This window comes from Streptomyces sp. SYP-A7185 (genome assembly GCF_046103685.1).
Classification (GTDB): Bacteria; Actinomycetota; Actinomycetes; order Streptomycetales; family Streptomycetaceae; genus Streptomyces.
Genome location: NZ_CP122310.1, coordinates 6,951,789 through 7,009,459, shown reverse-complemented (window position 1 = coordinate 7,009,459; position 57,671 = coordinate 6,951,789). Strand labels below are relative to the sequence as shown.

Sequence of the window (57,671 nt, the reverse complement as noted above, 5' to 3'; positions counted from 1 at the left end):
TACGGCGGGAGTGCGGGAGCGACGGCGGTACGGCGGGAATGCGGGAGCGACGACGACGCGGCGGGAGCGACGGCGGTACGGCGGGAGCGCGGGAGTGCGGGAGCGACGGCGGTACGGCGGGAGTGCGGCGGGCAGGGCCATGATGCGTGACGCGCAAGAATCCGGTCATGGATTTTGACCAGACGGATGCCTACCTGCGCCGCATCGGGGCCGAGCGCCCCGCGGCCCCCACCACGCGGGCCCTGCGCGACCTGCACCTCGCCCACCTGCGTGCCGTCCCCTTCGAGAACCTCTCCATCCACCTCGGCGAGAACATCGAGCTGATCGAGGACTCCCTGGTCGCGAAGGTCGTCGGCGCCCGCCGCGGCGGCTTCTGCTACGAGCTCAACGGGGCCTTCGCCGCGCTGCTCACCGCGCTCGGCTTCGAGGTCACGCTCTTGCAGGCCCGGGTGTACGACGACGCGGGCAAGCCCGGGATCCCGTACGACCACATGGCGCTGCGCGTGCGCACCTCCGACGGCGGCGACCTGCTCGCGGACGTCGGCTTCGGCACCCACAGCCACTTTCCGCTGGTCCACGGCGAGCGCGGCGACCAGCAGGACCCCGGCGGCACCTTCCGCGTCACCGAGACCGAGGAGGGCGACCTGGACGTCAGCAGGGACGGCAAGAAGCAGTACGTGGCCGACCCGCGCCCGCGCGCCCTCGGCGACTTCACGGCCGGCGCGTGGTGGCACCGCACCTCACCCGCGTCCCACTTCACGCGGTCCCTGGTCTGCTCGATGCTCACCGGGAGCGGACGGATCACCCTCAGCGGACGCACCCTGACCACGACGACGGCCGGCGAGCGCCACACCGCCGAGCTGGCCACGGACGCGGAGGTGCTCGACGCGTACGCCACGCACTTCGGCATCACCCTGGAGCAGGTGCCGCACGTGCGGGCAGCCGCGTTTCCCGAGGGCGGCACCGGCTCTTGACCTTTCCTCCAAACGGGGTGGCATCTGCCATGGAGAAAGCCCCAGAAGTGTTGTAGATGCCAGGCGGAGCGGCCTATCGTGTCGCGCATGCAGTCCTACACCATCGGACAGGCGGCACGCCTGCTCGGCGTCAGCCCGGACACCGCCCGTCGCTGGGCCGACGCCGGACGGGTCGCCACCCACCGGGACGAGGGCGGCCGTCGGCTCATCGACGGCCGCGACCTCGCCGCGTTCTCCGTCGAGGTCGCGCAGGGGCAGGCACAGGGGGGCAACGGCGAGGACGACGTCCCCTACACCTCGGCCCGCAACGCCTTTCCCGGGATCGTCACCGCCGTGAAGCTCGGCGACGTGGCGGCCCAGGTCGAGATCCAGGCAGGTCCCCACCGGCTCGTCTCCCTCCTGACCCGGGAGGCCGTGGAAGAGCTCGGCCTGGAGGTCGGCATGCAGGCGACCGCCCGCGTGAAGTCCACCAGCGTGCACATCGACCGCACCTGACCCTCGCCCTAGGAGTTCCCCGCTCATGTCGCTCACCCGCACCACCGGCGCACGCCGCACCCCCGCCGCACGCCGCACCGCCGCCGCCGTACTGACCGCCGCGCTGCTCGTCCCGCTCGCCGCCTGCGGCAACGACGACGGCAAGGACGACGCCGGCGAGAAGCCCGCCGGCACCGCCGCCCCGAAGGCCGACCTCACGGTCCTGGCCGCCTCCTCGCTCACCGACGTCTTCAAGACCGCGGGCGCCGCGTACGAGAAGGAGAACCCGGGGACGAAGGTCACCTTCTCCTTCGCCGGGTCCCAGGAGCTGGCCGCCCAGGTCAAGCAGGGCGCCCCGGCCGACGCCCTGGTCACCGCCGACACCAAGACCATGGACGGTCTGAAGGCGGACACCGGCACCCCGGCCGTCATCGCCAAGAACCGCCTGGTGATCGCGGTCGGCGAGGGCAACCCGAAGAAGGTCGACGCGCTCAAGGACCTCTCGGACGACGGGCTGAAGGTCGTGCTCGCCGCACCCGAGGTACCGGTCGGCCGCTACAGCCGGCAGATCCTGGACGACCAGAAGATCGACGTGCGGGCGGTCTCGCAGGAGCCCAACGTCCGCGCGGTCCTGAGCAAGGTCGAACTGGGCGAGGCGGACGCCGGTCTCGTCTACAGGACCGACGCCGCGACCGCGACCGGGAAGGTCGACGCGATCAAGATCCCCGACGGCGAGAACGCGATCGCCGACTACCCCGCGGCCACCCTGAAGACCTCCGAGCACGCCGCGGCCGCGACCGCGTTCGTGAAGTGGCTCTCCACGCCCGCCGCACAGAAGATCCTGCGGGACGCCGGCTTCGAGAAGCCGTGACCCGCAGCCGCGTCCGCGCGGCGGAGGCCACCGCCTCCCCCGTGCGGGCGTGGCCACACCCGGCGGGGTGAGGGGGCCGGCCGCCTCCCCGGTCGGGGCGCACCGGCCGTCTCCCGGAGCGCCCCTGACGCCCCCTCACCCCGCGAACCATCCCGAGCACCCCCAGGGACCACGATGAAAAGCCCGCGCGGCCGCACCGCCGGCCCCCGCACCCCGGTCGCTCTCGCGATCCCGGCGCTGCTCGCCGTCGCCTTCCTGCTGCTGCCGCTGCTGGGGATTCTCTGGCGGACCGAATGGAGCGCGCTCGGCACCCATCTGACGGGCGAAGGAACCACGCAGGCGCTGAAGTTGTCCCTCGTCGTCTCCTTCTGGGCGCTGGGTCTCTCCCTGCTGCTCGGGGTGCCGCTCGCGTGGCTGCTCGCCCGCGTCGACTTCCCCGGCAAGGCCGTGGTCCGCTCCCTCGTGCTGCTCCCGATGGTGCTTCCGCCCACCGTGGGCGGCGTCGCCCTGCTGCTCGCCTTCGGGCGGCGCGGGCTGCTCGGCCCGTGGCTGGAGGACACGTTCGGGATCACCCTGCCGTTCCACACGTCCGGCGCGGTGCTCGCGGCGACGTTCGTCGCGATGCCGTTCCTCGTCATCAGCCTGGAGGGCGCGCTGGGCGGCCTCCGCCCCCGTTACGAGGAGACCGCGGCGTCCCTGGGGGCCTCACCGCTCCGGGTCTTCCGTACCGTCACGCTGCCCATGGTCGCGCCGGGGCTGGTCGCCGGAGCCGCCCTGACGTGGGCGCGGGCCCTGGGCGAGTTCGGCGCGACCATCACCTTCGCGGGCAACCTGCCCGGCACCACGCAGACCCTGCCCCTCCAGGTGTACCTGCTGCTCCAGGACTCCCCCGAGGCCGCGACGTCCGTGTCGCTGCTGCTGCTCGCCATCGCCATGGCGGTGCTCGTCGCGCTGCGGGGCCGCTGGATGGGCGCGGGCGGCCGCCGCCGGGGTCGCTCCGGACCGCCGCCGGACGACACGGCCCCGCCCGCGCTCCCCGACCCCGCGGCGGCGGCGCCCGCGTCGCCCTCGCCGGAGCGCTGGTCCCTGCACGCCGAGGTGACCGGCTTCAACCGGCTCACGCTGGATGCCGCACCGGGCACCACCATCGCCGTCGTCGGGCCGAACGGCGCGGGCAAGACCACGCTGCTGCGCGCGCTGCTCGGGCTGACCCCGCGCGCCCACGCCGCGCTGCGGCTCGGCGGCACCGACGTCACCGGGCTGCCGCCGCACCGCCGCCACGTCGCGTGGGTCCCGCAGGACGGCGCCCTGTTCCCGCACCTGAGCGCCCTCGCCAACACGGCGTACGGGCCGCGCGCCCTTGGGGTGCCGCGGGCCGAGGCGCGGCGGCGCGCGCAGGAGTGGCTCGACCGGCTGGGCGTCGGCCACCTCGCGCACCGCAGGCCCGCCCAGCTCTCCGGGGGTCAGGCCCAACGCGTGGCGCTGGCACGGGCGCTGGCGGCACGGCCCCGGCTGCTCCTGCTCGACGAACCGCTCGCCGCGCTCGACCAGACGACCCGGGCCCATGTACGCCACACCCTGCGCACGCACCTCGACACCTTCGGCGGCGTCTGCCTGATCGTCACGCACGACCCCGTCGAGGCGGTGTCCCTCGCCGACCGCGTCCTCGTACTGGACCAAGGGCTCGCCCTCCAGGACGACGCGCCCGCCGAGGTGACCCGGCACCCCCGCTCCCCGTGGGTGGCCCGGATGCTGGGCCGCAACGCCTGGCCCGGCACCGCGGGTCCCGAGGGGCTCGCCCTGTCCGGCGGCGGGACCCTCGTGACCGCCGACCCGCTCGCGCCGGGCACCGAGGCGCTGGCGATCATCGCCCCGGAGGCGGTCTCCGTGCACCGCGAACGGCCCACCGGCAGCCCCCGCAACGTCTGGCCCGGCACCGTCCGCGAGATCACCACCAGCGGCAGCAGGCTCCGCCTCCTGATCACCTCGACCCGGGCGCCCGATCTCGTGGCCGAGATCACCCCGCAGGCCGCGGCCGAGCTCGGCCTCGCCGAGGGGACGCCGGTGTGGACCAGCGTGAAGGCGACGGAGACGACGGTCGTGCCCACCTGACGCGCGGGCCGGCTCCCGGCCCCGGCTCCCCGGCCCGGCTCCCCTGCCGCGCGGGCCGTGTCAGCCGAAGCGCTCGTGGTCCGTCAGGATCTCGGCGATCAGCCGTCGTTCGACGGCCGCCCGCCCGGGATCGGTGTCGATGTGCTCGGTCAGGGTCAGCAGGCACTTCCACAGCAGCCAGCCCCGGGCCCGCGCCCAGGTGCCCTCGTCGTGGCCGACGGCCCGCTTGAACGCCGTACGGCTCTCGCCGGAGAACATCCCCCACGCGATGACCAGATCACAGGCCGGGTCCCCGACGCCGGACGTGCCGAAGTCGATGACGGCGGTGAGCTTCCCGTCGGCGACCAGGAGGTTGCCGGGGGCGATGTCGCCGTGGAACCACACCGGCGTCCCGTGCCACCGGGCGTCGAGGGCCGCCTCCCAGACGGCCGCCGCCCGGTCCGTGTCGACGCGCCCTGCCAGCGCGGCGAGGCACCGCCGGGTCTCCTCGTCGTAGTACGCCGGTGACGCTCCTCGGTACCAGCTGTGCTCGCCGGCGAGCGGGCCTCCGGCGGTGTCGCAGCGCTGGAGGGCGAGGATGAACGCGGCCACGGCTTCCGCGAACCCCGTCAGGTCGTCGATGCGCCCGGGAGCGGCCGTCTCACCGTCCAGCCAGCCGCGGACCGACCACGGGTAGGGATAGCCCTCGCCCGGGACGCCTTCGCCCATGACGGACGGGACGGCGACCGGCAGGGACGGCGCGAGCCGGGGCAGCCAGGCGTTCTCCTTGGCCACCGCGGGGACATAGCCGGCCGCGGTGGGCAGCCGGACCGTCAGGGCATCACCGAGGCGGTACGTGCGGTTGTCCCAGCCGTCCACCTCCACCGGCCGCACCGGCAGGTGGCTCCACCGCGGGAACTGCGCGGCGACCAGACGCCTCACCAGCGCCGCGTCGATCCCCGCGCGGCCGTCGTGAGGAGTCGTAACCATGCGGGGATCATCACCTCCTGCCATCGCGTCGCGCAACGAATTATCGAGTTGTCGAGGGATTGGAACGACTTCAGTCAACAGTGATCACGAAGGCCGTGCCGCCTCGCGCGGACCCTAGGCTCTGCCCCATGGATGCCAGTTCTGTGACCAGGACGGTCTCCGTCACCCGTCTGAATTCCGGGGACCACGCTTGCCTCGGATTCGACGACGACGAAACCCGCTGGGAACTCCGTGCCGCGTACGCCGACATCGGTCTGTCGCGCGGCGAGCAGGTGGTCTTCTTCACCGACCGCGCCACCACCCCCGCCCTCGCGGCCGAGCGGCTGAGTTCCGGCGGCTTCCCGCTGGGCCCGGCACTCATGGACGGCCGCCTCGCCGTCGTCAACGAAGTCCCCGGGTACGACCGGGCCACCGGATTCGACCCGGCCGAACGGGCCTACACCTGGGTGGAGATGACGGACAAGGCGCGGCACGACGGCTTCTCCGGCATCCGGGTGGTCGGCGACATGGGCTGGGCCGCCGAACCGGGCGTCGACCCGGACGTCCTTGCCGCGTACGAGAGGGAGCTCTCGCCGCTCTTCGCCGAGATCGGCTTCACCGCCATCTGCGAGTACGACCGGCGCAAGTTCGGCGACGACGCTTTCGACCGGATCCGCCACGCGCACCCGAAGCAGGTCCTGCGGCGCCTGGGCGCCCTGGACATCAGCCGGTGCGACACGCGGCTGCGGATCGCCGGAGACGCCGACCTCGCCACGCGCGAGGAGTTCGACGCCGCGCTGACGCGTGCCTTCACCGGCCCGGGCCGGCCCCGGGTGCTGGATCTGTCCGAGCTGTGCTTCATGGACGCACACGCCGCGTCGACGCTGGTGCGGCTCGCGGGTCTGCTGCCCCGCGACCACCTCCTCGCGGTCCGCTCCCGGCCTGAGCAGGACACCTTGATACGGCTCTGCGGAGCCGTCGACGTTCCTCAACTGGTCCTGGGCGAAGGGTGATCCGCGACGTGATCCTCAACCGCGGTATCGGCAACGACGACAACGGCGGCGACCCCGCCCTGCGGCGGGAGCACATCGACGACACCCCGGTCGCCGCACCGGGGCCGACGACCCTTCTCGAACTGCCCTTCACCATGGCCGACTTGGCGCGTCTTCGCTTCCAGGTCACCCGCCGGGCCGAGGACGCGGGCCTGTGCGAACCCCGGCTCAGCGACTTCGTCCTCGCGGTGCACGAGGTCGCGAGCAACGCCGTCGTGCACGGCGGCGGCAAGGGGCGCATCCAGCTGGCGCACACGGCGGAGGGGCTGCGGTGCGTCATCGCGGACAGCGGTCCGGGGCTCTCCCGGGCGGAGCCGTGCGCGTCGGCCACCCTGCCCGAGGCCGACGAGGCCGAGAGCGGCCGCGGCCTGTGGCTGGCCCAGGCCCTCACGGACCGCTTCGAGGTCGCGGTCTGCGCCACCGGGACCCGGGTCACCCTGGTCGCGCTGCTGTCCTGAGCCGGTCCGCACGGCCACCGCGCCTCAGGCCGAGGCCCGCTCCACCAGCTCCGGACGGAACACCATCGACAGCGGCACCTCTCCCGGCCGCTTGATCCGGCCGAGCAGCAGCCGGGCCATCTCGGCGGCCATCTCCTCCACCGGCTGGCGGACCGTGGTCAGCGCGGGCTCGCAGGCCCTGGCGGCCTCGCTGTCGTCGAAGCCGACCACCGCCACGTCGCGCGGCAGCCGCCTGCCCGCCCGCAGCAGGGTCTGGAGTGCGCCCTGCGCCATCAGGTCGGAGGCGACGAACACGCCGTCCAGATCCGGGTGTCCGGCGAGCAGCCGTGCCGTCGCCTCGGCGCCGCCCACCCGGGTGAAGTCCGCCTCCACCCAGGGCGCGTCGGTGATGCCGTGCGCGGCCAGCGCCGCACGGAACCCTTCGAGACGCTCCTGGGCGGCCGGCATGTCCTGCGGTCCGGCGACACCGCCGATCCTGCGACGGCCCCCGGAGACCAGCCGGTCGACCGCCATCCGCGCCCCCACCCGCTGGTCCACCTCCACGTACGGCAGCGGGACCGCCTGTGCCGGACGCCCGGCGAGCACGGCGGGCAGGCCGGTCTCCGCGAGCAGCCGGGGCAGCGGATCGGAGGCGTGCGAGGAGACGAGCACCGTGCCGTCCACGTGACCTTGGCGCAGGTACGACAGGAACTGGCCGCGCGAGGCGTCGTCGTCGACCAGCATCAGGACCATCTGGACCCCGGCCGGGCGCAGCACGTCGAGGAGTCCGCCGACCACGCGCCCGAAGTGGGGGTCGGTGAACATCCGGCCGACGAAGGGGGCCTCGACCTGGCGGCGCTCCCGCTCGGACACCACCAGGGCGATGGAGTCGGTCCGCTGGGTCACCAGGGAGCGGGCGGCCTGGTTGGGGACGTAGCCGGTGGCTTCGACCGCCTCCTCCACCTTGCGGCGCAGCTCCGGGTCGACGGTGGGCGCGCCGTTCACGACCCGGGAGACGGTGGCGCGCGACACCCCGGCCGTCCTGGCCACGTCCTCCAGGGTCACGGGGCGGGCGGGGCGCAGAGAATCGGCAGTCACGGGGTCTTTATAGCAACCGGGGTGGGCGCGCGTTCGGCCCTCCGCGCCTGATGGGACATCAACTCGCGACCAGGGAAGGGGCATTGCTCGGTGGCCGACCGGGCGGGACATATCACTCACGTACGAGCGATTGGCGTCAACTTGCGCACAGAGGAACCTAGTTGACTTCTCCCCACCGAGTCAGCGCGACATCGTGCGCACCCCCTTGACGTGTCTGGCCCCAGACACAACTATCCAACGCGAGAGAGCGCTCTCTCAGCGATCACCGTTCAGGTCCTGAACGGAGACCGGACGCCTACGGCACCGCTCTGCCCCATCCGTTCCGGAGCGGCGCCGCCCCCACCACCCGCACTCCGCCGCACCCATCACGCAGCCACAGGGAGACTTGTCATGTCCGAGCACCAGCCTTCGCCCGCCGCGAGGTCCACCCTCTCCCGCCGCTCCGCGCTCGCCGCCGCCCTGGCGGTCCCGGCCACCGGCCTGCTCGCCTCCCAGGCGGTCGCCGCCCCCGACTCGGCCCCGGCGCAGGTCCCCGCCGCCCGCCGCCCGCAGCCGGCGAACGCCCTGGCCCCCGACTTCGGCCCGAACGTCATCATCTTCGACCCGTCCACCGGCGGCATCCAGGGCAAACTGGACGAGATCTTCAAGAAGCAGGAGTCGGCGCAGTTCGGCACGGGCCGCTACGCCCTGCTGTTCAAGCCCGGCACCTACAACGGCCTCAACGCCCAGATCGGCTTCTACACCTCGATCATGGGCCTGGGCCTCTCCCCCGACGACACCCACTTCAACGGAGACGTCACCGTCGACGCGGGCTGGTTCAACGGCAACGCCACCCAGAACTTCTGGCGTTCGGCGGAGAACCTCTCCCTCTCGCCGGTCAGCGGCGGCAACCGCTGGGCGGTCTCCCAGGCGGCCCCCTTCCGCCGCATGCACGTGCGCGGCGACCTGAACCTCGCGCCCAACGGCTACGGCTGGGCCAGCGGCGGCTACATCGCCGACAGCCGGATCGACGGCACCGTCCAGCCGTACTCCCAGCAGCAGTGGTACACCCGCGACAGCTCGGTCGGCGGCTGGCTCAACGCGGTGTGGAACATGGTCTTCTCCGGGGTGGAGGGCGCTCCCGCCGACTCCTTCCCCAACCCGCCCTACACCACCCTGAACAACACCCCGTACTCCCGCGAGAAGCCCTTCCTCTACCTGGACGGCGCCGAGTACAAGGTCTTCCTGCCCGCCCTGCGCACCAACGCCCGGGGCACCAGCTGGGGCCGCGGCACCCCGCAGGGCCAGGCGCTCTCCCTGTCCGCCTTCTACGTCGCCAAGCCGGGCGACAGCGCGGCCACCCTCAACGCCGCGCTCGCCCAGGGGCTGAACCTCCTGCTCACCCCCGGCATCTACCACCTCGACCGGCCCATCGAGGTCAAGCGGGCGAACGCCGTCGTCCTCGGCATCGGCTACGCCACCCTCATCCCCGACGGCGGGGTCACCGCGGTGAAGACCGCCGACGTCGACGGAGTGCGGCTCGCCGGGTTCCTCGTCGACGCCGGGCCGCAGAACTCCCGGACGCTCGTCGAGGTCGGCCCCTCGGGCGCGAGCGCCTCGCACGTCGGCAACCCGACCACCGTGCAGGACGTCTTCATCCGCATCGGCGGCGCGGGCGCGGGCAAGGCCACCACGAGCATGGTGGTCAACAGCCGGCACACCATCGTCGACCACACCTGGATCTGGCGCGCCGACCACGGGGACGGCGTCGGCTGGGAGACCAACCGGGCCGACTACGGCGTCGTCGTCAACGGCGCGGACGTGCTGGCCACGGGCCTGTTCGTGGAGCACTTCAACAAGTACGACGTGCAGTGGAACGGCGAGCGCGGACGCACGATCTTCTACCAGAACGAGAAGGCGTACGACGCCCCCAACCAGGCCGCCATCCAGAACGGCGGCATCAGGGGCTTCGCCTCGTACAAGGTCGCCGACTCGGTCAACACCCACGAGGGCTGGGGGCTGGGCAGCTACTGCTACTACAACGTCGCCCCGTCCATCGTGCAGGAGCACGGCTTCGCCGCGCCCAACAAGCCAGGGGTGAAGTTCCACCACCTGCTCGTCGTCTCGCTCGGCGGCAAGGGCCAGTACGCGCACGTCATCAACTCGACCGGAGCGCCCACCTCGGGCTCCGACACGGTGCCGTCCACGGTGGTCTCCTACCCGTGAGCCCTGCCCCCTCGCACTCCCCTCTCCTCCCTTCTCCTCCCTTCTCCTCCCTTCTCGCCCCCTCGTCACCCCCGTCACCCCCGTCCACCCGCAAGGAGAGCACCATGCGCTCCGGCACCTCAGGCACCTCCCGCACGTCACGAAGACAGAGACTCACCCCCGTCGTCGCGCTCGCGACGGCCTGCGTCCTGACCCTCATGGCCGGACTCGCGTCCGCCGCCCCGGCCGACCCGCCCGGCGCGGTGGCCGCCGCGGCCTGGGACACCGACCGCGCCGCCGAGGCGTACACCGCCGACCCGGCCTCCGCGACGGCGTCCGGCAACGAGCCCGGCAGCGCGGGCCCGGGCGCCGCCTTCGACGGCGACGCGTCGACCCGCTGGTCGAGCCAGTTCGCCGACGACGCGTGGATCCGCGTCGACCTCGGCACCACCCTGCGCGTCGAGCGCGTCGTCCTGGACTGGGAAGCCGCCTACGGCAAGAAGTACGTCCTGGAAGTCTCGAAGAACGGCACCGACTGGACCCCCTTCTACACCGAGACGGCGGGCACGGGAGGCTCCGTCACCGCCCACACCTACCCCCAGGAAGTGACGGGCCGCTACGTCAGGATGCGCGGCGTCGAACGCGCCACGCCCTACGGCTACTCGCTGCACGCCTTCAAGATCTACGGCGGGGCGCCCGCCCCGGCCTCGACGACCCGCTCGAACCTGGCCCTGCACCATCCCGCGTACACCAACCGCTATCAGCACGCGGGCAACGCGCCGTCCTTCGTGACCGACGGCGGCTGGCCCGCCGGCCTCAAGGCCGATCAGACCCGCTGGTCGAGCGACTGGAACGCCAACCGCTGGATCTCGGTCGACCTGGGGGCGCGCTCCACGATCGACACGGTGGACCTGTACTGGGAGGCGGCCTACGCCGTCGACTACGAGCTCCAGGTCTCCGACGACAACCAGACCTGGCGCACGGTCCACAGGCCCTCCGCGTCGGAGGTCGCCGCACGGCGGGCGAACGTCACGTCGCCCGGCGACGCGGTGGGTCTGCACGACAGCGTGCGGCTCGCGCAGCCCGCGACCGGACGCTATGTGCGGATACTCGGCAAGGAGCGCAGGTCCTTCCACAACCCGGCACCCGCCACCGCCCAATTCGGTTACTCGCTCTACGAGTTCCAGGTGTGGGGCACGGGCGGCAGCGCGTCCGCCGCGTATCCGGCCCTGCCGGGCGACCAGTCGGGGTCGTACCGTACGACGTTCTTCGACGACTTCACCGGCGCGAGCCTGGACCGCTCCAAGTGGCGGGTCGTCAGGACCGGTCTGGAGATGGGGTCGGTCAACGGCGAGTCGCAGGCGTACGTCGACTCGACGAACAACATCCGTACACAGAACGGAAGTCTGTCCCTGGAGGCGAAGTACTGCGACAACTGCACCTCCGCTGGCGGCGGCACCTATGACTTCACTTCGGGCCGCATCGACACCAACACCAAGTTCGACTTCACGTACGGCAAGGTCAGCGCGCGGATGAAGCTGCCGGTCGGCGACGGGTTCTGGCCCGCCTTCTGGATGCTGGGCAGCGACGTGGACGACCCGGACGTCTCGTGGCCCGCGTCCGGCGAGACCGACATCATGGAGAACATCGGCTACGCGGACTGGACGAGCTCCGCCCTGCACGGCCCCGGCTACTCGGCGGACGGCAACATCGGCGCCCGCCAGACCTACCCGGGCGGCGGCACCGCCGACCAGTGGCACACGTACGCGGTGGAGTGGACCCCCACCGGCATGCGCTTCTTCGTCGACGACCGCCTCGTCCAGGAGACGACGCGCAGCAAGCTGGAGTCGACCCGCGGCGAGTGGGTCTTCGACCACGACCAGTACGTCATCCTCAACCTCGCCCTCGGCGGCGCCTACCCGGCCGGCTGGAACAAGGTCACCCAGCCGTACTGGGGCCTCCCGCAGTCCAGCGTCGACAAGATCGCGGCGGGTGGGGTCAAGGCGGAGATCGACTGGGTGCGGGTGGAACAGAAGGGCTGACGGCCCAGGGGCACCCGCGCCCCGGGGTGGGTGCCCCCCTCTTTCGCTTCTCCTCTCTCACACACCGCAGATCGGATCGCACACCCCACAGCGGCCCCACCACATCACCGATCGGAGTTCACGTGACCCCACATCCCGCTCCTCCGAAGCCGGAACCGCCAAGCCGCCGAAGCCGCCGGAGGCGCCGACTCCCGCTCCCCGTCGCCCTGTCGGCCCTCGTCCTGCCGCTGCTGGGCGTCACGCTCCCCGAGAGCGGCGCGCAGGCGGCGACCGTGCCGCAGCGGGACGTCGTCCGGGTGGCCGAGTTCCTGGCCGAGTGTCCCGCGAGCCACCGCGCGCCCGACGACCCGATCATCTTCCCCGGGCTGCCCGGCGCTTCCCACATGCACAGCTTCTTCGGCAACACCTCGACCGACGCCCACTCCGACCTGGACAGCCTGGACGGCTCCGCGAGCACCTGCGCGCCCGACACCGACCTGTCCGCCTACTGGGTGCCGACCCTCTACAAGGGCAACACCCCGGTCGAGCCCACCGGCACCACCTTCTACTACCTCGGCGAGGGGGTCAGGGACGACATCATCGCCAGGACCAAGCCCATCCCCCGCGGCCTGCGCATCGTGGCGGGCAACGCCAAGGCCACCGGCCCGAACGACAACACGATCTCCCGGTGGTCCTGCCTGCACCACGGCGAGGTCGGCTCGTCGCCCGACTTCGTCAACTGCCCGGCCGGTTCGATGCTGGAGTCCTACCTCGACTTCCCGCAGTGCTGGAACGGCAAGGACCTCGACTCCGCGGACCACAAGAGCCACATGTCCTACCCGGTGAACGGCGCCTGCCCCGCCACCCACCCGGTCCCGGTGCCCAAGCTCCGCCAGGTCCTGCGCTACCCGGTCAACGGCAACCCGGCGGACCTCCGGCTCGCCTCGGGAGCGGGGTACACGATGCACGGCGACTTCATCAACGTATGGCCGGAGGAGGAGATGGCCAGGCGGGTGCGGGACTGCATCAACCCCATCGTCAAGTGCGGTGCCGACGGTCACCCCTCCTGACCGGCGCGTCCGGCGCCGCCTCTTCCCCTCGCTCGGCCCGGTCCGCCCCCTCCCTCTCTCCGCACGCCCCGTGCCCGGCCGGACTCCCCTCCGGCCGGGCACGGGCCCGCCCACCGGGAGCCCCCCATGAAGCAGGCACCCGCCTTCCTCGCCCCCGCCGTGCTGGCCCTGTGCCTGCTCGGCGGCTGCTCGACCCCGCCCGATGACCCGGCCGCCCCCACGACCGCCGCTGCCGCTCCCTCCCTCGCCGGGGCCACCGCCACCGACACCGGCTGGATCCAGTTGCTGATCCCCATGGACGACCAGGCGGCACGGCTCCTCGATCTCGCCGCCGGCCGCGCGTCGGCGCCGGAGGTCGCGGCCTGGGCGACGGGGCACGCCGATGAGATCCACGCGGAACTCGCTGGTCTGCGGCCCCTGTTGCGCCGCATGGGTCTGCCCGGCACCAATGTGCACCGGGGACACGACATGCCCGGCATGGTCACCGAGAAGGACATCGCCCGGAGCCGGCGGCTGACCGGAGCGGCCTTCGACCGCTTCGTCCTCCGGGAACTCCGCGACCACTTCGGCCACTCACGTCGCGTCTCGCGCTCGGCCGCCCGCACGGCGGGGAACGACGAGGTCAGGCGCTTGGCCGCCCGCATCGCCGACCGGCGCTCCGGGCAACTGATGTCGATGCCCTGACAGTTCGTGCCAACTCCGCTCCTGTGTGCGGACGGTGAAGGAAAGGGGGAGTAATGTCATGGCTGTGCGAGTGGAGCGGCTTGCTGACGGCGGCCGCCGCGCACGGGGTGGCGACGGCCGCCCTGGCGCGAGGAACGAGGCTCCCCCTCGTCGCTGCCTCGCGCGATGCCCTCCATGGGTGAGATGCGGGATTTCCCACCACGAAGGGCTCTGGCGGGAGCCGCGTCGTCGGTGATGCGGCTCCCGCTGGTTCGCGGGTGACATCCGCTCGGCGCCGAACGGAAGGCGCAGGACGGCTGCCGGTACGGCCACGGACCTGCGTCCTTACTCCTCAGCCGAGGATAGGACGCCCCCTCGCGTGATCGGAACAGGCATTCAACGACCCTGTGGTCCTTGTGACATATGGCCCCAGAAGGCGTGCCTCAGCCTCAGAAGGCATACCTGACGGTCAGCCAGGGGGCGTGGGCCGCCAGCAACTCCCGCATGCGTGCCAGGGAGTTCCGCTTGATGTCCTGGGCGTAGCGGACGTTGAGGGCGCCGTTCTGGGAGCGCTTGGTCTCCTGGGCCTCCGGTTGCCACAGCACGTCCTCGGCGCGCGGGTGCCAGCCGAGGTTGACCTCGTGGAGCGCCTGGTTGTGGGTCAGCATGATGACCTCGGCCGCCGCCTGTGCCTTCACGCGGGCGGGCAGGACGTCGTCGAGGTGGCCGAGCAGTTCGGCCCAGTCCCGCTGCCAGCCAGGGCGGAGCACGACCGGCGAGAGGTTGAAGTGGACCTCGTACCCGGCGTCGAGGAAGTCGGCGGCGGCCGCGATGCGTTCGTCGATCGGGCTGGTGCGGATGTCGAGGAGCCGCGCGTCGACGGCGGGCATGAGGGAGAAGCGCACGCGGGTGCGGCCCTGCGGGTCCAGCGCCAGCAGGTCGGGGTTGACGAACTTGGTCGCGAAGGAGGCCTTGGCCGTCGGCAGCCCTCGGAACGCGGCGATGAGGTCGGCCGTGTTGTCGCAGACCAGGGCGTCGACGGAGCAGTCGCCGTTCTCGCCGATGTCGTACACCCAGGCCGCGGGGTCGCACTGGTTGGGCTCCGGCTTGGGGCCCTGGGTCCGCACGTGGCGCCGGACGTGGGCGACGATCGCCTCGATGTTGGTGAACAGCGTGATGGGGTTGGCGAAGCCCTTGCGGCGGGGGACGTAGCAGTAGGCGCAGGCCATCGCGCAGCCGTTGGAGGGGCCCGGCGCGATCCAGTCGGCCGATCTGCCGTTGGGGCGGGTCGCCAGGGTGTGCTTGACCCCGAGGACGAGCGTCTCGGTCTTGATGCGGACCCAGCGGCCGATGTTGCCGTCGTTGCCGTGCAGGGCGGGGATGTTCCAGTGGCTCGCGACCTCGGTCACGCGGGCGTCCGGCAGCCGGGCCATGATCTGCTGGCCGCGCGGGGAGTCGAGGGCGGCGGGCTCGGCGTAGACCTCCCGCACGTCGAGCATCCGGCGCGCCCGCGGGCTGTCCCGGAACGCTCCGTGCGCGGCGGCGGACGGTGGCGGCGCGGTGTCCGACCAGCCGAAGAGCGCCTGCTGCTCGGGCTCCGCCGAGTGGTCCACGTGCTGTTCCCTTTCGCGCCCGGTCGGGTCCGACCACCTTACGCGGGTGCGCGCGCCCGGCGGCCGCTACGAACCGCCGCCAGAGCCGCCTTTGCCGCCCTTCTTGCGCAGGGACTCGGGCTTGTGGACGGCCCGGCGGCCGGTCTTGTCGCTCTCGACCTCGTACTGCGGTTCGTCCTTGGAGGCGTCGACGGTCCGGCCCGCCACGTCGGCGCGTCCCGTGATCTTCTTCTTCACCTTGCCCGGGACGGTCTGCCCGTGGCTGCTCCAGGAGACCTGGTCGCCCTTGCCGAGCTTCTTGTCTTTCGCCACGATCCGCACGCTCCTTTTTGTCCCGGCATCCGCCGGCCGTCCTTCTGGACGGCGCTTCTCACTGTCCCGTGTCCCGGGGGTCGGCGCATTCCGGCGGCGGGAGCAGGGGGCGGGCGGCATGCCTGCGCCCTGCCGGTGCCCCGAGGGGGACACGGGCAGGGCGCGGGCAGGGCGCAGGCAGGGCGCGGGCAGGGCACAGGCCCGGCACGGGTTTCAGCCGGTGAAGGGGTCCGCCTCCCCCGCCATCCCGGCGGTGAGCGTGGTGCCGTCCGCCGGGTCGATCAGGAGGAACGAGCCCGTGCGGCGCGAGTCCGCGTACGCGTCGAGCGCCACCGGGTCGGCGGTGCGCAGGACCACCCGGCCGATGTCGTTCGCCGCCAGGGACTCCGGCCGGGGGCTGCGGCTGAGGTCGGCCAGGGTCAGCCGGGACGGGATGTCCTTGATGATCGCCTTCACCGTGCGGGTGGTGTGTTTCAGGAGCACCCGCTGCCCCACCGTGAGCGGCCGGTCCGCGAGGTGGCAGACGGTCGCCTCGACGTCCTGGGTGATCGCGGGGGCGCGGGCGGCCGGTGCGATCAGGTCGCCGCGCGAGATGTCGATGTCGTCGGCGAGCAGCAGGGTCACCGACTGCGGGGCGCGGGCGCTCGCGGCCGGTTCGCCGAGGATGTCGATACCGGTGATGGTGCTGGTCCGGCCGTTCGGCAGCACCGTGACCCGTTCGCCCACGCGCAGGGCGCCGGACGCGATCTGCCCGGCGTAACCGCGGTAGTCGCGGTGTTCGGCGCTCTGCGGGCGCACCACGTACTGGACGGGGAAGCGGGCGGGGGCCTCGGTGGCGCGGCTGCCCACGGCGACCGTCTCCAGGTGCTCGAGGACGGTGGTGCCCGCGTACCAGTCCATGTGCGCGGAGGCGTCCACCACGTTGTCGCCGAGGAGCGCGGAGACCGGGATGGCGGTCACCTCGTGGATGCCGAGCGACGCCGCGTACGCGGTGAACCGGTCGGCGATGGCCGCGAAGACCTTCTCGTCGAAGCCGACCAGGTCCATCTTGTTGACGGCGAGCACCACCTGCGGGACGCGCAGGAGCGCGGCGACGGCGGCGTGCCTGCGGGTCTGCTCCACGATGCCGTTGCGCGCGTCCACCAGGATGACCGCCAGCTCGGCGGTGGACGCTCCGGTGACCATGTTCCGGGTGTACTGCACGTGGCCCGGGGTGTCGGCGAGGATGAACCGGCGCCGCGCGGTGGCGAAGTAGCGGTACGCGACGTCGATGGTGATGCCCTGCTCGCGCTCGGCCCGCAGGCCGTCGGTGAGCAGCGCCAGGTCCGGTGCGTCCTGGCCGCGCCGGAGGGAGGCCGCCTCCACGGCCTCCAGCTGGTCGGTGAAGACCGACTTGGAGTCGTGCAGGAGCCGGCCCACGAGGGTGGACTTGCCGTCGTCGACGGAACCGGCGGTGGCGAGGCGCAGGGTGTCCACGGAGGACGCGGCGTGCACTGCCTGTGCCGCGGCCTCGGCTGACGCGGCCTCGGCTGCCGGGGCCTCGGCTGACGCGGCCTCGCGCGGTGCGGGCGCGGCGTCGGTGGCGGTCCTCAGGTCGATCGTGGTCATCAGAAGTACCCCTCGCGCTTGCGGTCTTCCATGGCGGCCTCGGACATCTTGTCGTCGGCGCGGGTGGCGCCGCGCTCGGTCAGCCGGGACGCGGCGATCTCGGCGATGACGGCGTCCAGCGTGGTGGCGTCGGAGTCGACGGCGCCGGTGCAGGACATGTCGCCCACCGTGCGGTAGCGGACCAGACGGCGCTCGACCGGCTCGTCCTGCGTCGGGCCGCCCCAGTCGCCCGCCGTCAGCCACATGCCCGAGCGCCGGAAGACGTCTCGCTCGTGCGCGAAGTAGATCTGCGGGAGTTCGATGCCTTCGCGGGCGATGTACTGCCACACGTCCAGCTCGGTCCAGTTGGACAGCGGGAAGACGCGTACGTGCTCGCCCGGAGCGTGGCGGCCGTTGTACAGCTGCCACAGTTCGGGGCGCTGGCGGCGCGGGTCCCACTGCGAGAACGCGTCGCGCAGCGAGAACACCCGCTCCTTGGCCCGGGCCTTCTCCTCGTCGCGGCGCCCGCCGCCGAACACCGCGTCGAACTTCTCGCTCTGGATCTTCTCGGTGAGCGGCACGGTCTGGAGCGGGTTGCGCGTGCCGTCGGGGCGCTCGCGCAGCTTGCCCGCGTCGATGTACTCCTGCACCGAGGCGACGTGCAGCCGCATCCCGGAGCGCAGGACCGCGCGGTCGCGGTAGTCGAGGACCTCGGGGAAGTTGTGCCCGGTGTCCACGTGGAGCAGGCAGAACGGCACCGCGGCCGGGGCGAACGCCTTGCGTGCGAGGTGCAGCATGACGATGGAGTCCTTGCCGCCGGAGAAGAGGATCACCGGCCGCTCGAACTCCCCCGCCACCTCGCGGAAGATGTGCACCGCCTCCGACTCCAGGTCGTCGAGGTGGGTCAGCGGTGCGGGCGCGGGCGTCGGCGTGGCCGCCGGGGCGGTTGACAGCCCGGTCGTCACGGTCGTCACGGTCATCACACCAGCCCCCTGTCCGCCAGCAGCGCCCAGACCGCGTCCACGGACTCCCGTTCCTCGCGCAGGTGGGTGTCCAAACGCAGCTCGGGGTGCTCGGGTGTCTCGTACGGGTCGTCGACGCCGGTCAGGCCGGTGAGTTCGCCGGCGGCCTGCCGGGCGTACAGGCCCTTGACGTCACGGGCGCCGCACACCTCGACGGACGTGGCCACGTGCACCTCCAGATAGGCGGCGCCGCGCGCGGTGTGGCGGGCCCGGACGGCGGCGCGGCTGTCGGCGTACGGGGCGATCGCGGGCACGAGGGTGATCACGCCGTTGGCGGCGAGCACCTCCGCCACCAGGCCGATCCTCCGTACGTTGGTGTCCCGGTCGGCACGCGAGAAGCCGAGGTCCGCCGAGAGGAAGCGGCGGATCTCGTCGCCGTCGAGGATCTCGACGCGGCGGCCCGCGGCGCGGAGCCGCTCGGCGAGGAGTCCCGCGATGGTGCTCTTGCCCGCGCTGGGCAGGCCGGTCAGCCAGACGGTGGCGCCACACGTGCAGTGGCAGGGGGCCGCCGTCGCAGGATCGGCCGGCCGGGGTGGAGGCAGGGGGGCGGGAGCGGTGTCGGCCCGTGCCGTGGTCGTCATGGTCACAGTGGTGCTCACTCTCCTGGTGGGGTCGGCCCGGTTCTCAGGCCGTCGCCTCGGTGGGGACGGGGGTGGCGGCGGGAGCCGGCCGGGTGCCGCGGTAGCGGCTGCGGTCGGCGCGGCGGACGGGGGCGCGGACGGTGACCTGGCGGGTCGCCTCCTCGTCGATGTGGGCGGCGAGCGCCGCGACCGTCGGGTGCTGGAAGAAGGCGCCGAGGCGTACCTCGGTGCCGCACGCGTCGGCGAGCCGGGCGGTGACCCGGGTGGCGAGCAGCGAATGGCCGCCCAGCTCGAAGAAGTTGTCCAGGGCTCCGACCCGGGTCACTCCCAGGACGTCCGACCAGACCGTGACGACGGCCCGTTCGGTGGGGGTGCGCGGGGCGACGTACACGGCGGTGGCGGCGTCGCGTCCGGCGCTCGGCACGGGCAGTGCCTTGCGGTCGAGCTTGCCGTTGGCGCTCAGCGGCCAGGCGTCGAGGACCAGGAAGTGCCGCGGGACCATCGACTCGGGGAGCCGGTCCTGGAGGTGGGCGCGCAGTTCCGGTACGAGCGAGCTGCGCCAGGCCGCCTCCATCGGGTTGTTGGAGAACGCGGCCCAGCCCCGGTCGGGCGCCCGCAGCGGCAGGTCGCGCACGGGCCGCAGGGCGCGTCCCGCCGAGCGCGTGAGCAGGACGTCGAGGAAGCCGGGGCGCTCGGGGTGCAGCGCGGGCACCACCTCGTACCCCAGGGCGGTCACCGCGGCGGCCAGCTCCGACGGGTCGAGCGCGGTGTCGGCCCGGGCGGCCTCCAGGTCGGCGGCGAGCCGCTGGTCGGCGACGGCCGGGACGAGCACGCTCTCGGGCCGCTCGGCGGCCAGGCGTGCGGCCAGCTCTGCGACGGGTGCGCCGGTCCAGATGACCGGTGCGTCGGCTGCGCGGTCCGCGGTGTGGTCGTCGGCATCGGTTGCGCCGCCGACGGCGGGCGGCTGCTCCGCAGCGAGGTGCAGGATGGCGTCGTAGCGGTACTTGACCAGCTCGTTGCGGTGGTGGCCGCGCTTGGCGAGCAGGGACACGCCCTCGATCTCGGGGCGGTCGCCGGCCAGCGCGGTGAAGAAGTGCGGGTCGATGACGAGTTCGGCGTCCTGCGCGACGCGCTCGGCGACGGCCCGGTCGAACTCCTCGCCCTCCTCGGCGCCTTCGGACTCGGTCCGCTGGAGCGAGGCGTGGAAGGTGTCGAGCAGCGCGTGGTTGCGGACGTCGCCCACGATCACGGCTCCGCCCGGGCGTACGACGCGCAGGGCGCGCGTGAGGACGTCGGCGAGGTAGTCGGCGTCGGGGAAGTACTGGGCGACCGAGTTGATGAGCACGACGTCGAAGCTGTCGTCGGCCACCCCGTCGAACTGCTCGGCCGAGCCGTGCACGAGCTCCACCTCGCCCGAGCCCGGCGGCAGCAGGTGCAGCTTGTCCGCCAGGTCCCGCACGGCGACCTCGGAGACGTCGACGGCGCGGTAGTGCTCGGTGTGCGGGGCGATGGGGAAGAGCAGCAGGCCGGTGCCGCAGCCGATCTCCAGGACTCGGCGGTGCGGCAGCGCGAGCACGCGGTCCACGATCGAGTCGACCCAGCCGTGCATCTCGTCGGCGCCGAGCGGCTGCCCGGTGTACGAGCTGATCCAGCCGGAGATGTCGAAGGTCGGGTCGGCGGTCTGCTGCTCGCCCGCCCGGTAGATCTGGTCGAAGACCTCGCTCCACCGGTCGACCTGCGCGTCGTGCCCGGCGGCGACGGGCTTCGCGGGCTTGGTGAGGTAGGCGACCAGCTGCGGGGCGCCGTCCGCGTCGGGGGCGGTGGTGACGAGCGCTTGGTCGACCGCGGGGTGGCCGAGCAGCGCGGCCTCGACCTCGGCGGGTTCGATGCGCTGCCCGCGGATCTTGATCTGGTGGTCGAGGCGGCCCAGGTACTCCACCGCGCCGTCCGCCCTGCGGCGCACCAGGTCCCCGGTGCGGTAGAGCCGCTGCCCCGCCTCGAAGGGGTCGGGGACGAAGCGGTCGGCGGTGAGGCCGGGGCGGCCGTGGTAGCCGCGCGCCAACGGCACGCCGCCGATGCACAGTTCGCCCGCGACGCCGATCGGCTGCCTGCGCAGGGCCGCGTCCAGGACATGGATGCGGGCTCCGGTGATGGGCGTGCCGATCGGGATCCGGCCGGTGACCGGGGCGGTGACGTGGTGGGCCGTGACGTCGATGGAGGCCTCGGTCGGCCCATACAGGTTGTGCAGTTCGGCGTGCGGGAACAGCGCGTGGAAGCGGGCGGCGACCTCCGGCGTCAGCTCCTCGCCGCTGCACACCACGCGCCGCAGCCGCGGCAGTGCGGTGCCCAGAGTCTCGGCGGTGTCGAGGAACACCTTCAGCATGGAGGGCACGAAGTGGGCGGTGGTGATGCCTGCGGCCGCGGTGGTCCGCGCCAGGTACTCGGGGTCGCGCTGGCCGCCCGGGTCGGCGAGCACGATCCGGGCGCCGGTCAGGAGCGCCCAGGTCAGCTCCCACACCGACACGTCGAAGCCGATCGGCGTCTTGTGCAGCACCCGGTCGGTGCCGTCCAGCCGGTAGCGGTCCTGCATCCACAGCAGCCGGTTGACGAGGGCGTGGTGGGAGTTGGCGGCGCCCTTGGGACGGCCGGTGGATCCGGAGGTGAACAGGACGTAGGCGGGGTTGCGGGGGTCGACGGCGACGGCGGGGCGGGTCGTGGGGCGCTGCGCGAGGTCGTCGGCGAGGTCCTCGACCCGGACGACGGTTACGCCCGTCTCCGCCGTCGAGCCCGCGAGGACCGCGTCCGCACCCGCCGACGTCAGCACCAGCACCGGACGCCCGTCCTCGACCAGATGCCCGATCCGCTCGGCCGGATACGACGGGTCGAGCGGCAGATACGCCGCCCCCGCCTTCAGCACACCCAACAACACCGGAATGAGGTCTCGGCCCCGCTCCAGGCACACGCCCACGAGCGACTCGGCGCCCACACCCCGATCCCGCAACCACCACGCGACCCGGTTCGCCCGCTCGTCCAACTCCGCATACGAATAAGACCAGTTACCCGACTCCCCCACACCGTCACCACACACCGCCACCGCCCCCGGGTCCGCGTCCACTTGGCGCTCCACCAACTCGTGCACCAGCGCGGGGCCGAACGGGTCGACTTCGAGACCGCTGAACTGCCGTATACGGTCGGTCTGTTCAGGGCCCATGACGTCCAGGAGGGCCACGGGTGCGTCGGGGTTCTCGACGGCCGCGGTCAGCAGGGTGATCGCGCCCTCGACGAGGCGTTCGGCGGTGGTCCGGTCGTACAGCTCCGAGGAGAACTCCAGGGCGCCGGCGAGCGTGCCCTCGGCGGTCAGCGTGAGTTCGAGTTCCAGGTCGAACTTGGCGGTGCCCGTGTGCTGGGGCACCACCTCGAACGTGACCTCGGGCAGCCGCACCTCGGGGTAGGGCGTGTTGTGCAGCACCAGCATGTGGTTGACGAAGGGGATGCGGCCCGAGCTGTGGCGTTCGGGGCTCAGCTCCTGCACGATCCGCTCGAACGGCAGGTCCTGGTGCGCGAAGCCGTCGAGTGCGGTCTGCCGGGCCCTGCGCACCGCCTCACGGAAGGACACCCCGCCCCCGACGTCGACGCGCAAGGCCAGGGTGTTCACGAAGAAGCCGACCAGCGGCTCCAGTTCCGTACGGGTGCGGCCCGCGACGGCGGTGCCGATCACCACGTCACCGCGGCCCGACCAGCGTCCGACGACCGCCGAGAACCCGGCGAGCAGACCCATGAACAGGGTCGCCGACTCGTCCTCGACCAGCCGGGTGAGGCCAGCGACCACGGGCGCCGGCACCTCCACGCGCACGGAGTCGCCCGCGAAGGAGTCCACCGCGGGGCGCGGCCGGTCGCCGGGGACCTCCGGGGCGGTCGCGCCGTCGAGCTGTCCGCGCCAGTAGGCGAGCTGGCGCTCCAGGCGGTCACCGGAGAGCCACTCGCGCTGCCAGAGCGCGAAGTCGGCGTACTGGACGGCCAGTTCGGGCAAGTCGTGCGGGCGGTCCGTGACCCGGGCCGCGTAGGTCTCGGCGAGTTCGTCGACCAGGACGCCGAGCGACCAGCCGTCCACCACGATGTGATGCACGCACAGCACGAGCACCCACTCGGCGTCGCCGAGCCGGATCAGGGAGCCGCGCAGCAGGGGTCCTTCGGCGAGGTCGAAGCCGCGCTCGTTCTCCTGCCGCACCCGCTCGCGCACGGCGTCGTCGCCGCCGTCCCGCGCCTCGGTGACGGGCAGCGTCACGGGCGTCGCGGGCCGCACGAGCTGCTGGACCGAGCCGTCGTCGGCCTGGCGGAAGACGGTGCGCAGCACCTCGTGCCGGGCCACCACGTCGCCGAGCGCGCCCTCCAGGGCCGCGACGTCCACGGCGCCGCGCAGCCGGACGAGGCCGGTCATCGCGTAGAGCGGCGAGCCGGGCGTCATCCGGTCGAAGAAGTGCAGACGCTCCTGCGCGTACGAGAGCGGGGCCGGGGCCGCCGGGTCGGGGCGGCGCTCGATGGCGCTCGCGGTGCGGGCCACTCCCTGGCCGTCGAGGAGCTGGTCGAGGAGTTTCTGCTGGTCGGCGGAGAAGGGCGCGAGGGCCATCGGTGTCGTACCTCCAAAGTGGTGGAGCCGTGGGGTGGTCAGTCCTTGAGCTGCTGCGTGATCTCGTCCGCGGCGAGACGGCTGATCTGGACGACGAGACCGGCGATCCGGTCGGCGTCGAGCCCCTCGCCCCGGGCGGCCTCGCGGACCACGGCGGCGAGCCGGCGGACGGTGGACACCCCGACGAAGGCCCGCAGCGGGACCTCGACGCGCAGCATCGTGGTGATGCGGGAGACCACCTGGGTGGCGAGCAGGGAGTGTCCGCCGAGGTCGTAGAAGTCGTCCTGGGCGCCGACCCGTTCGGCCTTCAGGACGTCGGCCCAGATCCCGGCGAGCACCTCTTCCAGGGCGTCGCGGGGCGGCTCGTAGGCGCGCACGGTGACGAGGCGTTCGCCCGGCGCGGTGGCCAGGGCCTTGAGGTCGACCTTGCCGTTGGCGAGGAGCGGGAAGGCCTCCAGGCGCACCAGAGAACCGGGCACCATGGCGGCGGGCAGCCGTTCGGCGAGGAAGCCGCGCAGCTCGGCCGCGTCCAGCGGGCCGGTGCCGGTGAGGTGGGCGACCAGCTGGGGCGCGCCGTGCGCGTCGGGTTCCGTGGTGACGAGGGCCTGGTCGACCGCGGGGTGGCCCAGCAGCGCGGCCTCGACCTCGGCGGGTTCGATGCGCTGCCCGCGGATCTTGATCTGGTGGTCGAGGCGGCCGAGGTACTCCACGGTGCCGTCGTGCCGCCAGCGTGCCAGGTCGCCCGAGCGGTACAGGCGGCCCCCGGCCTCGTAGGGGTCGGGCACGAAGCGGTCGGCGGTGAGGCCGGGGCGGCCGTGGTAGCCGCGCGCCAACGGCACGCCGCCGACGCACAGTTCACCGGGCACGCCGACCGGCTGTTCGCGCAGGTCCGCGTCCAGGACGTACACCCGGGAGCCCGGCACCGGGCGCCCGATGGACACGCGGCCCGCGGGGACCGGGGCGGTGAGGTGGTGGGTGGTCGCGTCGATGGTGGTCTCGCTCGGCCCGTACATGTTGTGCAGCTCGGCGCCGGGCAGCCGGCGCAGGAACTCCTCGGCCAGGTCCGGGGGCAGCTCCTCGCCGCCGCACAGCATGAGCCGCAGCCCCGCCGCGCGCTCGTCGAGTCCGCCGTGGCCGAGCAGGGCGCGCAGCATGGACGGCACGACGTCGCAGCAGCTGATCCGGGCCCGCTCGCACAGGTCGAGGAGGTATCCCGGGTCGCGGTGGCCGCCGGGTGCCGCCATCACCACGCGGGCGCCCGTCATCAGCGGGACGAAGCACTCCCACAGGTGCGGGTCAAAGCCGAGCGGCGACTTGTGCAGGACGCGGTCGCCGGCGTGGAAGCGGTACTGGTCGACCATGCCCCGCAGCCGGTTGGTGAGGGCGTGGTGGTGCAGCAGTGCCCCCTTGGGCCGGCCGGTCGAGCCGGAGGTGTAGAGCATGCAGAGCGCACTGAGGGGGTGTAGCGGAACGGCGGGGCGGGTCGTGGGGCGCTGCGCGAGGTCGTCGGCGAGGTCCTCGACCCGGACGACGTCCGCGCCCGTCTCCGCCGTCGAGCCCGCGAGGACCGCGTCCGCACCCGCTGACGTCAGCACCAGCACCGGACGCCCGTCCTCGACCAGATGCCCGATCCGCTCGGCCGGATACGACGGATCAAGCGGCAGATACGCCGCCCCCGCTTTCAGCACACCCAACAACACCGGGATGAGGTCTCGGCCCCGCTCCAGGCACACGCCCACGAGCGACTCGGCGCCCACACCCCGATCCCGCAACCACCACGCGATCCGATTGGCCCGCGCATCCAACTCCGCATACGAGTAAGACCAGTTGCCCGACTCCCCCACACCGTCACCACACACCGCCACCGCCCCCGGGTCCGCGTCCACTTGGCGCTCCACCAACTCGTGCAGCAACGCGGGGCCGAAGGGGTCGATGTCCCGGCCGCCGAAGGTGTGCAGCAGGGCGCGCTCCGGTGCCCCGAGCACGTCCAGGTGGGCCACCGGGGTGTCCGGGTCGGTGACCGCGGCTTCCAGGAGCGCGACGACGCTCGCCGCGAGGCGCCGGGCGGTCGCGCGGTCGTAGAGCTCGGAGGAGAACTCCAGGGCGCCGGTCAGACCGCCGTCGGGCGTGGGCACCCATTCCACGCTCAGGTCCAGCTGGGCCACCGGGCGCGGGAGTTCGACGACCTCGACGGTCAGGTCACCCAAGGTGGGCGGCCGCATGGGGACGTTGCGCAGCGCGAGCATCACCTGGGCGACCGGGGGGTGGCTGCTGCCGCGTTCGACGCCGAGTTCCTGGACGACGCGCTCGAACGGCACCTCCTGGTGGGCGAAGCCGTCGAGCGCGGCCTGCCGGGCCCTGCGCACCGCCTCACGGAAGGACACTCCACCCCCGACGTCGACGCGCAACGCCAGGGTGTTCACGAAGAAGCCGACCAGCGGCTCCAGCTCCGTACGGGTGCGGCCCGCGACCGGGGTGCCCACGACGACGTCCGACTGCCCCGCCCAGCGCGCCAGGACCGCCGAGAACCCGGCGAGCAGGCCCATGAACAGGGTCGCCGACTCGCCTTCCGCAAGCCGGGCCAGCCGTCCGACCAGGGGCGCGGGCAGCTCAAGCGGCACCGAGTCACCGGCGAAGGACTGCTCGGCCGCGCGCGGCCGGTCGCCCGGTACGTCGAGCACCGGGGCGCCGCCGAGGTGGCCCCGCCAGTACGCCAGCTGTTCCGCCAGCTGCTCGCCCGAGAGGCGCTCGCGCTGCCAGGCGGCGAAGTCCGCGTACTGCACGGCGAGTTCGGGAAGTCGCGGGGCGCGCTGCTCGGCGCAGGCGGCGTAGGCCTCCGCGAGTTCGCCGACCAGGACGCCCAGGGACCAGCCGTCCACCACGATGTGGTGCACGCACAGGACGAGCACAGACTCGCTCTCCGTGCGGCGCAGCAGCGAGGCCCGCACCAGGGGCCCGGACCCGAGGTCGAAGGGGTGGGCGGTCTCCGCGCGCACCCGGTCCCAGAGCGCGTCGTCGCCCAGCCCCGGCGCGAGGTCGGTGACCGGCAGCGGCACCTGGCCCGCGGGCCGCACCACCTGCTGGATCAGGCCGTCCGCGTCCTCGCGGAACACCGTGCGCAGCACTTCGTGGCGTCGTACGAGGGTGCTGAGCGCGCCTTGCAGGGCCGCCGTGTCGACGGCGCCGCCGAGCCGCAGCACGATGGGCAGGACGTACGCCGTGGAGTCGGGCTCCAGCGCGTGCAGGTACCAGAGGCGTTCCTGGCCCGGCGCCGCGGGGAAGGTCTGTTCGGCGTCCGCCGTGCGGGGCCGGACGGGCACCGCCGGGTTCTTCGCGGCCTTGCGGCGGGCCAGTTCGAGCGTGAGGCGCGCCCGCTGCTGCGGGGTGAGCCCGGCCAGGGTGTGGGCGAGAGGGGCTTGGGGGTTCATCTGCTGCTCCTGGGCTCAGGCGCCGGGTGTGACGTGGGCGAGGTCGCGGGCGAGGCCGTCGAGGACGGGGCCGGGGTGCTCGTGCAGGAAGAAGTGACCGCCGGGGAAGATCCGCAGGCGGCGGTCGCCCGCGATGTCCTGCGGCGACCAGGGCCAGGCCTCGGCCTCGCCGACCAGCGGGTCGTCGGCGCCCACGTACACGCGCAGGGCGCACGCCAGGGGGTCCTCGCGGCGGGCCCGGTGGCCGGAGAGGATCTCCAGGTCGGCGCGGAGGACGGGCAGGTAGAGGTCGAGGAACTCGGTGTTCTCGCGCAGCTGCGCCGGCAGGCTGCGGGAGTGGTCGAGCAGCGCGAACAGTTCCTCGTCGGGGGTGGCCGCGCCGCGCGCCCAGCGGGCGGGCGGCGGTGCCGTCGGGGCGGGCGAGGCGGCGGTGATCATCGCGTGCACGGGGTGGCCGCGGCGGTGCCGCAGCGAGCGGGCGAGCTCCCAGCCGACGACCGCGCCCATGCTGTGCCCGAAGATCACCAGGGGCTGTTCGGGCAGGGCGTCGAGGGCCGTCTCGATGCCGGTGACGACGTCGGCCATCCGCGTCAGCGGGCGCTCCCCGATGCGGGTGCCGTGGCCGGGCAGTTCGACGGCCACCACCTCGGTCCCCGCGGGCAGGCGCGGCGCCCACCGGGCGTAGACGTGCGCCGCGCCGCCGGCGGGCGGCAGGCACAGCAGTCGCCGCCGGGTCCGGCCGCCGGAGTGCCAGGTCCGCAGCCAGGGCGACCCGGCCGCCGCGCGGCGCGGTCCGGCGTGCGCCGGCGGCGGGACGTCCCGCGCAGGCAGCGGAAGGTCCTGCGCGGACGGCGGGATGGGTGAACCGCTCATGCCCGTTGCGCTCCTTTATTCCTCGAAGTGGCCTGGCGCGAGGCTGCGCAGCACGCAGAACTCGTTGCCCTCGGGGTCGGCGAGCACCGTCCAGCTCGCCTCCTTGGCCGTGCCGATGTCGATGGGCCGGGCGCCGAGCGCGACGATGCGCTCGACCTCGGACGCCTGGTCGCGGTCGATGGGGCAGACGTCCAGGTGCAGCCGGTTCTTGCGGATCTTCGTGGTGTGGCCGCGGGCGAAGACGACCTGCGGGGCGACCGGGGCGCGGCGCAGGTCGTCGAGCGGGGCGAGCGCGGCGGGCCCGATCTCCACGAGGTCGCCGTCGCGGTCCTCGTGCACGGTGTAATCGAGGACGGCGCACCAGAAGGCGGCGAGGCGGCGCGGGTCGAGGCAGTCCACGACGAGCTGTTCGAAGCGGCTGGTCACGCGGCGGCTCCTCGGTGGGCGCCGATGCGGTGGGCGCGCAGCTCCTCGTGGAAGGGGAGCTGGGCGGCGTGCAGGGCGGCCAGGCGCGGGTTGTTGTGCACGGTGTCCGCGTAGGTGCCCGAGCGGGTGTGGATGCCGGTGCTGGCCGCCGCGTCGCGGTGCCAGTCCTCGAAGACCCGCCATTCGCTGCGCTCGCCGGCCTGCCAGCTGAGCGCGTCGGGCCGGTGCGGCAGTCCGGTGCGCAGGCTGTACGCGGCTGCCGTGCCGGCCGGGTCCGTCACCAGGTCGTCGGCGTCGACGACGGGCGGCACGGTGCCGGTGGCCGCCCGGACCGCCTCGAAGATCTCGTGGCAGAGGCCGAACCCGACCTGCTCCGCGGTGAGTTCGGGGTTTCGGGCGTAGTGCGAGGCGATGGCCTCGGCGGGGTCGCGGATGATGAAGGTGTGCTGGATCGCGGTGGTGAACCGCGGGTCGGCGAGCAGTTCGGTGTACCGGAAGTCGGTGGTGTCCTTGAAGTAGACCGGGCGTCCGCCGGTCTCCGCGAGGTCGATGATCGCGTCGAGCAGCGCGGTCTGGCCGCGCAGGACGCGGCCCCCGATCTCGTAACTTCCCTTGCTGACCAGGACGTTGAAGGGCTCGTGCAGGACGGTCAGGTCGCCGCGCTCGATCATCATGCGCTCGAAGGCGGTCGAGCGGCAGCGCGGGGGGCTCCACATGGCGATCACGGCAGGGCCGGTGCGCGCGGCCTTGGGGGCGGTCATGAGGTTCCTTTCGGGGTGCGGGAGAGCAGGGGGACGCTGAACGCCCAGGCCACGGCGAGGACGGCGGCGGCGAGGTAGAAGGGGGCCCGCAGACCGGCCAGGGAGGCGGTGGCACCGCCCGCGAGGGCGCCGAGCGGGGACATGCCGACCGCGACGAGCCGGTAGGAGCTGCCGACCCGGCCGAGCAGGTGGGCGGGGACGAGGGCCTGGCGCAGGGAGGTGGTGACGATGGTGATGACGGCGAGCGCCATGCCGACCGTGCTCAGGACTCCGGCCGCGAACAGCGGCTGCGAGGTGGCACCGGCGACGGCGAACGAGACCGGGGCGGCCCCGCAGGCGATGAGCACGGTCCGCTCGCGGCCCAGGCGGCGGGTGAGCGCCGGGGTGACGACGACGCCGATCACGCCGCCGACCGCGATGACGGCCATCAGCAGCCCGTAGCCGACGCTGTCGACGCCGAGCACCTCGTACGCGTACAGGACGGCGACCGCGACGACGGCGCTGAGCGCGAAGTTGAAGGCGCCGACCAGGGCGCACACCGTCCGCAGCGGCCGGTGACGCCACAGCCAGCGGATTCCCTCCCCGGTGTCGGCGAGCAGCGAGGTCGTCGCGGTGCGGGCGGGCAGCGGCGGCACACGTCCGGCGAGGCCCGCGATCAGGAGCGCGGACAGCACGAAGGTGGCCGTGTCGACGGCGTACGGGAAGGAGGTGCCGGCGACGAGGAGCAGTGCGGCGAGCGGTGGTCCGGCCAGCTCCACGCAGAGCATGGCGACGCCCTGGAGCAGGCTGTTGGCCTTGTCGAGCACGGGGGCGGCGACCAGGCGGGGCAGCAGGGCGAGGGCCGCGCTGTCGCGCAGGGTCTCCATCACCCCCATGACCAGGGCGAACGCCACGAGCAGCGCGATGTGGCCGTGGCCGGTGAACAGGGCGAGCGTGAACAGGGCGGCGACACCGCCCCGCGAGACGTCGGACCAGAACATGACGCGCTGCTGGTCGTGCCGGTCCACGAAGGCCCCGGCGAAGGGCCCGGCGAGCACCCAGGGCAGCTGGCCCGCGAACGTCACGAGGGACAGCAGCATCGGGTCGCGGGTGAACAGAGCGGCGGTCAGCGGCAGTGCGGCGAGCCGCAGTCCGTCGCCCCAGGAGGCGACGAAGGTGGTGGTCCACAGCCGCCAGAAGGGCCCACCGAGCCGCGCGGAACCACTTCCTTCCCCGGCCGCCGCCCCGGCCTCGGTCACGGAGGTCACAGCGCCGTCCTCTCGCGACGGGCCGCTCGGGCTCCACGGACGTCGTGCGGTCCGCGGGCGGCCGCTGCTTTGTGTGCCGGGGGCCGGGTCATGCCGCGGGCCTTGCCGTGGGGACCGGCTCCTGGGAGCCCAGGTGGGCGGCGCGGCCCACCATCGCGGCGACCTCGGCCCGTGAGCACACGCCGAGCTTCTTGAAGATGCGGGCGAGGTAGGTCTCCACGGTCTTCGGGCTCAGTTCGAGGGAGCGCGCGATGCGCTGATTGGTGTGCCCCTGGCTGACCAGGACGGATATCTCCCGCTCGCGTCCGCTCAGTTCGGGCAGCAGCGAGGCCGGCTCCTGGGGGACGGGTCCGGGCACTCCGTGCAGCAGGTCCAGCTCCTCGCGCAGCCCCGCGGCGAGCGCGAGCATGGGCGTGGCGCCGGTGTCCCGTGCGATGTGGTCGGCCTCGTCGGCGCAGGCCAGCGCCTCGGGGAAGTAGCCGAGCCGCATGCGCGCCTGGCCGAGGCCGACGAGCAGCCGGGGCGCCAGGTGCTGCTGGCCGAAGCGGCGGGCCAGGGCGACCGCCCGCTCCAGGTGGGTCTCGGCGGCGCGCGGCAGGCCGAGGAACAGTTCGGTACCGGCCAGCCACTGGACGGCTTCCAGATGGGCGGCGAGCGTCTCGTCGGGGAGCGCGTCGACCAGGGCCGCGGCCCGCTCGGCGTGCTCGGCGGCCAGGGACATGCGCCCGAACTGCGCCTCGGTGGCGGCGAGGGCGGCGAGCGGGGCCGGATCCTGGACCACACCGCCACCGGCACCGGCACCTGCGGCGAGCGCGGTGAGCGCGGCGCGGTCGGCGCCGGTCCACGGGCCGCCGGCCTCCAGGACGAGCGCGGTCCTGGCGAGGCGCAGCGTGCAGCAGCCGGGCCGCACGCCTTCGCCGTCGGCGGCGCAGTCCCCCGCGCACGCCGCCGTGCCGGGGCGTTCGTCGTCCAGGAGGTGGCGGGCCGCCTCGGGGCGGCCGAGCAGCCGGTGGGCCAGGGCCTGCGCGGCGACGGCTTCGGAGCGCCGCTCGGCGGGAAGGTCCGCGCCGGGTGCGAGCAGCCGCTGGAGGACGGCCGCGCCCTCCTCGAACTCCCCGCTGTGCAGCAGCGCACGGCCGAGCACGCTCTGGGCGCGGGTCCGCAGCGCGGCGTCCGCGGTGACGGCGGGCCGCAGCGCGTGCCGGGCCCAGCGGACGGCCGCCGCGGGGTCGCGCGGAGCCGCGTCCTCGGCGGCGTCCACCAGGGCGCGTACGTCCTCGTCGTCGGCCACCTCGACCGCGTACAGGAGCTGCTGGGCCCGGAGTTCCGCCGGGCCCCGGTGGCAGCGCAGGGCGGCGGCGGCCCGGGCGTGGGCGCCGGAGCGCCAGCCGCGGCCCGCAGAGTGGTAGGCGACGGCCCGTACGACGGCGTCCCGGAAGCAGTAGTCGGGTCCCTCGCCGACGGGCCGCACGAGGTCCTCGGCGAGCGCCTCGTCGAGTCCGGCGCTCGCGTCGCCCTCGTCGAGTCCGGCGACGGCGGCCGCGACGGCGAAGTCGAAGGAGTCGCCGAGCACGGCGGCGGCGCCGACCATGGCCCGTCCGGAGGGGCCGAGCCCCTGGAAGTCGTCGAGCAGGGCCGCGGCCACCCGGGCGGGCGGCTCGGGCGGGACGGCGAAAGGCGCCTGGGTGCCGGTCGCGGCGAGCGCGAGCAGCAGCCCGGGGTTGCCGCCGCTGCGCCGCAGCAGGGCGAGCCGGGTGCGCTCGTCGACGCCCGGCGGCACGAGCGAGGTCAGCTCGGGGTCGTCCAGGGCGTACGGGACGAGTTCGACGCGGTGGGCGAAGCCGCGGGCCGCGGCGTCGGCGAGCAGGGTGTGGGTGCGGTGGTCGAGCTGGCGCGGGCGGTGCGCGACCGCGATGAGGACGGGTCCGGTCGGCGGCCGCTCCAGCAGATAGCCGAGCAGGTCGAGCGAGTCGGCGTCGGCCCGGTGCAGGTCGTCGAGGATCAGCAGCAGGCCGTGTCCGCCGGGTGCGCCGGCTTCGCCCGGCCGACCGGCTTGGTCCGGCCCATCGGCTTCATGCGGCCCACTGGCTTCACCGGGCCCACTGGTTTCATGCGGCCCACCGGCTTCGTCCGGCCCCCCGGCGAGTTCACGCAGCAGGCTGCGGATCGCCCGGCACTCGCGGTACAGATCGCAGGAGGGGTGGTCGTGCGGCACCCCCTGGCTCATCGAGGGGAACAGGGCGGCGAGCCGCTCCTGCTCCTCGTCGCCGAGCCGGGCGCGCAGCTCCCCGCCCCGGGCGGTCACCAGATCGTCCAGGGCGTCGAGGAACAGCCCGAACGGCGCCGAGTCCTGGAGCCGGCCCGGACGGCCACGGGCGACGGACCATCCGCTGCTCGCGGCCCGGCGGGCGAGTTCGTCCAGGCGGCGGGTCTTGCCGCTCCAGGCGTCCCCGGCGATCTCGAGCCCGCGGGCGGATCCACCCGGGGCCACCAGCTCATCGAGCAGTTGCTGCCAATGGGCCATCACAGCTCGTTCCCCCTCCTTGATCGGTTCGGCGAGTCGCGGACGCGGTCAGGCGGAGGCGGAGGCGGCCGGGGCGTCGCCCATGGCGCGCCGCAGGCTCAGGGGCCGCATGTCGGTCCAGTTCGCGTCGATCCAGGCCAGGCAGTCGTCCTTGGGACCGGTCACCCCGGCGGTCCGCCAGCCCTCCGGGACCTCGCGGCCGGTCGGCCACACCGAGTACTGCTCCTCGTCGTTGACGACGACCCAGTAGGTCTCAACGGCAGCATTGATCATTGTTTTTCTCCGGCTTCTGCATTCGGCGGGGAAGTTCAATACCGATGCAAAGCTAGCCACCGGGCGAGGGCCCGCCAGAACCGCGGCCGGACTATGTCAATTCGCTCCGGCCGACCGCCCGGACTATGTCAACTCAGCGAAACACCTTGTCAGATGGGTGCGACAAGGCGGCTTTCGCCTCTCGATAATTCCGGTGAAGTACGCGTTCCGAGCCGACCGCCCGAATTGCCGAAGATCCCGAGACACGGAGAGACTGGTGCTTCACCATGCCCAATTCCGGGGCGAGTTCCCCTGTTCCCGCGCACGTTCCCGCGCCTGATCGCGCGTCTGATCGCAAGTCTGATCGCGCGTCTGATCCCGCGGCCGGCCTCCCGGCTGATCCCCCGGCCGATCCCGGGCGCGCGGAGGCGGCGGAGGCCCCCGCCAAGGCGCCGTCGGCAGCCCGCTGGGCCGCGCTCGTGGCCTTCGTCCTGCTCGCGCTCCTGACCGGTGCGTCGGTCTGGACGCTCCGGACGCCGGAAGCGAAGCCGGCCGACGCCTCGCCGACCGAGTTCTCTGCGGCGCGCGCCCTGCGGGACGCGAAGGTGATCGGCAAGGAACCGCGCCCGCTCGGCAGCCCGGCGGCGGCCTCGGCACGCGACTACCTCACCCGGCGCCTCACCGGTCTCGGCGGCCAGGTCACCGCCGAAGCGCGGCCGGTCGCCCGCGACGAGGAAGGCACCGCCCTGGTGGCCTCCGTCACCAACATCCACGCCGTCTTCCCCGGCACGGCGGGCGACGACGCGGGCCACCTGCTCCTGATGGCCCACTACGACTCGGTGCCCGCCGGGCCCGGGGCGTCCGACAACGCAGCCAACGTGGCCGCCGTCCTCGAAGTGGTGCGGGCCCTGCGGGCGGACGGCGGGGCGGCCCGCAACACCGTGGACGTGCTGTTCACCGACGGTGAGGAGCCCGGCCTGCTCGGCGCGCACGCCTTCGTGGCGGGCGGCACCCTCGACCCGGCGAACACCGTCGTCCTGAACCTGGAGGCACGCGGGGTCTCCGGCCCGTCGATCATGTTCGAGTCGGGCCACGACAACAGCGGCGCGCTGTCCGCGCTGAGCGCCGCCGACCGCCCCATCGCCACGTCGCTCGCCGACGAGGTCTACACGTACCTGCCGAACGACACCGACTTCTCCGAGTTCAAGAAGGAGGGCTTCGGCGGCCTCAACTTCGCCTACGTGGACGGCTCCGCGCAGTACCACACGCCCGGTGACTCGGTCGCGAACCTCTCCACGGAGAGCATCCAGAGCCAGGGCGACAACACCCTGGCCGCCGCCCGCGACCTGGCCGGACGTGACCTCACGCAGCTGCGCGAGGGCGGCGACGACACGTACTTCACGGTCCTGGGCCTGCTCGTGCGCTATCCGCGCGCGCTGGCCCTGCCGCTCGCCCTGCTCGCCGCGGCGGGGTACGCCGGGACCCTCTGGTACGCGGGCCGGCGCGGTCTGGCCCGCGGCGGCGTCGGCCGTGCCGCGCTGACGTTCCCGCTGGCCCTGCTCGGTGCCGCCGTCGTCGGCTTCGGCGGCTGGCAGCTGCTGTGCGCCGTCCGGCCCGGGTACGCCGACCTGTCGATGGGCGACAGCTACCGCCCCGGCTGGTTCCGCGCCGCGTTCCTGACCCTGACCGGAGCGGCCGTACTGGGCTGGTACCTGCTGCTGCGGCGAAAGGTGACAGCCCCTCAACTGGCCCTGGGGGGCTGGGGTTGGCTCACCGGGCTAGGACTGCTCACGGCGTTCCTGGCGCCGGGCGCAAGCTACCTCTTCACCTGGCCGGTCCTGCTGGGCTGCGCGGCCCTTCTGATCGCCCTGCGCAGGACCGGCCCCGGTGACGCCTGGCGCACGGTGGCCGTGTCGGCGGCGGCCGTGGCCGCCGTGCCGCTCCTTCTTCCGGTGATCATGCTCGTCTTCCCGACGCTGGGCCTGTCCCTCGCGGTGGCGCCGCTGATCGTGATGACGCTGCTGGTCACGGTGGCCGTACCGCTGCTCGGACTGCTCCCGCGCCGCACCGCGCCGGTCACCACCTGGCTGGCCCTGGCGGCCGGGATCGCCCTCGTCCTGACCGGCATACGCCTGGACACCTTCGACGCGGCCCACCCGCGCCACACCAGCCTGGCCTACGCGTGGGACGCCGACCGCGGCACGGGGCACTGGATCAGCTCCGACACCACACCGCCGAAGTGGACCAGCGCCCGCGCCGGGTCCGAACACACCGACATCCGGGCGAAGTTCCCCACCTTCCCGACCACGCTCCCCGGCGGCCTCGCCACCCAGGCGCACATCGCGACGGCCGCCTCGGGCAGCGGCCCGGCCGCGCCGACCGTCACCGTGAAGTCCGCCGGCGAGGACAAGGAGGGGGCCAGGGACGGCACCCGTACGGTACGGCTGCACGTGGACCCCGAGCCCGGTACGTCCTACGTGAGCCTGTTCGCCGACACCTCCGCGCACACCGTCACCGGGGCCGAGGTCATCGGCGCCCACGTGAAGGGCGGCACCAACCGGCCCACGTCCGCGGGCCCGTGGAAGTGGGGCTTCGCCCTGTGGACCCTCCCCGCCGACGGCTTCGACGTCACGGTGAAGGTCAAGGGCAAGGGCGAGATCCCGCTGCGCGTGACCGCGTACTCGCGCGGTCTTCCGAAGGGTGCGGGTCCGCTTCCCGAGGACCTGACGTGGGGCACCTGGGGCGCCAACCTGACCGATGTCACAGCGGTGGGCCTGACGGTACGAGGCTGACGGCGCGCGTCACGCCGGTACACGCCGAGCGGCACCGAACGGCCCCGGGTGGGGGAACACCCGGGGCCGTTCGGCGTGCGCCTTTCATGGCGAGGCGGTCCTGGGGGCCCGGCGGCTACAACGTGGCCAGGGCGGCGAGCAGTTCGGCCTCGTCGACGTCGGAGAGCTGTATCTCCTGCACGGCTTCCGCGAGCGCCTCGACCGTGGGCCGGCCGCTGATCATCCGTTCCAGCGGCAGCTCCACCCCGAAGGTGTCCCGCACCCGCGACACGATCTGCACCGCGAGCAGCGAGTGACCGCCGAGCGCGTAGAAGTCGTCCCGCACGCCCACCGCCGCGGGCACCCCGAGCACCTCGGTCCAGATCTGCGCCAACTCCCGCTCCACTTCGTCCCGTGGCTCCACGTGCTCCCCGCCGGCCGCCCCGAGTCCCTCGAAGTCCGCGACGGGTGGGGGGAGTTGGGTGGTATTGATTTTGCCGTTGGGGTGTTGGGGGAGGGTGGTGAGGTGGGTGAGGTAGGTGGGGATCATGGCTGGGGGGAGGTGGTGGGTGAGGTGGGTGCGGAGTTGGGTGGGGGTGGGGGGTGTGGGGGTGTTGGTGGTGTAGTAGGTGGCGAGGTGGGTGTGGCCTTGGGGGGTGGTGTGGGTGGTGGTGATGGTGTGGGTGATGTGGGGGTGGGTTTGGAGGGCGGTGTCGATTTCGGCGGGTTCGATGCGTTGGCCGCGGATTTTGATTTGGTGGTCGGTGCGGCCGTGGTAGGTGAGGGTGCCGTCGGGGTTCCAGTGGGCGAGGTCGCCGGTGTTGTAGAGGCGTTGGCCGGGTTGGGTGGGGTGGGGGGTGAAGCGGTCGGCGGTGAGGGCGGGGTGGTGGTGGTAGCCGCGGGCCAGGGGGGTGCCGCCGATGTGGAGGGTGCCGATGGTGCCGATGGGGGTGGGGTGGTGGTGGGTGTCGAGGATGTGGAGGTCGGTGGCGTTGATGGGGGTGCCGATGGGGATGCGGGCGGTGGTGGGTTCGGTCGTGTGGGTGGGGGTGGTGGTGTGGGCGGTGACGTCGATGGCGGCTTCGGTGGGGCCGTAGAGGTTGTGGAGTTGGGTGGTGGGGAGGGTGTGGTGGTGGGTGTGGGTGAGGTGGGGGGTGAGTTCTTCGCCGGAGACGATGAGGTGGCGCAGGGTGTGGCAGTTGGGGGTGGTGGGGTGGTTGAGGAAGTAGCGGAGCATGGAGGGGACGAAGTGGGCGATGGTGATGTGGTGGGTTTGGATGAGGGTGGCCAGGGCTGCGGGGTCGCGGTGGTGTCCGGGTGGGGTGAGGTGGATGCGGGCGCCGGTGGTGAGGGGCCAGGTCCATTCCCATCCGTTGACGTCGAAGCCGATGGGGGTTTTGAACAGGACGCGGTCGGCGTCGGTGAGGGGGTAGGTGTGTTGCATCCAGGCGATGCGGTTGGTGAACGCGGCGTGGGTGTTGACCGCGCCCTTGGGCAGGCCGGTGGAGCCTGAGGTGTAGAGGACGTAGGCGGCATTGTCCGGATGCATCGCCACCACAGGCGCGGTCGCGGGACGGGCGGCGATGTCACGCTCGTCGGCGTCCAGGTCCAGCAGGTGCACGTTCGCGGGGAGGTCGAGGGTTTCGGCGAGGTCCCGGGTGGGGGTGTGGGTGAGGATGAGGGGAGTTTGGGAGGTGGTGGCCATGCGGGTCAGGCGGGCCGGCGGATAGTCCGGGTCCAGGGGGAGGTAGGCGGCGCCCGTCTTCAACACCGCGACCAGGGAGATGATGAGGTTGAGGCTGCGGTGCAGGCACAGGCCCACCACGTCCTCGACCCCGATGCCCTGTTCCTGTAGGTGGTGGGCGAGCCGGTTGGCGGCCTCATCCAGTTCCCGGTAGGTGAGGTGGCCTTCTTCGCCGGTGACGGCAACAGCGTCGGGGGTGCGGGCAGCCTGCGCAGCGATCGCTTCGTGCATCAGGCCGGTGGCGGCGGGCTCGGGCAGCGGGTTGCTGAACGCGGCAATCTGCTCCAGCTCGGCCGGAGAGGGCAGCGGATGCGCGTGCACCGCGCGTCCCGGCTCGCCGGTCATCGCGGCCAGCAGCCGCTGCCAGGCCTCGTGCAGCCGCCCCACGGTTTCCGCGTCGAACAGGTCGGCGGCGTACTCGATCCGCCCCACCAGAGTGCCGTCACTGTGTTCGCGCAGGTGCAGGGACAGCTCGAACTGCGCCCGCCCACCCCCCGCCACCAGCTCGGACACCTGCATGCCCGGCAGCTGCACCGGCTGACGCGGGGTGTTGTCCAACGCGAACAACACCCGCACCAACCCGGCCCCCACCCTCTGCGCCACCTTCTCGAAGGGCACATCTTGGTGGGCCAGGGCATCCAGCGTCGTGGCACGGGCCCGCTCGACCAGCTCGGTGAAGGTCGGGTCGCCGTCGATGTCCACCCGCAGTGCCAGCGTATTGACGAAGAAGCCCACCACATCGTCGAGTTCGCTACGAGACCGCCCCGCCACCGGAGTGCCCAGCACCACGTCACTCTGACCCGCCCAGCGCCCCAGCACCGCCGCGAAGGACGCGAGCACCGTCTGGAAGACCGTCGCCCGCCCGGCCTCCGCCACCGACCGCACCCGACCCAGCACCTCACCCCCCACGACCACGGGAAGCACCCCGAGGTCGTACGAGGCTCGGCTCTCGCTCCGGGAAGAGCTGGTCGGAAGCTCCAGGGCGTGCGCACCGTCGAGCACGCCCGCCCAGTGCGCGAGGCCGGACTCCAAGGCCTCCCCCGCGACCGTGTCACGCTGCCAAGCGGCGAAGTCGCCGTACTGGAGGCCGATTTCGGGAAGCGGCGCCACCTCGGCGCCCTCCGCGAACGCCGCATACGAGGCCCCCAGCTCACGCATCACGATGCCCAGCGACCAGCCGTCCACCACCGCGTGGTGCGCCACCAACGCCAGCACCCACTCACCGTCGGCGACCCGGCCCACCACCACCCGCACCAGCGGACCCACCGCCAGATCGAACGGCTCCTCCACCACCGACGCCAGCCACGCCTCGACGTCGCCCGCCACCTCGCCCACCGACACAGCCAGCGGTGAAGGCTCCTCCACGACCTGCTGCAACCCCCCGTCCGCCCACACGAACCGCGTCCGCAGCGCCTCGTGCCGGGCCATCACCTCACCCACCGCCCGCTCCAGCACCCCCACATCCAGAGCACCGGAAACCCGCAGACCCCCCGCCACGTGATACGCCGACCCCGCACCCAACCGGTCCAGCAACCACAACCGCTCCTGACCGAACGACGCGGCGACCGGCGCCGAACCGCCGCCCTCGCGGCGGCCGATGGGTACGAGCTCTCCTCGGTCCTTCGACTCCGCGACCACGGCGGCCAGTTGCGCCACCGTCGTGTCCCCGAGCAGTACCGCCAGCGGAACGTCCGCGCCCTGGTCCGTCTCCAGGAGTGCGCGGAGCCGGACGGCCCGCAGCGAGTCCAGACCCTGGGCGATCAGGGGCAGCGTGGCGGAGACGCGCTCCGGGGCGAGGTCCAGGACCTCGCCGACGTGGGCCAGCACGGCGGTGGCCGCCGGGTCGGCGGCGAGCAGCTCGGCGGCGCTGTCCTCGGCGGCCGGCGCGGTGGCGCCTCCGCTGCTCGCCAGCGCGGTGAAGCTGTCGGCGGCGTAGCGCTCGCGGCTCTCGCGGCGGCGGATCTTGCCGCTGGAGGTGCGCGGCAGGGCGCCCATCCGCACCAGGACGATGTCGTGGAGGGCGAGTCCGTGCTCCTCGGTGACGGCGGTGCGGATCGCGGCGAGCACCGCGTCGGCGTCCTCGTCGCGGAAGGCGCGGCTGACCTCGTGCAGCAGGACGACGCGCTCGTCGGTGCCGTCGTCGAGTCCGAAGGCGGCGGCCCGGTTGGGGACGAGGAGGTCGTGGCTGAGCTCGGCGGTGTACTCGATGTCCTGCGGGTAGTGGTTGCGCCCGCGCACCACGATCAGGTCCTTGATGCGGCCGGTGACGAACAGTTCGCCCTGGTGGCGGAAGGCGAGGTCGCCGGTGCGCAGGTAGGTGCGGCCGTCGGGCTCGGCGAGTTCGGCGGCGAAGGTCTGCTCGGTGAGTTCGGGGCGGCGCCAGTAGCCCTGGGCGACGGAGCCGCCGGTGACCCAGACCTCGCCGACGGCGTCGTCGGCGGCCGGGAGCAGCGTCTCGGTGTCGACGACGAGGATGCGGTCCTCGCCCTGGATGTCGCCGCACCCGATGAGGGTGGTGCCCGGGGCGCCGTCCGCGTCCAGGGGCCGGGGGCCTTCGTCCGTGACGGTCACCGCGAGGGGTTCGGTGCGGGGCTTGCCGCCCGTGACGAACAGGGTGGCTTCGGCAAGGCCGTAGCAGGGGTGGAAGGAGGAGCGGCGGAAGCCGGCGGGGCCGAAGACGTCGACGAAGTCGTCCAGGGTGCGGCGGCGGACCGGCTCGGCGCCGACCATGGCGTGTTCCCAGCTGCTGAGGTCGAGCCCGGCCAGCTCCTCCTCGGTGACGCGGCGCACGCACTCGGCGTACGCGAAGTCGGGAGCGGCGCTCATCGTGCCGCCGTGACGGCTGATGGCCTCCAGCCAGCGGAAGGGGCGGCGCAGGAACGTCATGGGCGCCATCAGGACGCAGGGGAAGCCGCTGTAGAGGGGCTGGAGGATGCCGCCGATGAGGCCCATGTCGTGGTAGGGCGGCAGCCAGCTGACGCCGACGCTGTCCGTGGTGGAGCCGTTGGCGCGGGCGATGGTGCGGGAGTTCTCGATCAGGTTGCCGTGCCGCAGCATGACGCCCTTGGGCGAGCCGGTGGAGCCGGAGGTGTACTGGAGGAAGGCCAGCGCCTCGCCGCCGGGCGTGACCTCGGCCCACGAGGGCGCGGCGTCGCGGGCAACGGTGTCGGTGGCGGTCCAGGCGAGCTTGCCGAGGTCACCGAGCGCGTCGCCCATGGCGGTGACCAGCTGGAGGGTGGAGTCGTCGGTGAGCGCGACGGTGGCCTCGGCGTCGGTCACGATGTCCATGAGCCGGTCGAGGCCGCGCTTGCCGGACGGAGGATAGACGGGCACGGCGGCGGTGCCGGAGTACAGGCAGCCGAAGAAGCCGACGACGTACTCCTCGCCCGGCGGGTAGAGCAGCAGCGCCCGGCCGCCGGCGGCGCCCGACTGCTGCATGGCGGCCGCGGTCGCCCGGGCCCGGACGTCGAGCTCGCCGTAGGTGAGCCTGCGCTCCGAGCCGTCCTCTTCGAGCAGGATGTACGCGGTGGCCTCGGGCGTGGCGGCGGCTCGGGCACGCAGCATCTCTACGAGGTCGGCGGGGCGGAACGACATGGGTTTCCTCCGGTGTGCGGACGGGTGGGCGGGGCCGGGCGGATGCGGCGGTGACGTACTCAGAAGGGACGGCGTGCGCGTTCTCGGGAGGGACGACGTGCGACGTTCTCGGAAGGGACGACGTGCGACGTTCTCAGGAGGGACGACGTGCTCAGAGGGGACGAGCTCAGTAACGGCCGGGCGCGGAAACGGCCGGACTCACGGGTGGTCGAGCAGCAGCTCGTAGAGGCAGTCGGCCCCGAAGCGGACGGCGTCGGCGGGGACGCGCTCGTCGGCGTCGTGCATGTTCTCCTGGTAGCGGGAGCCCGCGGGCAGGAGCATGGGGAGCCAGCCGTAGCAGTCCATGCCGAGGTTGGCGAAGAGCCGGGCATCGGTGGAGGCCGGGGTGATCATCGGGATCGGCAGGCCGTCCGGGTCGGCGGCGCGCAGGATGTCCGTCAACCGCTCGTAGAACGGGCCGAGTTCGGGCTCGTTCTTCGGGTTGCGCGACCCTTCGAGCAGCAGCTCGATCTCCAGCTCGTCGCCGAGGGTGCCGCTCGCGCTGAACTCGTTGACCAGGGCGCGCAGTTCGGCGACGTAGTCCTCGACGGTGAAGTCGCCGGGCAGGATGCGGCCGTCGAGGTCGACGGTGATCTCGGCCGGGATCATGTTGATCTTCTCGGGGGTGCGGATGATGGTGGCGTTGACGGTGTGCCGGATCGTGGAGTCCAGGTAGACGGCGTCCGCCGTGTCCATCAGCTCATACGGCACGGTGGTCCGCTCCCCCTTGCGCAACGCCACGATCTCCGCCGCGAGTTCACCGCCGACGGCCGTGCCGAGCTCCGCGAGCATCCGGTCGAGGGCGGGCGTGATGTGCACCGGCAGGCGCCCGTCGCGCAGGGCGGTCAGGACGTCGGTGAGCTGGTGCACGGCCAGGTTCGGCCAGCCCTGGCGGGAGGCGTGGCCGCCGCGCCCGCGCAGGGTGAGCCGCAGCCAGCAGGCACGCTTCTCGGCGACGCCCACCGGGTGGAAGCGCCGGCCGGGGTCGACGGTCAGGACCGCGCCGCCGTCCTCCCCGATGCAGTACGGGATGCCCTCGAACAGCTCGGGGTGGTGGGTGGCGAGCCAGCCCGCGCCGACCCGGCTGCCGTTCTCCTCGTCGGAGACGACCGCGAGCACCACGTCACCGGCGGGTGTCTCGCCGCGGGCGTGCAGGGTGAGCAGCGCGGACAGCATCATGGCGAGGCCGCCCTTCATGTCGATGGCGCCGCGCCCCCACACCTCGCCGTCGATGAGCAGCGCGTCGAACGGCGGGTGCGTCCACTCCTGCCCGTCGGTGGGCACGACGTCGGAGTGCCCGTGCAGGAGCAGCGGGGGCGCCTCGCCCCGGCCGGGGATGCGGGCGACGAGGTTGGGCCGCTCGGGGTCGGGGCCCAGCAGCCGCGACTCGATGCCGGCGTCGGCGAGGAGGCCCGCGATGTACTCGGCGCAGGCGCGTTCGTCGCCGGGCGGGTTGACGCTGCGGAAGCGGATCAGGTCGCGCAGGATCGGGATGGGGTCGACGGCGGCGGTCCGTGCGGGCATGGGCCGTTCCTCTCGTGCGGGGACGTGGGGGTCGAAGGCGGCGGCAGGGGGCCGTGGGCTCACAGGAGGGTGGCGGCGCGCGCCCACAGCTGGGCGGGGCTGCCCCACAGCAGGGCGTCGAGCGCCGCGCGGCGGAAGTAGAGCTGGATGTCGGCGTCCTCGCTCATGCCGTGGGCGCCGTGCACGTGCAGGCACTGGGCGGCGGCGTCGCGGGCGAGTTCCCCGGCGAGCGCGAGGGCCTGGAGGACGGTGAGTTCGTCGTCGGTGCGGGCCGCCTGCTCGACGAGGGCGCGTACGGCGATGGCGCGGGCCGCGAGCGCGGAGAGCGTGAACGCGACGCTCTGGTGGCGGGCGAGGGGCTGGTCGAACTGCGTCCGGCTCTTGGCGCGCTCCACGCCGAGCGCGAGCGCGCCCCGCGCCTGCCCGACCAGGGCGGCGGCCTGCCGCACCCGCACGGACCGCAGGGTCCGGGCCCAGGCGGCCGTGGCGTCCGCCGGGTCGCCGAGCAACCGGCCGCCGGACAGCGGGACGCGGTCCAGGGTGACGGCGTGCAGATCGCCGCGGCTGATGTCGTCCTGGCGACGCAGGGTGATCCCGGGGTCGTCCGCCCGTACCAGCGCGAGCGCCGTGCCGTGCGGCAGGGCGCCCACGACGAGCAGCCAGTCCACGGCGTCCGCGAAGGGCACGAAGCGGCGCCGCCCGGAGATCCAGGGCCCGTCGGGGCCTTCGCCGAGCGTGAGCGGACCGGGGACGGCCGGATCGTCGGTGCCTTCGGCGCGCGGGGCCAGGGCGACGGCCGCGGCGCCGTCGGCCAGGGCGTCCAGGAGGCCGGTGTGCTCGTCCGTGCCGAGCGCGTTGATGAGTTCGGCGGCGGCCGCCGTGTCCTGGTAGGGACCCCGGTACAGCGAGCGGCCCATCAACTCGGCCAGCTGCACGAGGTGTTCGTGGGTCTCGGTGCCGTCGGCGGCCGTGTCGAACACGCCCGCCTCGGTGAGCGCCTCCCACACGGCGGTGCGGGCCACGGCCTGTTCGCCGGCCACCGGGCCGCCGCCGATCGGGCGCTCCCCCATCCGCCGTACGGTGGGGGCCAGTTCACCGCCGAGGAGTTCCGCGAGGTCGGCGGGCAGGGCCGCTACGGACGTCATGGGTGGGGTCCTCTCGGATCGAAGCGGTGGGACCGGCCCCACCGGGGTGCGTGCGGCGGACGTCAGGAGAAGAGTTCGAGGCCCTGGGCCGCGATGATCTGGAGCATCACCTCGGAGGTGCCGGAGGCGAGGGTGTGCGCCGGGCTCTGCCGGTACACCGCCTCCAGGCGGCCGAGATCGGGGGCTTCGCCGTCCCAGGTGGTCAGCAGGCCGTCCAGGCCCATGACCTCGGCCCCGAGTCTGACCACGGCGTCGGACTGCTGGGTGACGAACCACTTGGACGCGGCCGATGCCACCGGGTCGGGGGTGCCGGCCTGCCGGGCGCGGACCATGTTCCAGGCCAGCGCGCGGCCCGCCGTGAGCCGGGCGTCGAGTTCGGCGAGGCGCTGCGCGCAGGCCGGTTCGGTGATCCGCCCGGTGCGGCGGGCGTCGGCGACGACCGCGTCGAGCCAGCGCCGCAGCTTGGCCTGGAAGTCCATGCCGGTGCGCTCCAGGAGGAGCATGTCGTTGATGGGCTGCCAGCCCTCGTCGACGCGGCCCACGACGTGTGCGGCGGTGAGCCGGACGTCCTCGACGACGACCTCGTTGAACCGTTCGTCGCCCATGCTCCACACCGGGTTGATCACCACGCCGGGTGAGCGCAGCGGGAGCAGGAACAGGGTGATGCCGTGGTACTTCACGGGGCCTTCGCCGGTGCGGGCCGCGCACAGCGCCCACTCGGCGAACTGCGACTTCTGGTTGAAGATCTTCCGGCCGGAGAGCCGCCATCCGTCGCCGTCCGGCACCGCGGTGGTGCGCAGCGCGGCGAGGTCCGAGCCGCAGTGCGGTTCGGTGAACAGGACGGTGGCGATCTCCTCGCCCCGGGCCAGGCGCGGCAGGTGCCGGGCGCGCTGCTCGGGCGTGCCGACGTCGAGGAGGAACTGGCCCACGGTGTCGATGCTCAGGACGTGCTGGTCCTCGGGCACCCCGTGCAGGACCATCTCCTCCAGGACGATCCCCGCCTCGACGGGACCGAGGCCGAGCCCGCCGTACCGTTCGGGCCAGGCGGCGGCGAGCCAGCCGCGCTCGCCGAGCTGCCGGTAGACGTCGAGCAGTCCGCTCTCCTCGCGGGGTGCGTGGTCCTGGAGGGCGTCGATGGCCTTGCGGACCTGCTCCTCGGCGAAGAAGTCCCGCACGTCCGCGCGGAACGCGCGCTGCTCGGGGGTGAGCCAGGTATCCAGCGGGTCGGGGCGCTCGGCGTTCATGCCCGCACCTCCCCGCCGGTAGCGCCGGTAGCGCCGGTCGTGCCGGCCGCGCGGTCCAGGACTTCCTGGACGAGGTCGGCGACCGTGCCCACGTGCGGGGGCGCCATCATCGCGTAGTGGTCGCCGGGTGCCTGGTGGTGGGTGAAGCCGCCGGTGGTGCGCCCGGCCCAGTAGCGGGCCCGCTCCTCGGCCTCGGGGGCCTCGGAGGTGAGCAGGGCCAGCGGGACGTCGACGGTCTGCGGCCGCCAGACGGCCCCGGCGCGTACGGTCGCGACGAACGTGGCCATGCGGTCGGCCAGTTGGGCCTCGTCGGCGTCGGGAGCGAGCGGGGATGCGGCGATCCTGCGTACGGCCACGGCGATCTGCTCCTCGGGGTCGAGAGCGGCGATGTCGTCCAGGGCGGGCGCGGCGTCGGCGCCCAGGCCGCGCAGCCCCGCGAGGTCGGCGGCGTACAGACCGATCGCGTGCGCGGTGCTCGGCGGTTCGGCGAGCCCGGGCGGCACATCGGTGTCGATCAGGGCGACCACGCCGACCTCCGCGCCCTCGGCGCGCAGCCTGCGCGCGGTCTCGAAGGCGACGGCGCCGCCCGTGGACCAGCCGCCCAGGAAGTAGGGGCCCTGCGGCTGCGCGGCCCGGATGGTGGCGGCGTGTGCCGCCGCGAGGGCGGCGACCGGGTCGTCGCCGCCGAGGGAGCGGGGTGCCTCCAGGGCGTGCAGCGGCTGCTCCGGGTGGAGCGAGGCGGCGAGCGGGACGTAGGGCGCGACGGAACCGCCGCTCGGGTGGACGCAGTGGAAGACGGGCCGCGCGCCACCGGGTGCGAGCACCACGGGGGTGTGCGCCGTGGCGGCCGCGGCGGGCCGGGCGGTGTCGATCAGGGCGGCCAGCTGCTCGACCGTCGCGTGGGTGAACAGCTGCCGCAGCTGGACCTCGGCGCCGAGGGTCTCCTCGATCCGGGCCAGGAGCTGGGTGGCCTGGAGCGAGTTGCCGCCCACCATGAAGAAGTTGTCGTCGCGGGCGAAGTCCTTGCCGGGCAGCAGCCCCGACCAGATCCCGGCGACGGCACGCTCGGTGGCGCCGGCCGGGGCCTCGCGGTCCTTGCGGGCGCGTTCCTCGGGCGCGGGCAGCGCGGTCCGGTCGAGCTTGCCGTTCGGGGTGAGCGGCAGCGCGTCCAGGGTGACGAAGGCGCCGGGCAGCATGTACGGGGGCAGGTCTTCGGCGAGGTGGGCGCGGAGCGCGGCGGCCTGGGGGCGAGCTTCGCCCTCGGGCACCACGTACGCGACGAGCTGGGGGCCGCCTTCCGCGTCGAGCACCACCACCGCGGCCTGCCGCACCTCGGCGTGCCGGGACAGGACCTGCTCGATCTCGCTGGGTTCGATGCGCAGGCCGCGGATCTTGACCTGGGTGTCGACACGGCCGAAGAACTCCAGGTCGCCGTCGCCGCGGCGCAGCGCCAGGTCACCGGTGCGGTACATGCGGCTGCCCGGCGCGGCGAACGGGTCGGGCAGGAACCGCTCGGCGGTGGCGCCGGGCGCACCGGCGTAACCCCGGCTCAGGCCGAGCCCGCCGATCCACAGCTCGCCGGCCACGCCGCGGGGCACGGGGTGCCCGAACGGGTCGAGGACATAGGCGTACTGGTTGGCGAGGGGGCGGCCGATGGGCGGGCTCGCGGAGCCGAGCTGGGGGCCGCACAGGTGGTCCACGGAGGCGACCGTGGTCTCGGTGGGCCCGTAGCCGTTGTGGAAGTCGCGGTGGCCGCCGTCGCGCCAGCGGTCGACGAGGTCGCCGGGAAAGGGTTCGAGGCCGACGAACAGCTTGCGGAACTCCGGGAGTTCGGCGGGGTCCAGGACGGCGAGGAGGGACGGCGGGATGTCCGCGGTGGTGATCCGCTCCTCGCGCAGCAGCGCGGTCAGGGACGCCGGGTCCAGGAGGGTGCCGCGCGGCGCCATGACGAGGGTGGCCCCCGAGGCGAAGGCGCTGAAGATCTCGAAGACGGAGACGTCGAAGGCGGGGTTGGCGAACTGGAGCATGCGGTCGCCGGTGCCGAGGCGGAACATCTCCACCGAAGAGCTGGTGAAGTTGACGGCGCTGCGGTGCTCGATCAGGACGCCCTTGGGGCGACCGGTGGAGCCCGACGTGAAGATGACGTAGGCCAGGTTGCGCGGGTCGACCGCGACGTCCGGCCTGCTCTTCGGGGCGCGCTCCAGGGCCGCGCGGAACTCCGGGTCCCGCCAGTCGAGCCGGACCGGGCCGTCCGGGCCCTCGGGCAGGGCGTCGGCGAGCGCGCCCTCGGTGACCACCAGCGAACAGCCCGCCCGGTCCAGCATGTAGCCGAGCCGGTTGGTGGGGTGGACCGGGTCGAGCGGCACGTAGGCGGCGCCGGCCTTGAGGACGGCGAGCTGGGTGACGGGCAGCTCCGGGCCGCGTTCCATCAGGATGCCGACCCGGCTCTCGGGTCCGACCCCCAGCGTCCGCAGATGGTGCGCCAACTCGTTGGCCCGCACGTCGAGTTCCCGGTAGGTCAGACTCTCGCCGCGGAAGCGGACCGCGGGCTGCCCGGGGTGCAGGTCCGCCTGCCGCTCGAACAGCTGGTGCAGGGCGAGGCCCGCCGTGTCGTACGCCGTGTCCGTGCGGTTCTCGCCGGTGACGAGCTCGGCGTGTTCGCCGGCCGACAGGAGCTCGACGCGGCCGATGCGGGCCGAGGGGTCGGCGACGACGGCCTCCAGGAGGCGGCCGTAGTGGGCGATGAGCCGGTCGACGCGGTCGGCGTCGAAGAGTTCGGTGGAGTACTCGATCCACACGTGGTAGCCCTCGCCGGGCACCTCGGTGAGCTGGAAGGCCAGGTCGAAGCGGGAGGTCCCGACGATCAGCGGCACCTGCTCGATGCGCAGTCCACCGAACTCCTCGCCGTCCGCGCTCGCGTTCTGGAGCGTGAAGGAGATCTGGAACAGCGGGTTGCGCCCCGCCTCGCGCTCGGTCTTCAGCGCGTCGACGACCTTGCCGAACGGCACGTCCTGGTGCATCAGGCCGCCGACGACGGTCTCGTTCGTGCGGGCCAGGAGCTCACGGAACGTGGGGTCGCCCGAGGTGTCGGTGCGCAGGACCAGGGTGTTCGCGAAGAAGCCGACCAGCGGCTCGATCTCCGGCTGCGTACGGCCGTTGACGACCGAGCCGATCACGATGTCGTCCTGACCGGTGTAGCGGGCCAGGAGCGTCTGGAAGGCGGCGAGCGCGACGGTGAGCACGGTGACGCGCTCGGTGCGGGCCAGCTCGACCATGGCGCGCTGGAGGCTCGCGGGCAGCCGGCTCTCGCGCACCGATCCGGCGCCCGTCGGCTCCTTGGGCCGGGGGCGGTCGGTGGGGAAGTCCAGTACGGGCAGGGCGTCGAGCCGCTCGGTCCAGTAGGCGAGGCGGTCACCGAAGGACGAGTCGGCGAGCTTGCGGCGCTGCCACACCGCGTAGTCGGCGAACTGCACGGGCAGCGGCGGCAGCGAAGCGGGCTGCCCGGCCGCCTCAGCGGCGTAGCAGGCCATCACCTCGCGCGTGACGATCGCCGTGGACCAGCCGTCGGTGGCGATGTGGTGGATGGCGAGGAGCAGGACGTGTTCCTCGTCGGCGAGCCGGAACAGACTCGCCCGCAGCACCGGGCCGCGCGCCAGGTCGAAGGGCCGGGCCGCGCCGTCGGCGATGAGCTCGGTGACCTTCTTCTCCCGCTCGTCGGCGGCCAGTTCGCGCAGGTCGGTGACGTCGAGCGGCACCGGCGACGGCTCCTCGACGATCTGGTGGGGAAGGCCGTCCACGCTCTCGTAGCGGGTGCGCAGGATCTCGTGCCGCGCCACCACGGCGCTGAGGGCGCGGGCGAGCACCGCCTCGTCGACGGGCCCGGTCAGGCGCAGCGCGAGCGGCGCGTTGTACGCGGCGGAGCCGGGGTTCCACCGGTCGAGGAACCACAGCCGCTGCTGGGCGGCGGCCAGCGGCAGACTGCGGTCGCGGTCGGCGGGCTCGACGCGCTGTTCGGCACGACGGCTCTCCTGGAGCCGCTGGAGTGCCTCGCGGGCACCGCCGGGGCGTCCGCCGGGGGCCCTGGTCGCCCTGCGCGGCACCCGCTTGAGCTCACTCATCGTCGGCTCCCCCGCTGCTCGCCACTGCCTCGGCCGCCAGGACGACGGCCGTCGATTCACCCGCGAGCGCACGCCGGACGGGACCGTCCGCGCGGCCGTCGGCGATCAGCACCTGCGGCACCCCGCCGACCAGCGCCTCGCGTGCGGCGATGAGCTTGACCGCCATGCCGCCCTCCGCGCCCGGCGGTGTGCCGTCGGCGGGCAGTTCGCAGCGCGCCAGGCGGCTGGACTCGTCACGGGGGTCGGCGAGCACGCCGGGGGCCGCGGTCAGGAACACCAGGCGGGTCGCGCCCAGCGCCACCGCCACGGCGGTGGCCGCGCGGTCCGCGTTCACGTTCACCGGCCTGCCGTCCTCGGCGAGCGCCGGCGGCGAGACGACCGGGGTGATCCCCGCGTCGAGCAGCACCTTCAGGGGCGCCGGGTCGACCTCCGCGATCCGCCCGCTGTGGTCGTCGCGCACCAGGACGGTACGGCCGTCCACCCGGGCCCGGATCGCGGTCTTGCGGCGGGCCCGCAGCAGACCGGCGTCCAGGCCGGTCAGGCCCACCGCCGCGATACCGTGCCCGGCGAGCTCGACGAGCAGCGCCGGCTTGACCTGGCCGGCCAGGGCCAGCGTCAGCACCTCGAGCGTCGCCTCGTCGGTGTAGCGCGAGGTGACACCGCTGCGCGCGACGATGGTGCGCTGCTCCACCCCGAGCCGGGCCGCGAGCTGCTCCAGCTCGGCCGAGCCGCCGTGCACCAGCACGACCCGCTCGCCCGCCTTGACCAGCGCGGCCACGTCGGCGCACACCCGGGCCGGGTCCACTCCGGCGGCCCCTCCGCACTTCACGACGGTCAGTCCGTCTGCCACTGCCCTGCTCCCCTTCTCTCCGGCTCCCACCGGTTGTCGCCGGTGGCTACACCGGGTGCAGGCCGGTGAACCCGAGACCGAGGGTCTCCGGCCGGCCGAAGCGGATGTTCATGGTCTGTACGGCGTTGCCCGCACCGCCCTTGACGAGGTTGTCGAGCGCCGCGATGAGCACCGCGGTGCCGTCCTCCGGGTCGGTGGAGAAGCCGATGTCGCAGAAGTTGGAGCCATTGAGGATCTTCGGCTCGGGCAGCCGGTACAGGCCGCGCTTCTGGGCGACGATCCTGATGAACGGCTCGTCCGCGTAGTACGCGCGGTACAGCTTGCGCAGCTCGCGCTCGCCGAGGGTGACGCCCTCGGCGGCCGTGACCCGGATCAGCACCTGCACGCCGCGTACCGCTTCGACGCCGGTCGCGCTCATCCGCGCGGTGAGGCCGGTGGCCTGCGCCACCTCCGCCTCGTGCCGGTGCCGCTGCGGCTTGAACACCCGCATGGCGCCGCTGCGTTCGGCGTGCAGGTTCATCGCGTCGGCGCTCACTCCCGACCCGCTCGACCCGACCCGGCCGTCGATGCTGACGTCCTGCCGGATCAGACCCTCCGCGGCCAGCGGGTGCAGGGCGAGGGTCGCCGCGTTGGCCATGCAGCCCGGCATGGCGATGCGGTCGGCGGTGGTCAGTTCCTTGCGGTAGCGCTCCGGCCAGCCGGTGACGAACTCCTTGAGCAGCTCGGGCCGCGGGTGCTCGCCGTAGTAGCGGGCGTGTGCCTCCGGGTCGCGCAGCCGGAAGCCGCCGCTGAGGTCGATGACGACCTGGGCCTTGGCGGCCACTTCGGGAACGAGGTCGCTCGCCACCGCGGGCGAGACGGCCGTGAAGATCACGTCGCAGTCGGCGACGTCCTCCGTCGCGCAGAAGAGCAGATCGGTGCTGCCGCGCAGATTGGGGTGGACGGTGTCCACCCTGCGGCCGGCCAGCCTGCTCGACACCGCGCTGACGATGTCGACTTCGGGGTGGCCGAGCAGCAGCCGGAGCAGCTCTCCGCCGATGTAGCCTGACGCGCCGTAGACGCCGGCACGGATCACGAGGACCTCCAGGTCCGAGCAGTGGTGACGGGCTGGGGGAAGAGGGGGCTCCCCGGACGGATGTCCGGGGACCCGGCGGCGGCCGTCCTACTCGCCCCAGTCCTCCTCGACCTCGGGGGCGAGGGCGAGCAGCAGCGGCTCTGCGGTGATCACTTCCAGTTCGCTCAGGCAGTCGCCGCACTCGACGATCTCGCTCGGGCGCACTCCCTCCGGCACGGCGACGCCGTTCTCACACTCCGGGCAGGTACTGACCGCGGTCGCGGTGGTCATCCCGTTCCTCCTCGTGTCGGTCCGGCCGGGTGGTCTCCCGGCCCATCACGAGCGTCACGGTCCGCGGCCCCGCCGGACAGTCGGGTGAATCCCCTACAGCGGCCGGCCGCACCCCGTCAGGGTTCCTCCCGACTGCCGCCGGCCGCTTTGCGCTGCGAGCCTCGGTTGCGGGCTCGAACCAATCCCGCAACCACACATCCGGAGGGCTGAAACCGCCATGTCTGAGGCCGAGTTCACGTCTGGGGCCGAGCACGACGAAGAGGCCTTCCTGTTTCCCGCGTCGTTCGGTCAGGAGCGGTTGTGGTTGCTGGACCGGTTGGGTGCGGGGTCGGCGTATCACGTGGCGGGGGGTCTGCGGGTTTCCGGCGCGCTGGATGTGGGGGTGCTGGAGCGGGCCGTGGGTGAGGTGATCGCCCGGCACGAGGCGCTGCGGACGCGGTTCGTGTGGGCGGACGGAGGCTTGCAGCAGATCGTGGAGCCCTCGCTGCTGCCCTCGGTGGCGGTGGTCGATGTCACCGACGTGGAGGCGTGGCTGACCTCGGTGGTGGAGGAGCCGTTCGATCTCGCGGCGGGTCCGCTGGTGCGGGTGGTGGTGGGCCGGCTGGGCTCCGGTGAGTGGGCGCTGGCGCTGGTAGCGCATCACGCGGTGGTGGACGGCTGGTCACTGGGGATCGTCCTGCGCGAACTGGGCGCGCTGTACGGGACGTTCGCGAGCGGCGTCGACATCTCACCGCTGCCCGAACTCGACCTCCAGTACGGGGACTTCGCCGTCTGGCAGCGCGAAGAACTGCGCGACGAGGTACTCACCGAGGAAGTCGCGCACTGGCAGCAGACCCTCTCCGGCGCCGACGCGCTCAACTTGCCGGTGGACCGCCCGCGCGGCGAACAGAGCTCCTCGTATCCGGCCGGCTCCCTCCCTGTGGTGGTGGGGGGTGAGGTGCTGGGTCGGGTGCGGTCGGTGGCGGAGGCGGGCCGGGCCACGGTCTTCCAGACGGTGCTCGCCTCGTTCGCGGCGGTGCTGGGCCGCTGGGCGGGACAGGACGATGTGGTGCTCGGCACGCCGGTGGCCGGGCGGTCGCGCAGTGAGCTCGACGATGTGGTGGGTTTCTTCGTCAACACCCTGGCCCTGCGGGTCGACCTCGACGGTGACCCCTCCTTCGCCGAACTCGTCGACCGGGCCCGCGCCACGACGCTGGATGCGCTGGCCCACCAGGACGTGCCCTTCGAGAAGGTCGCCCAGAGCGTGGGGGCCGGGTTGGTGCGGGTGCTGTTCGCGCTGGACAACACCCCGCGTGAACCGATCTCCCTGCCGGGACTGGAGGTGTCCGAGCTGGTGGCCGGGGGTGGGCGGGCGCAGTTCGAGCTGGCCCTGCACCTGCGCGAACAGGCCGACGGCTCCCTGGCCGGGCGCCTCGAATACGCCGCCGACCTCTTCGACGCCGACACCATCTCGCGGCTGCTTGAGGCGTGGCAGCGCCTCCTGGCAGCGGTCACCAGCGAGCCGGGCCGTGCGGTGCACGCGCATCCGATGCCCTCTCCGGCCGAGCTGGAGCAGATTGCCGCGTTCAGCAACCCGCTGCCCGAACCTGCCGCCACCGGCCTGATGCACGAGGCGATCGCTACGCAGGCTGCCCGCACCCCCGACGCCATCGCCGTCACCGGCGAAGAAGGCCACCTCACCTACCGGGAACTGGATGAGGCCGCCAACCGCCTCGCCCACCACCTACAGGCGCAAGGTGTGGGGGTCGAGGACGTGGTGGGCCTGTGCCTGCACCGCAGCCTCAACCTCATCATCTCCCTGGTCGCGGTGTTGAAGACGGGCGCCGCCTACCTCCCCCTGGACCCGGACTATCCGCCGGCCCGCCTGACCCGCATGGCCACCACCTCCCAAACTCCCCTCATCCTCACCCACACCCCGACCCGCGACCTGACCGCCACCCTCGAACTCCCGGCCACCACACGCCTGCTGGACCTGGACACCGACCGCGCGGCGATCGCCTCCCGCCCGGACACCGCCCCGGCCGTCGTCATGCATCCGGACAACGCCGCCTACGTCCTCTACACCTCAGGCTCCACCGGCCTGCCCAAGGGAGCGGTCAACACCCACGCCGCGTTCACCAACCGCATCGCCTGGATGCAACACACCTACCCCCTCACCGACGCCGACCGCGTCCTGTTCAAAACCCCCATCGGCTTCGACGTCAACGGATGGGAATGGACCTGGCCCCTCACCACCGGCGCCCGCATCCACCTCACCCCACCCGGACACCACCGCGACCCCGCAGCCCTGGCCACCCTCATCCAAACCCACCACATCACCATCGCCCACTTCGTCCCCTCCATGCTCCGCTACTTCCTCAACCACCCCACCACCCCCAACTGCCACACCCTGCGCCACCTCATCGTCTCCGGCGAAGAACTCACCCCCCACCTCACCCACACCCACCACACCACCCTCCCCACCACCCAACTCCACAACCTCTACGGCCCCACCGAAGCCGCCATCGACGTCACCGCCCACACCACCACCCCCACCCACACCACCCAACCCACCACCAGCCGCATCCCCATCGGCACCCCCATCAACGCCACCGACCTCCACATCCTCGACACCCACCACCACCCCACCCCCATCGGCACCATCGGCACCCTCCACATCGGCGGCACCCCCCTCGCCCGCGGCTACCACCACCACCCCGCCCTCACCGCCGACCGCTTCACCCCCCACCCCACCCAACCCGGCCAACGCCTCTACAACACCGGCGACCTCGCCCACTGGAACCCCGACGGCACCCTCACCTACCACGGCCGCACCGACCACCAAATCAAAATCCGCGGCCAACGCATCGAACCCGCCGAAATCGACACCGCCCTCCAAACCCACCCCCACATCACCCACACCATCACCACCACCCACACCACCCCCGACCACCACACCCACCTCGCCACCTACTACACCACCAACACCCCCACACCCCCCACCCCCACCCAACTCCGCACCCACCTCACCCACCACCTCCCCCCAGCCATGATCCCCACCTACCTCACCCACCTCACCACCCTCCCCCAACACCCCAACGGCAAAATCAACACCACCCAACTCCCCCCACCAGAAGGCTTGGTGGAGCGGCGCGAGCGGGTGGCACCACGGACCGCCGACGAGATCGCACTCGTCGAGCTGTGGTCCGAGGTTCTCGGCGTGCGGGACATCGGGGTCGAGGACGACTTCTACGACGTGGGCGGGGACTCGCTGCGCGCGGTCCAGGTCTTCCAGCTTCTTACGGACGCGGGTTCGCCGGTGCCGCTGTCCGTACTGCTCGGCAAGCACACCATCGAGCAACTCGCCGCGCGGCTCGGTGAGCCGGCCGCCGCGGCACCGGCCACCGCCGAGCCGGCCACCGCAGAACCGGCACCCGCAGCACCCGCCGCACCCGCCGTGACCGAACCGGCACCCGAGGCAGCCCTCGCCGGCTGACGTCTCCGACGCACTCCCCGACGTACCACCCGTACCCACTCCGCCCGGCAGTCCGGGCGGCCGAATGGAGAGCTCCGTATGGCCACCGCACCCGTGATCACCAGCAAGGCGATCGGCGCAGCAGCAGTCAGGGACACCCGCACCGAGGCGGGCACGCCGGCCGGTACGACGGCGGCGCGAGTCGTCGCCGCCGACCGCGCCATGGCGGCCGACCTCGCCGGATCGGAGCTCTTCATCGAGGGCTTCACCGTGCTGCGCGCCGCCCACGCCCCCGGCCGGTTCGCCCCCGAGGCCCTGGCCTCCTTCCAGGCACTGTGGGACGACCTGGCCTTGGACCAGAACCTCGGCGGCAGCACGTACCGCTACCGCCGCTACGGCCGGGTGCGGGCCGACGTCACCGCGTCGGACATGGCGTTCACGCCGCTGGAGCACTCCGTCTTCCAGCAGTCCGCCGAGCACATACCGATCCACATGGGCCGGGCCCGCCTCTTCGAGCCGGTCGCCCAGGAGCACCTGTCGCATCCGGTCCTTCTGGGTCTGCTCGCCGACGGCCTGCGGCTCATCCGCAGCGGCGACGACCGCGGGCAGTGGGAGATCGGACTGCACTTCGTGCGTACGGTGGCCGGTGCCACGCCCGGGCTGCCGACCCCCGAGGGGCGCCACCGCGACGGGCACGACTACATCGGCATGCACCTCCTGGGCCGCCGCGGCTGCGCCGGAGGCGAGTCGATCGTCTACCGCGAGGGCCGCCCGGACACCCGGCTCACGCTGACCGACCCGCTGGACGGAATGGTCGTCGTGGACGCGGCGATCATGCACGAGGTCACGCCGATCACGGCGACCGGCGACGAGGGCGTGCGCGACATGCTGCTCGTGGACTACAACGCGGTCGGCCAGGACGCCGGGGAGTCCCGGCCGTGACCACTTCCCGCTCCGCCACGGCACCGGCCGGGCCCGACCCCGTGCCCCTGCTGGCCGAACTCGTCGGCACGCCCTCCGTGTCGGGCGACGAGACGACGGCCGCGCGGGCGCTGGTGCGCTGGTTCGGCTCCGCCGGCTTCACCGCGTACGTCGACGAGGCGGGCAACGCCGTCGGCGAGACCGGTCCCGCCGACGGTCCGGTGATCATGCTGCTCGGGCACATCGACACGGTCCCCGGCATCCTGCCCGTCGTCCGCGAGGGCGACGTGCTGCGCGGCCGGGGCACCGTCGACGCCAAGGGCCCGCTGGCCGCGATGGCGTGGGCCGCGGCCCGCGCGGCGGCGGCGGGCACCGCCGCCCGGATCGTGGTGGTCGGGGCCGTGGACGAGGAGCGGGAGTCCAAGGGGGCGCACCATCTGATCGACCGGTACGCGCCCGACGCGCTGGTGATCGGCGAACCGAGCGGCGTGGACGGGGTGGTGCTCGGCTACAAGGGCATCCTGCGGCTGCGCTACGAGGTGGAGCGCCCCGCCGCCCACACCAGCAGCCCGGAGGAGAAGGCCACCGAGGTCGCCACCGGCTTCTGGTCCCAACTCCGGGACAAGCTGGCCCTGTTCCACCCGGACGCCCCCTTCTTCGAACAGGCGCTGCCCGCTCTGGTGGGGATGACGGGCGACATCGAGCGGGCCGTGCTCGACATCTCGTGCCGGGTGCCGCCGGGCTTCGACACCGACGGCTTCCTCGCCTGGCTGGCCGAGCGCTCCCGCGGCGGCCTGATCACCGTGGTGGAGCGGACCGACGCGGTCCGCTCGCCGCGCACCGACCCGGTGGCGCGGGCGCTGACCGCCGCCATCCGGGGCCGCGGCCGCAAGCCGGTCGCGAAGGTCAAGCTCGGCTCGTCCGACATGAACGTGGTGGCGCCGCACTGGCGTTGCCCGGTCGCGGCGTACGGGCCCGGCGACGCGAGTCTCGACCACACCGACCACGAGCACATCGACCTGCGCGACTACCGGCTCGCCATCGACGTACTGACCGACGCCCTCGGGCTCCTGGCCGACACGCTCGGCCGGGTCCCGGTGGGCGCCGGCGAGAAAGCGGGTGCATCCCAATGACCGATCCGACCACGCGAGGCCCCTTCGTGGCCGACGCCGACCCGGCCGCGCCGATCGCCGTGCTCCACTCGCGCATCCGCGTCGAGGAGCGCCGTCTGCTCGACGAGTTCGACCGGCGCCGGGTGCGCTACGAACTGCTCGACACCCGCACGGCGGTGTTCCGCCCGGACCGGCCCGCGCTGCCCTACCGGGGCGCGCTGAGCCGGGAGATCTCGCACACCCGCAACGTGTACGCGACGCGGCTGCTCGAACACGCCGGTCTGACCGTCGTGAACAGCCACGACATCATCACCACCTGCGGCGACAAGCTGCTCACCACGCTGCGGCTCCTGGACGCGGGCATCCCCACGCCGCGCGTTCTCGTGGGGCTGACCCCGGACGCGGCCCTCGACGCCCTGGAGGACTTCGGCTATCCGGTGGTCGCCAAGCCGCTCACCGGTTCCTGGGGCCGGCTCGGCGCCCGGTTCAAGGAGCGCGAGACGGCCGAGGCGGTGCTCGAACACAAGGCGGCGCTGACCGGCCCGCAGCACCAGATCACCTACATCCAGGACTACGTGGACAAGCCGGGCCGCGACATCCGTGCCTACGTCTTCGGGCGCGAGGTGGTCGGCGCGATCTACAAGTACTCCGAC

General features: G+C 73.1%; 38 protein-coding genes (1 of these 38 only partly in view). 15 read left to right on the top strand and 23 right to left on the bottom strand.

Annotated features, from left to right (window positions below):
• The first annotated feature begins 167 nt into the window (after window positions 1–167).
• The 4 genes from QBL25_RS30760 (at window position 168) to QBL25_RS30745 (ending at window position 4,431) form a co-directional block, all read left to right on the top strand.
• Window positions 168–974 (top strand): arylamine N-acetyltransferase family protein, encoded by an 807-nt coding sequence (locus QBL25_RS30760; protein ID WP_409060195.1) that lies wholly within the window; start codon window positions 168–170, stop codon window positions 972–974.
• Between the two features lie 87 nt (window positions 975–1,061).
• Window positions 1,062–1,469, top strand: coding sequence for a helix-turn-helix transcriptional regulator (locus QBL25_RS30755; protein WP_367045637.1), 408 nt, complete (start codon window positions 1,062–1,064; stop codon window positions 1,467–1,469).
• Window positions 1,470–1,494: 25 nt separating this feature from the next.
• Window positions 1,495–2,319: a molybdate ABC transporter substrate-binding protein gene (modA, locus tag QBL25_RS30750; RefSeq protein WP_409060194.1), complete on the top strand. Its 825-nt coding sequence runs from the start codon at window positions 1,495–1,497 to the stop codon at window positions 2,317–2,319.
• A 174-nt stretch (window positions 2,320–2,493) separates the two neighbouring features.
• The gene (locus QBL25_RS30745) at window positions 2,494–4,431 is read left to right on the top strand and encodes an ABC transporter permease (protein WP_409060193.1); all 1,938 of its coding nucleotides are present in this window, start codon (window positions 2,494–2,496) and stop codon (window positions 4,429–4,431) included.
• Window positions 4,432–4,491: 60 nt separating this feature from the next.
• Here QBL25_RS30745 and QBL25_RS30740 read toward each other — a convergent pair whose 3' ends face one another.
• The gene (locus QBL25_RS30740; RefSeq protein WP_409060192.1) at window positions 4,492–5,400 is read right to left on the bottom strand and encodes an aminoglycoside phosphotransferase family protein; all 909 of its coding nucleotides are present in this window, start codon (window positions 5,398–5,400) and stop codon (window positions 4,492–4,494) included.
• 128 nt (window positions 5,401–5,528) lie between these two features.
• Between QBL25_RS30740 and QBL25_RS30735 the strand changes: the two genes are divergently transcribed.
• Window positions 5,529–6,392 carry an MEDS domain-containing protein gene (locus QBL25_RS30735; protein ID WP_409060191.1) on the top strand — a complete coding sequence of 288 codons (864 nt, stop codon included), beginning with the start codon at window positions 5,529–5,531 and terminating at the stop codon, window positions 6,390–6,392.
• A gap of 8 nt (window positions 6,393–6,400) precedes the next feature.
• Window positions 6,401–6,889, top strand: a complete 489-nt coding sequence (locus QBL25_RS30730) for an ATP-binding protein (RefSeq protein ID WP_409060190.1) — start codon at window positions 6,401–6,403, stop codon at window positions 6,887–6,889.
• A gap of 24 nt (window positions 6,890–6,913) precedes the next feature.
• Here QBL25_RS30730 and QBL25_RS30725 read toward each other — a convergent pair whose 3' ends face one another.
• A complete protein-coding gene (locus QBL25_RS30725; RefSeq protein ID WP_409060189.1) occupies window positions 6,914–7,966 on the bottom strand; it encodes a LacI family DNA-binding transcriptional regulator in 1,053 nt (350 codons plus the stop codon).
• A 390-nt stretch (window positions 7,967–8,356) separates the two neighbouring features.
• Here QBL25_RS30725 and QBL25_RS30720 point away from each other — a divergent pair, with 390 nt between their 5' ends.
• The 4 genes from QBL25_RS30720 to QBL25_RS30705 all read left to right on the top strand — a co-directional run bounded on the left by QBL25_RS30720 (window position 8,357) and on the right by QBL25_RS30705 (window position 13,925).
• On the top strand, window positions 8,357–10,171 hold the full coding sequence (locus tag QBL25_RS30720; RefSeq protein WP_409060188.1) for a coagulation factor 5/8 type domain-containing protein: 1,815 nt from the start codon (window positions 8,357–8,359) through the stop codon (window positions 10,169–10,171).
• Between the two features lie 197 nt (window positions 10,172–10,368).
• Window positions 10,369–12,192: a discoidin domain-containing protein gene (locus QBL25_RS30715; RefSeq protein WP_409062828.1), complete on the top strand. Its 1,824-nt coding sequence runs from the start codon at window positions 10,369–10,371 to the stop codon at window positions 12,190–12,192.
• Window positions 12,193–12,413: 221 nt separating this feature from the next.
• Window positions 12,414–13,241, top strand: a complete 828-nt coding sequence (locus tag QBL25_RS30710; RefSeq protein WP_409062827.1) for a DUF1996 domain-containing protein — start codon at window positions 12,414–12,416, stop codon at window positions 13,239–13,241.
• Between the two features lie 126 nt (window positions 13,242–13,367).
• Window positions 13,368–13,925 carry a DUF305 domain-containing protein gene (locus QBL25_RS30705; protein ID WP_409060187.1) on the top strand — a complete coding sequence of 186 codons (558 nt, stop codon included), beginning with the start codon at window positions 13,368–13,370 and terminating at the stop codon, window positions 13,923–13,925.
• 428 nt (window positions 13,926–14,353) lie between these two features.
• Here the strand turns inward: QBL25_RS30705 and QBL25_RS30700 are convergent, their stop codons facing one another.
• From QBL25_RS30700 to QBL25_RS30640, 13 genes are all read right to left on the bottom strand, one after another.
• A complete protein-coding gene (locus QBL25_RS30700) occupies window positions 14,354–15,517 on the bottom strand; it encodes a spore photoproduct lyase family protein (RefSeq protein ID WP_409060186.1) in 1,164 nt (387 codons plus the stop codon).
• Between the two features lie 66 nt (window positions 15,518–15,583).
• Window positions 15,584–15,829 carry a DUF2945 domain-containing protein gene (locus QBL25_RS30695; protein ID WP_409060185.1) on the bottom strand — a complete coding sequence of 82 codons (246 nt, stop codon included), beginning with the start codon at window positions 15,827–15,829 and terminating at the stop codon, window positions 15,584–15,586.
• 213 nt (window positions 15,830–16,042) lie between these two features.
• Window positions 16,043–17,437 (bottom strand): sulfate adenylyltransferase subunit 1, encoded by a 1,395-nt coding sequence (locus tag QBL25_RS30690; protein WP_409060184.1) that lies wholly within the window; start codon window positions 17,435–17,437, stop codon window positions 16,043–16,045.
• The gene (cysD, locus tag QBL25_RS30685) at window positions 17,437–18,396 is read right to left on the bottom strand and encodes a sulfate adenylyltransferase subunit CysD (RefSeq protein WP_409060183.1); all 960 of its coding nucleotides are present in this window, start codon (window positions 18,394–18,396) and stop codon (window positions 17,437–17,439) included. The genes QBL25_RS30690 and cysD overlap by 1 nt, the downstream gene beginning before the upstream one ends.
• Complete coding sequence (cysC, locus tag QBL25_RS30680) at window positions 18,396–19,019, bottom strand: adenylyl-sulfate kinase (RefSeq protein WP_409060182.1); 624 nt, start codon at window positions 19,017–19,019, stop codon at window positions 18,396–18,398. The genes cysD and cysC overlap by 1 nt, the downstream gene beginning before the upstream one ends.
• 43 nt (window positions 19,020–19,062) lie before the next feature.
• Window positions 19,063–23,646: an amino acid adenylation domain-containing protein gene (locus tag QBL25_RS30675; protein ID WP_409060181.1), complete on the bottom strand. Its 4,584-nt coding sequence runs from the start codon at window positions 23,644–23,646 to the stop codon at window positions 19,063–19,065.
• A gap of 38 nt (window positions 23,647–23,684) precedes the next feature.
• Window positions 23,685–27,074, bottom strand: coding sequence for an amino acid adenylation domain-containing protein (locus QBL25_RS30670; RefSeq protein ID WP_409060180.1), 3,390 nt, complete (start codon window positions 27,072–27,074; stop codon window positions 23,685–23,687).
• 15 nt (window positions 27,075–27,089) lie between these two features.
• Window positions 27,090–27,947: a thioesterase II family protein gene (locus tag QBL25_RS30665; protein ID WP_409060179.1), complete on the bottom strand. Its 858-nt coding sequence runs from the start codon at window positions 27,945–27,947 to the stop codon at window positions 27,090–27,092.
• Between the two features lie 15 nt (window positions 27,948–27,962).
• A complete protein-coding gene (locus tag QBL25_RS30660) occupies window positions 27,963–28,373 on the bottom strand; it encodes a VOC family protein (RefSeq protein ID WP_409060178.1) in 411 nt (136 codons plus the stop codon).
• On the bottom strand, window positions 28,370–29,134 hold the full coding sequence (locus QBL25_RS30655; RefSeq protein ID WP_409060177.1) for a sulfotransferase family protein: 765 nt from the start codon (window positions 29,132–29,134) through the stop codon (window positions 28,370–28,372). The genes QBL25_RS30660 and QBL25_RS30655 overlap by 4 nt, the downstream gene beginning before the upstream one ends.
• Window positions 29,131–30,381: an MFS transporter gene (locus tag QBL25_RS30650; protein ID WP_409060176.1), complete on the bottom strand. Its 1,251-nt coding sequence runs from the start codon at window positions 30,379–30,381 to the stop codon at window positions 29,131–29,133. The genes QBL25_RS30655 and QBL25_RS30650 overlap by 4 nt, the downstream gene beginning before the upstream one ends.
• A gap of 88 nt (window positions 30,382–30,469) precedes the next feature.
• On the bottom strand, window positions 30,470–32,905 hold the full coding sequence (locus tag QBL25_RS30645; protein ID WP_409060175.1) for a LuxR C-terminal-related transcriptional regulator: 2,436 nt from the start codon (window positions 32,903–32,905) through the stop codon (window positions 30,470–30,472).
• A gap of 48 nt (window positions 32,906–32,953) precedes the next feature.
• On the bottom strand, window positions 32,954–33,178 hold the full coding sequence (locus tag QBL25_RS30640) for an MbtH family protein (RefSeq protein WP_409060174.1): 225 nt from the start codon (window positions 33,176–33,178) through the stop codon (window positions 32,954–32,956).
• Window positions 33,179–33,636: 458 nt separating this feature from the next.
• On the opposite strand from QBL25_RS30640, the gene QBL25_RS30635 reads away from it, so the two are divergent.
• Window positions 33,637–35,949, top strand: coding sequence for a M20/M25/M40 family metallo-hydrolase (locus tag QBL25_RS30635; protein WP_409060173.1), 2,313 nt, complete (start codon window positions 33,637–33,639; stop codon window positions 35,947–35,949).
• 115 nt (window positions 35,950–36,064) lie between these two features.
• Here the strand turns inward: QBL25_RS30635 and QBL25_RS30630 are convergent, their stop codons facing one another.
• From QBL25_RS30630 to QBL25_RS30595, 8 genes are all read right to left on the bottom strand, one after another.
• A complete protein-coding gene (locus QBL25_RS30630) occupies window positions 36,065–41,266 on the bottom strand; it encodes an amino acid adenylation domain-containing protein (RefSeq protein WP_409060172.1) in 5,202 nt (1,733 codons plus the stop codon).
• A gap of 198 nt (window positions 41,267–41,464) precedes the next feature.
• Window positions 41,465–42,829 carry a M20/M25/M40 family metallo-hydrolase gene (locus QBL25_RS30625; protein ID WP_409060171.1) on the bottom strand — a complete coding sequence of 455 codons (1,365 nt, stop codon included), beginning with the start codon at window positions 42,827–42,829 and terminating at the stop codon, window positions 41,465–41,467.
• 59 nt (window positions 42,830–42,888) lie between these two features.
• Window positions 42,889–43,974 (bottom strand): acyl-CoA dehydrogenase family protein, encoded by a 1,086-nt coding sequence (locus tag QBL25_RS30620; RefSeq protein WP_409060170.1) that lies wholly within the window; start codon window positions 43,972–43,974, stop codon window positions 42,889–42,891.
• Between the two features lie 62 nt (window positions 43,975–44,036).
• Window positions 44,037–45,218, bottom strand: coding sequence for an acyl-CoA dehydrogenase family protein (locus tag QBL25_RS30615; protein ID WP_409060169.1), 1,182 nt, complete (start codon window positions 45,216–45,218; stop codon window positions 44,037–44,039).
• Window positions 45,215–49,336: a non-ribosomal peptide synthetase gene (locus QBL25_RS30610; RefSeq protein ID WP_409060168.1), complete on the bottom strand. Its 4,122-nt coding sequence runs from the start codon at window positions 49,334–49,336 to the stop codon at window positions 45,215–45,217. Before QBL25_RS30610 ends, QBL25_RS30615 begins: the two co-directional genes overlap by 4 nt.
• The gene (locus tag QBL25_RS30605) at window positions 49,329–50,186 is read right to left on the bottom strand and encodes a [LysW]-aminoadipate kinase (RefSeq protein ID WP_409060167.1); all 858 of its coding nucleotides are present in this window, start codon (window positions 50,184–50,186) and stop codon (window positions 49,329–49,331) included. Before QBL25_RS30605 ends, QBL25_RS30610 begins: the two co-directional genes overlap by 8 nt.
• A 46-nt stretch (window positions 50,187–50,232) precedes the next feature.
• A complete protein-coding gene (argC, locus tag QBL25_RS30600; RefSeq protein ID WP_409060166.1) occupies window positions 50,233–51,261 on the bottom strand; it encodes an N-acetyl-gamma-glutamyl-phosphate reductase in 1,029 nt (342 codons plus the stop codon).
• An 87-nt stretch (window positions 51,262–51,348) separates the two neighbouring features.
• On the bottom strand, window positions 51,349–51,531 hold the full coding sequence (locus tag QBL25_RS30595; RefSeq protein WP_409060165.1) for a lysine biosynthesis protein LysW: 183 nt from the start codon (window positions 51,529–51,531) through the stop codon (window positions 51,349–51,351).
• Between the two features lie 217 nt (window positions 51,532–51,748).
• On the opposite strand from QBL25_RS30595, the gene QBL25_RS30590 reads away from it, so the two are divergent.
• The 4 genes from QBL25_RS30590 to lysX form a co-directional block, all read left to right on the top strand.
• Entirely contained in the window at window positions 51,749–55,006 is a 3,258-nt protein-coding gene (locus QBL25_RS30590) for a non-ribosomal peptide synthetase (protein ID WP_409060164.1), read from the top strand.
• Window positions 55,007–55,084: 78 nt separating this feature from the next.
• Entirely contained in the window at window positions 55,085–55,927 is an 843-nt protein-coding gene (locus tag QBL25_RS30585) for a 2OG-Fe dioxygenase family protein (protein WP_409060163.1), read from the top strand.
• Window positions 55,924–57,039 carry a M20/M25/M40 family metallo-hydrolase gene (locus tag QBL25_RS30580; protein ID WP_409060162.1) on the top strand — a complete coding sequence of 372 codons (1,116 nt, stop codon included), beginning with the start codon at window positions 55,924–55,926 and terminating at the stop codon, window positions 57,037–57,039. The genes QBL25_RS30585 and QBL25_RS30580 overlap by 4 nt, the downstream gene beginning before the upstream one ends.
• A protein-coding gene (lysX, locus tag QBL25_RS30575) for a lysine biosynthesis protein LysX (protein ID WP_409060161.1) crosses the window boundary here: on the top strand, window positions 57,036–57,671 show its 5' portion. 312 nt of this gene lie beyond the right edge of the window; 636 of the gene's 948 nt are visible here — the first part of the coding sequence; its start codon is at window positions 57,036–57,038; its stop codon lies beyond the right edge, outside the window. The genes QBL25_RS30580 and lysX overlap by 4 nt, the downstream gene beginning before the upstream one ends.

Coding starts and splice junctions, on each gene's coding strand:
- QBL25_RS30655 (WP_409060177.1), bottom strand. CDS start 29,134: ATGACCGCCCCCAAGGCCGCGCGCACCGGCCCTGCCGTGATCGCCATG.
- cysC (WP_409060182.1), bottom strand. CDS start 19,019: ATGACGACCACGGCACGGGCCGACACCGCTCCCGCCCCCCTGCCTCCA.
- QBL25_RS30610 (WP_409060168.1), bottom strand. CDS start 49,336: ATGAGTGAGCTCAAGCGGGTGCCGCGCAGGGCGACCAGGGCCCCCGGC.
- QBL25_RS30630 (WP_409060172.1), bottom strand. CDS start 41,266: ATGTCGTTCCGCCCCGCCGACCTCGTAGAGATGCTGCGTGCCCGAGCC.
- QBL25_RS30615 (WP_409060169.1), bottom strand. CDS start 45,218: ATGAACGCCGAGCGCCCCGACCCGCTGGATACCTGGCTCACCCCCGAG.
- QBL25_RS30620 (WP_409060170.1), bottom strand. CDS start 43,974: ATGACGTCCGTAGCGGCCCTGCCCGCCGACCTCGCGGAACTCCTCGGC.
- QBL25_RS30675 (WP_409060181.1), bottom strand. CDS start 23,646: ATGGCCCTCGCGCCCTTCTCCGCCGACCAGCAGAAACTCCTCGACCAG.
- QBL25_RS30645 (WP_409060175.1), bottom strand. CDS start 32,905: ATGGCCCATTGGCAGCAACTGCTCGATGAGCTGGTGGCCCCGGGTGGA.
- QBL25_RS30640 (WP_409060174.1), bottom strand. CDS start 33,178: ATGATCAATGCTGCCGTTGAGACCTACTGGGTCGTCGTCAACGACGAG.
- QBL25_RS30690 (WP_409060184.1), bottom strand. CDS start 17,437: ATGACCACGATCGACCTGAGGACCGCCACCGACGCCGCGCCCGCACCG.
- QBL25_RS30705 (WP_409060187.1), top strand. CDS start 13,368: ATGAAGCAGGCACCCGCCTTCCTCGCCCCCGCCGTGCTGGCCCTGTGC.
- QBL25_RS30585 (WP_409060163.1), top strand. CDS start 55,085: ATGGCCACCGCACCCGTGATCACCAGCAAGGCGATCGGCGCAGCAGCA.
- QBL25_RS30755 (WP_367045637.1), top strand. CDS start 1,062: ATGCAGTCCTACACCATCGGACAGGCGGCACGCCTGCTCGGCGTCAGC.
- cysD (WP_409060183.1), bottom strand. CDS start 18,396: ATGACCGTGACGACCGTGACGACCGGGCTGTCAACCGCCCCGGCGGCC.
- QBL25_RS30595 (WP_409060165.1), bottom strand. CDS start 51,531: ATGACCACCGCGACCGCGGTCAGTACCTGCCCGGAGTGTGAGAACGGC.
- QBL25_RS30665 (WP_409060179.1), bottom strand. CDS start 27,947: ATGAGCGGTTCACCCATCCCGCCGTCCGCGCAGGACCTTCCGCTGCCT.
- QBL25_RS30670 (WP_409060180.1), bottom strand. CDS start 27,074: ATGAACCCCCAAGCCCCTCTCGCCCACACCCTGGCCGGGCTCACCCCG.
- QBL25_RS30590 (WP_409060164.1), top strand. CDS start 51,749: ATGTCTGAGGCCGAGTTCACGTCTGGGGCCGAGCACGACGAAGAGGCC.
- QBL25_RS30625 (WP_409060171.1), bottom strand. CDS start 42,829: ATGCCCGCACGGACCGCCGCCGTCGACCCCATCCCGATCCTGCGCGAC.
- QBL25_RS30715 (WP_409062828.1), top strand. CDS start 10,369: ATGGCCGGACTCGCGTCCGCCGCCCCGGCCGACCCGCCCGGCGCGGTG.
- QBL25_RS30745 (WP_409060193.1), top strand. CDS start 2,494: ATGAAAAGCCCGCGCGGCCGCACCGCCGGCCCCCGCACCCCGGTCGCT.
- QBL25_RS30760 (WP_409060195.1), top strand. CDS start 168: ATGGATTTTGACCAGACGGATGCCTACCTGCGCCGCATCGGGGCCGAG.
- QBL25_RS30720 (WP_409060188.1), top strand. CDS start 8,357: ATGTCCGAGCACCAGCCTTCGCCCGCCGCGAGGTCCACCCTCTCCCGC.
- QBL25_RS30735 (WP_409060191.1), top strand. CDS start 5,529: ATGGATGCCAGTTCTGTGACCAGGACGGTCTCCGTCACCCGTCTGAAT.
- QBL25_RS30740 (WP_409060192.1), bottom strand. CDS start 5,400: ATGGTTACGACTCCTCACGACGGCCGCGCGGGGATCGACGCGGCGCTG.
- modA (WP_409060194.1), top strand. CDS start 1,495: ATGTCGCTCACCCGCACCACCGGCGCACGCCGCACCCCCGCCGCACGC.